Consider the following 57,160-nt stretch of genomic DNA (forward strand, 5'->3'; position numbering starts at 1 on the left):
GGGTCCCCCGCGTAATTCACCTGATTCGTGCAGCTCGTCCCGGACTTCTTGGCGGCACCCGACGGCACGCCGTGGCCGGTGCCCTGGGCCGACTTGGCCGTGGAAGCGACGGATTGCGGGGCATTCGAGGCGGCCGAGGAGGACGCGGCGCCGGAACCGCCGTCCTGGCAGGCGGTGAGTCCGAACGCGGCGGCAGCGACCACCATGGCGGCGGCGGCCTTGCGGGCGTGGCGGAAGGCGGTGCGGTGCGACATGTTCTTCCCTGTTCTTCACGTGGTGTTCCGGCTTCGTGAGAACAAGACTGCCGAGCGCCGCTGACGCTTTGCCGCCGTACGACTAACGCGCCACTAACGTCCAGGCCGGTCCGTCGGCAGTGGCTGGAGCCGGTCGCGGCCGAACCGCGGGGTCGGCGTCGCCCTGAGCGCGCCTGTTGCACCGCCTCCGGCACAGGGAGAGCCGTGAGGCTCAGCGGGCCAGGCGTTTGTACAGGGCCATGGGTGTCACATAGCCGGGCCAGCGGCCGTCGTCGAACAGGCGGATTCCGCCGTCGCGATAGCTCTGGTCGATGAGTTGGGAGCAGATCATGTGCCCGGTGGCGGCGACGTAGCGCCGCAGCCCCGGAAAGGGGATGCGGAGGCGGTGGACGGCGATGGCCAGGAAGTCGAGGAAGCTGTACGGGACGCCTTCGTAGCGGCGCCCCGCGGCGCATATCGTGTCGCGTTGGCCGTCCGTGAGCCCTTCCGGGCACACATACAGGACGTTCGCGCCGTCGTAGACCGACAGCGGGCGGATGATCGCGCCGCCGGGTTCGGCTTCCAGGAGCATTCCGCCGGGGAGCACGAGGAAGGCGTGCTGGTAATCGCCGAATCCGTTTCCGTTCAGCCATTGGCCGATACGGATCAAGCGGCCGACATGGCCGCTGATTTGGGTGAGACCTATGTCTCCGGGCATGGGCAGGGCATGCTGCATCTGCGGCTCCGAGGCACACAGTGGGAGTGGGATAACTGTGTGATACCCAATTCGGAGCCGTTGAAAGAAGGCGGGGTCCCGTTCATGGTCCGGTCCGGGGGCCCATCCGTAGCCCCGTTCGTAGCCCCGTCTGTAGCCCCGACCGTTTCAGTGCAGTTCGTAGTGCCAGCTGCCGTCGGCGGGCTCGAATCTCATGTGTACGCGGGCGACGGCGCGCAGGCGGTCGCGGTCCTGCCGGGTCACGGTCACCACGCCGCCCGCCTTGTCGACCACGTACTTCAGCGCGGATTCGAGTTCCTCACGCCTGCGGGCAAGTTGCGCCAGCTCGAACTGCGCCTGCTGCAAACGGGATTGCAGCAGGTCGATCTGCCGCTCGGGAGTGTCTTCGTTCATCATGACGCCGGCGCCGATGGCCGCGGACCGACGGGCGAGGCGGGAGAGGCGCCTCGCCCGGTCCTTCCGCGTGACGGTGGGCACATCCGGTTGGGATGCCGGATGTGCCCACCGTCAGGACGCTGGGGCAATCAGTCCTGCGCCAGGTCCCCGAAACGGGCTGCCGAGTTCCAGTTGCCGTTGCCCCAGTTGTGCGAGGCGTAGCTCGGCGCGTTGGTGTACTTGCTGATGTTGACGAGGTCGTCGTCGTGACCGTGGGCCTGGGACACGACGGCACCGGCGGCGGACAGGCCCACCACCGCGAGGCCGACGAAGAGCGGACGCATGACAGAACGCATACCCACATCCTCCTTTGAGGCGTGCTGAGAGTGACTGACACTCCCGATTCAACCCTCGCCGTTCGGTCATATGAAAGGAGAAACGCCCGTTTTACCCCGATTTACCCAGTTGGCCTAACAGGCCGGGGAAGGGGAGCGGCTTCGGCGCGGGAGGGAGGGGCGGGCGGGGGGTGCCGAAGGATGCCGGGAGGTACGGGAAGGCCGCCGGAGGCCGCCAGGGGCTGCGGTGGCGGAACGGTCGGGGACGCGGCGAGCGTTGGGGTCGCCTGAGCGGCGCACGGAAGGGACGGCGCGTGGACGAAGGGTGGGCGGAGGGTGTGGGTCTGGACACATATGCAGGGTTCCGCACGCCGGGTGCGTACCGGTCATGGCAGGTCAGCCGCATATGTACGGTGCACGTGGCCACGCCGGCCCAGCGGCACGGCGGCCGGGGCCACTTCGGCGAGGGGTCGTTGTCAGTGGCCGCCCCTAGCATGGACGACATGCCCCCATCTCCTTCCCCTCCCACGGGTGCGCCCCCGTCCGCCGCCGACGCGAACGAAGCGATCCGGCGGTTCGTGCGCGCCCGTCGTGGCCGGTCGTGGACGGATGAGGATCGCGCGGAGTACGCGCGGCTGCTGGAGATATGGACGCTCGCGGTGCGCGGGGCCGTCGTCGAGGTCGTCTGAGACCGCCGCGCAGGCGGACGCCGGTGGAGGAGAGGAGCCGCGGCGGGGCGTCGGCGGAAACCGTTGGCGGTGAGCGGCGCACCGCTGCTTATATGCGGACGTGAACGCTGCTGAGATGGACAACAACCGCCACGCCGACCTTCTGCTGGAGCAGTTGCTCGACCGCATCGAGGAGTACTACGACGCCGTTCCGCGCAGTGCCGCCCGTGCCGAGGATTTCGGGTCGCTGACCCTCTTCGCACGCGAAGGCCGGGGCTGGCCGTACTACGCGCGCCCCGCCCGGGGATGGACGGGTGATGCGGTGAGCGCGGCAGAGGTGGCACGGGTGCGCGCCCGGCAGCGGGAGCTGGACCTGCCTGAGAACTTCGAATGGGTGTCCGAGATAACGCCGCGCCTGCGGGCAGCGGCGGAGGAATCGGGGCTGGTGGTGCATGCGCACCCGCTGCTCGCCCTGGATCTGGACGAGGGCCCGGCGCAGGGGGACGGAGCGGGGGCAGGAGCGGCGGCAGGAGCCGGGGCCGGTGTCGGGGCAGAAGCCGGTGCCGGATCTGGAGCAGGAGCTGTGGCGGGCGATGGGTCGGCGGTGCGGGTCCGGATGCTGGAGGACGGTGACCCGGCGTTGCCGTACGCCGTCGCCGTGCCGCATGTCGCGTTCGGCCAGCCCGACACCCAGGTCGGTGCGGCGGGGGCCGGGGAACTGGCGGAGGCGGTCGGGCAGCTCGTCGAGGACGGGGCGGTGGCCCACGTGGCGGAGCGGATACGGAACGGGTACACCGCGGTGGCAGTGGCGGAGGAGGACGGCGCGGCACTGTGCGCCGGGCAGCATCAGCCGGTCGGTACGGTCAGCGAGATCGTCGGCGTGGGAACGCTGCCCAGCGCCCGCCGCCGCGGCCTGGGCCTCGCGGTGACCGCGGCGCTGGTGGCCGACGCCCGTGAGCGAGGTGTCCGTACCGTGTTCCTGTCGGCGAACAACGACGACGTCGCACGGATCTACGAGCGGCTCGGCTTCCGGCGGGTCGCCACCGCGCTGATCGCGGAGCCTGCCGAGTAGCCGGGAGTGAGGTTGCTGTGAACATGCCCCTGCCAGGCTTCGGCGGTACGGAGCGCCCGCGGACCCGGCCCGCGCCGGGCGCGGTGCATGTGCCCGGCTGGCTGTCCCCGGAGCGGCAGCGGGAACTGGTGGCCGCCTGCCGCGGCTGGGCGCGGGGGCCGGTCCCGATCCGGCACACCCGGCTGCCGCGCGGCGGCGTCATGTCCGTACAGACGGTATGCCTCGGCTGGCACTGGCAGCCGTACACGTACAGACGCACCGCCGATGACGTCAACGGGGCCCGCGTCGCCGCGTTCCCCGACTGGCTGGTGGAGCTGGGGCGGGCGGCGCTGGCCGACGCGTACGAGGACCCGGCCGCGGCAGACGGGTACACGCCGGACACCGCTCTGGTCAATTTCTACGACGGCCGGGCCACGATGGGAATGCACCAGGACAAGGACGAACGGTCCGGCGCCCCGGTGGTCTCGCTCAGCATCGGCGACACCTGCGTCTTCCGCTTCGGGAACACCGAGACGCGCAGCCGCCCCTACACCGACGTCGAGCTGGCCTCCGGCGATCTGTTCGTCTTCGGCGGGCCGTCGCGGTTCGCCTACCACGGGGTGACGAAGGTACGCCCGGGGACCGGCGACCCCGCGACGGGCCTGACGAGCGGGCGCCTCAACATCACGCTGCGGGTCACCGGACTGGAGTAAGCCCCGGACGGCGGCAGGCCCCCGAGCGGGGGCGGGAGCGGGAGCGGACCGGGGCAGGGCGGGGGCCCTACTGGGCCGTGCCCGCCAGCAGCCAGCGGCCGACCGGCACCTCGAAGAGCACCCGGCCCCGCGCCGACGGGGGTGAGGCGGTCGCGTCCCAGTCGTACTTCGCGATGAAGGCGGCGGCGACGTCGGGCGGTACGGCGGCGCTGCCGGGTCCCGCGGCGCCGGCCGCGGGCTGCCCGGCAGCGGGCTGCGGGCTGCCGTCCGGCGGCACGTGCCATACCTTGGCGCGTCCTTCCGCGACGACCGGGGCCTCCCCGCCCTCCAGGGCCAGCGAGACGCGCGCATCGTTCTCGACGTTGCGGAGCTTCACCGAGGTACGTTCCGCGCCGATCCACCAGGTGTCGCGCACGAAGACGAACCAGACGGGTGTGACGTGCGGGGAGCCGTCCGGGCGCAGCGTGCACAGCCAGGCGATCCGCTCGGTGGCCAGGCGGTCACGGACGGCGGATCCCAGAGTCTGATCTTTCATACCGGTATTCCATCAGGGGATGCGAGGCACACTGAAGGTATGTGCCGCAGTATCAAGACGCTCCGACCGCCTGCCACGCCAGATGTGACCGAGGACGACATCCGGGCCGCGGCCCTCCAGTACGTCCGCAAGGTCTCCGGATTCCGCGCGCCTGCCGCGCACAACCGTGAGGTGTTCGAGCAGGCCGTGGACGCGGTGGCAGCCGCGACGCACGACCTGCTGGCCGGGCTCCGGGTACGGGGCAGCGGCGGTGGTAGTGGCGGTGGCGCTTAGCCCTTAGGTGCTGGGTGCCTAGGGGGCCTTAGGGGCCTCGGGCAGTTCCAGCAGCGCGCGTACCGGCAGGTGGTCGCTGGGAAACTGTCCGTGCCGGGAGAACGTGTCGATCACGGCACGGTGGGTCCGGACCGACGGCGAGGTGAGGATCCAGTCGATCCGTTCGCCGTCCCGTACCAGCGGCCGGTAGCCGTGGAACGTGGCGTACAGGGTGCTGCGCGAGTCGGCCGTGTCCCAGCTGTCCACGAGCGCGCCCCGGGCGAGCATCGTGTCGTACACGGGATTGTTGTGGGCGGGAACGTTGAAGTCGCCGGTGACGATGCGCGGGAGGGCGGGGTCCAGCGCGCGCAGCCGGTCGGTGATCAGTGCCGCGGAGCGCTCACGCGAGTACTGGTTGAGGTGGTCGAGGTGGGTGTTGAGGGCGTAGAACTCACCGCCGGTGCGCAGGTCCCGGAAGCGCACCCAGGTCGCCATCCGGATGACCGTGTTGCCCCACGTCGCCGAGCCGATCAGATACGGGGTGTCGGAGAGCCAGAAGTGGTCGTATTCGACCGGGGCCAGTCGGCGGATGTCGTAGAAGATGGCCGCGAACTCGTCGCGGCTGCCGCCGGCCCGGCCCGTGCCCAGCCAGGCGTAGTCGTCGCCGAGGTCTTCCGCGATGTCCTGGAGTTGGTGGTAGAGGCCCTCCTGCGTACCGAGCAGGTGCGGTGCGGCCCGGTGCAGCAACTCCCGCATGACGGGGCGGCGTTCGGGCCAGGAGTTGGGCCGCTGGTCCGAGGCGTACCGGAGGTTGAACGTCATGGTGCGCAGCCGCCGGCCGTCCCGGGCGGCGTCCGCGGTGCCGCCTCCGTAAGCCAGGGCAGGTGTGCCGACCGCCAGGGCAGGTGTGGCGACCGCCGTCGCCGCGACGGCACGCAGTGCGGTACGGCGGCTGAACGGTCCTGCGGAAGCGCGGGCGGCGCCCGATCTCGTCATCGCATCTCCAGTGGCCGGTGGCCCGCTACGCCTGCGGGCCGGGTCACCGAAGAGTCTCGGAGGTCAGGGTGATGCGGAAGTGGACAACAGGGAGAGGGGGCCGAAACGGGCTACTCCCCTGCTGCCCGCCGAGGCCGGGAATGGAGGGGTCGCGTCCAGGGCCCGGCCTCCGGTCGACGGCGGCCCGCAGGTCCGCCCCGGCCCCGGCCCCATTCCGGCTACGGTCCCGGTTCCGTTCCGCGTACGCCCCGGTCCCGGTCCCGTTCCGTGTACGTCCCCGCCCCGGCCCCGGACGTGCCGCCTTCCGTCAGGCTTCCGCCGGGCCCTGCCAGTCCGCGTACCGGATGCGGGAGATCTCCCGTACGTCGCCGAGCGTCCCCCACTCGTCCTTGCCCAGCCGGGACAGCGGACGCATCTTCCGGATCTCCGGGTGACCGTCGGTCATGACCTCCTCCGACACGGCGGCGTGCACCACCCGGCCGAAGACGACGGTGGAGTCGCCGAACCGCATCGTGCTGTGCAGTTCGCATTCGAAGGCCACCGGCGAGGCGGCGACCCGCGGCGGCTTCACCCGCAGGCTCGGCTCGGCGGCCACCCCGACCTCGTCGAACTCGCTCACTCCGGGCGGGAAGTCGGTCGCCGTCTCATTGATCTGCGCGGCGAGTTCCTCCGGCGCGAAGTTGACCACGAACTGACCGGTCTCCTCGACGTTACGGAGGGAATCCTTCCGCCCGACGGCCGAGAACTGCAGGATGGGCGGTGCCACACAGGCGATGTTGAAGAACGAGTGCGGCGCCAGATTGGCCACGCCCTCGGCGGAGATGGTGGACACCCAGGCGATGGGCCGCGGGACCACGGTCGCCGTGAGCAGCCGGTAGAAGCCTTGCCGGTCGAACTGTTCGGGGTCGAAGTCGATACGCATGAAGATCAGTATCCATCCCGGCCGCCCGTGCGGCCCAGCGCCCCGGTCACGGACCCCAGCGACATCGGCTCCCATAGGGCGCCTACTGCCATAGCGGCATCGGCATCGGCATCGGCATCGGCAGACCATCGCCAAAAGCCGCTACCGGCCACCCGCCATCGGGCACCGAGCACCGGCTACCGGATGAACTGCACGCTCTCGAAAGACAACGCATCGGCGTGCTCCTGCTTCCGGAGGAAATGATCTGCGGTCCCTTGGCAGGCCTCTTCACCGGTCCAGATCTCGACCGTCTTGTTCGTCGCGTTGTACACGAACCCGTCGCTTTGCAGAGTGATACAGGTATTGCTACGGGGGTTGCGCAGCGATTTCTTGTTCCCGGCTTCTCTGTACCGGAAATATCCTGGCTGCGGACGTCCGCGGAAGTAGACGCTGCCGAAAGTCGCCTGCGCGTGCTGACCGGTATTCAGTTTGCGCAGGGGGATTCCGGAGCAATTGTCCGCCGCGTAGAGTTCCGCCGGGGCGCTGGTGTTGTTCCATACGCGCCCCGATGCCCGTAGATACGTATGGCAGCCGTTCGCCGTGAAATCTCTGATGGTGTGGACGGGGCCGGGTTCGGTGTATTCGAAGAACCCGGTCGTCGTTCCGGCAGGTGGCGCTGTCACCACGGTGAGCAGGAAGGACGCGACGACTACCGCGAGGGCGTTCCACCGCCGGTGCACCACTGCACCACCTCCTTCTTTCGGTACGGGCACGCTCTGACGTGCCCGTTGGACCCGTAACGCCCTTCCTCGCCCGCGCGCCGCGTCCAGCCCCGCCCGTGCGCCCACCCGAGAGGTGGTGGAGGGCGCGGAGCGGGACCGGGGCGCGGCTGATCAGGCTGCTGGAGCGACCAGAACGGCCACAGCGGCCGGAGCAGCTGCAGCAGCCAGAACGGCTACCGGATGAATTCCACGCTCTTGAATTCGACGTCCGGGCCATGCTGACGCGGCTTCAGGAACTGGGTCGCGGTCCCCTCGCAGTCGTCCCTCATCGCGTAAAGAGCGACGACCTTGTTGGTGCCGTTGTACGCCCGTCCGTTCCCCTCGATCGAGTGGCAGGTATTGCTCCGCGGGTTGTCGAGCTGCTCCTGGAGGCCCGTGGGCGCGGTGTACAGGAAGAAGCCCGTCGTGCTGAGGGCGGGAGTGGTCGCACCGAGAGCGACCGCCGTCGCGATACCCAGACCGGTGAGGATGCGGGGAATGCGCTTCATTCGAAGTCTCCTACTGCGGGGGTGGCTGACGTTCTGCAGCAATTAAATTGGTGCGGCAGCAGCGTCGGCAAGACACCGAGGCGTCACCAAAAGAGCGAGTTTGGCGCGGCATCATGGTAGTTATTCGCGGAGCGGGAGACGCCGGATCTTTGCGTGGCAGCGAATCCTCGGAACGGAGAATCGACAGGTGTAATCCCGCTGTCTCAATGTGCGACGACAACACGACGCCCCGGCGGCAACCTTTCCGCGCGCGGCGGTGACAAGGAAGTGTGCGGCCGGGCGGGAAGCCCCGGCCCGGCCCGCCACCGTGTCGTCCCCCACGAAAGGACCAACCGCCGTGAGCAGCAGCACCGGTCACCACCGCAGAACCGGCAGAACCGGCAGAACCGGCAGAACCGGCAGAAACCGCAGAAACCGCAGAACCCGCAGAACCCGCAATCTGACCATCGCCACCGCCGTCGCCGTGACCGCCGGTGGCGGAGGTTCCTGGCTGGCACTCGCCCCCGGTACGGCCGGGGCGGCCTCCCGGACCGTGGTCGTCTCGTCCACCGCGGCGCTTCAGGACGCCGTCGCACACGCCGAGGCCGGCACCACCATCCAGGTGCGCGGCGGTACGTACTGGCCGACACACAGCCTCAAGAGTTCCGCCGACGGCACGCCCACGGCCCGTATCACCCTCGCCGCGTACGGCGGCGAGAAGGTGCGGATCGACGGTTCGAAGCTGCCCGCCGGGGCCTGGCTGGCCGGAATTTCGGGTGACTACTGGACCGTGGAGAACCTCACCTTCCGGAAGTCGCCCGCGCACGGCTTCGTCGCCACCTCCTCCACCGGCGGCGTCTTCAAGAACCTCGTCACCGCCGACAACGGCAACACGGGCTTCACCCTGCGCGGCGAGGGCACCCGCCACAACCTCGTGCAGAACCTGGACAGCCACGGCAACTTCGACCCCGCCACGCACGGCCAGAACGCCGACGGCATCGCCGTCAAGTTCGGTTCGGGCCAGGGGAACCGGATCACGGGGGCGCGGCTGTCCGGCAACGCCGACGACGGGCTGGACCTGTGGAAGTTCGCCGGTCCGGTCACCATCGAGCACACCTGGGCCTACGGCAACGGCAGGAACCGCTGGCACGACCCCGCCTTCGAAGGCAACGGCAACGGCTTCAAACTGGGCGGCGGCGGTACGGTCGCGGCGCACACCGTGACCAACAACGCGGCCTGGGACAACGCCCTCCACGGCTTCACCGAGAACAGCAACCCCGGCGCCACCGCGCTCCGGCGCAACACCGCGTACGCCAACGAGAAGGCGGGCTTCTCCTTCGCCACGGGCAGGGCGCGGCTGTCGAAGAACCTGGCCGCCGCCAACGGCGACCGGCCCGCCAAGGTGGGCTCCTCCGCCGTGTCGGCCGGGAACAACTGGGACAGCGGCGTGGCGACGCCCGCGTTCCGGTCCACCGACGCGCGTACCGCGTACGGACCGCGCCGAGCGGACGGCTCGCTGCCGGTGACCACCTTCCTGACCACCGGGAACGCCCCCATCGGGTCGACCATGAACTGACCGGGGACGGCAGCAGTACGGCGGTACCGGTCCATGGCAGTACCGGTCCACGGCGTTAGCCGCGTGTTAGCCGATCACCAACGCCCTGGCGCAGGATGGGGCGCACGGAACAAGGATGGCCGTACCGGCCCGTCCCGTACCGGGACACGTGTCGCGTTACGTGTACGGGGCAGGCGGGTGGGTGCATCACGATCGTGCCCCCGGGATGCCGGGGAAGAGGGAGTTGATCGACCATGCGTGGTCTGCGTACCGCTGCCGCCATTGCCGCTGCCGCCGCTCTGGCCGCCGGCGCGAGCGCGGGAGTCGCCTCCGCGGCCGGTGCCGGGACGGCCGGTGCCGGAGCGTGCCAGCCGGGGACGCTGAAGGTCACCACGACGGACGCGGGCGGGAGCCAGGCCGGGATGAACCACGCGGGCACCTACCTGCGGGTGGAGAACACCGGCAAGAGCACCTGCGCGATATCCGGCTACCCGGGCCTGGCGCTGGAGGGTGCCGGGCACACGGCGCTCAAGACCCAGGCGCGGCACGGTGACACGTACTTCGCCAAGGACCCGGGCGTCCACCGGGTCACGCTCGCGCCGGGCAAGAGCGCCTACGCCGACCTGGTGTGGACGCACACCGGCGCGAACACCGCGCACGCCAAGTACCTCCAGGTCTCGCCGAGCGGCGGCAACGCGCACAACGTGCTCCCGTTCGACCAGGAGGTGGACAACGGCACGCTGTCCGTGACGGCCTGGTCGGCGAAGCTGCCCACCTCCTGAGGCAGCGTTCCCGCGTCCTCATGAGGCAGGATTCCCGTCCCTGAGGCAGCGTTCCCGTAGCGGTACGGAGGCCCGGCGCCCGATGGCGGCGCCGGGCCTCCGGCATGCCGTGCGGCGGCGGCTCCGGCGGGCGGCCTTCGCGGGCCGTCGGCACCGGGTTTCACGCAACAGGACGTTCACAAAACCGGTCGCCGACCGACCATATATCGCCGACAAACGACCGCATTTCGTCAAACCACCTGTGAAATCCTTGTTGAAGACCTGACAAACAGGGTCGGGTGATGGCACTCTCCTCTCGATTCACTCCTGCACCACCGGGCGGCCCGACAGGGCCCGCCCTCCCCCTCATTCGGGCCGGCACCCATACGGCCCGCGCTAGGAGACTGAGTTGAGACGCATGACCTCCACCCCCCGCAAGTACACCCTCCGTACCGCCGCCCTGGTCGCCTCCGCCGCGATGGTCGCGGTCGCCGTCCAGGCCGGATCGGCGACCGCCCAGCCCGACGCCGCGACCGGCGCCAGCGCCGTCGCGCTGTCCGCCCAGCAGCGCGTGACCGCGATCAAGGGCGCGCAGGCGGACGCCGCCGTCACCGCGCAGAAGATCGGCCTCGGCGGCCAGGAGAAGCTGATCGTCCGCGACGTCATCAAGGACGCGGACGGCACGGTGCACACGCGCTACGAGCGCACCTACGAGGGCCTGCCGGTCCTCGGCGGGGACCTGGTCGTACACGAGAAGAAGAGCGGCGCCCGTTCGGTCACCAAGGCGACCGAGGCCAAGATAGCCGTGGCCACGACCGACGCCGCGCAGCCCGCGGCAGCCGCCAAGAAGAGCGCGCTGTCCGCGTCCGCCGCCGAGAAGAACGCCAAGACGCAGGCCCAGGCCGCGCCGAAGAAGGTGATCTGGGCCGCTTCCGGCAAGCCCGTGCTGGCCTACGAGACCGTGGTCACCGGCGTCCAGAAGGACGGCACGCCCAGCGAGCTGCACGTGGTCACCGACGCGAAGACCGGGGCCACGCTCTTCCAGGACGAGACGATCGAGACCGGTACGGGCACCAGCTCGTACAGCGGCACCGTTCCGCTCACCACCACCAAGAGCGGCAGCACCTACAACCTCACCGACGGTGCCCGGGGCGGCCACAAGACGTACGACCTGCGCCAGGGCACGTCCGGCACCGGCACGCTCTTCACCGACGCCGACGACAAGTGGGGCGGCGGCCGCCAGACCGCGGCCGTCGACGCGCACTACGGCGCGGCGGTCACCTGGGACTTCTACAAGAACGTGCTGGGCCGCAACGGCATCCGCAACGACGGCAAGGGCGCCTACTCCCGCGTCCACTACGGCAACAGCTACGTCAACGCCTTCTGGCAGGACTCCTGCTTCTGCATGACGTACGGCGACGGCCAGAACAACGCCAACCCGCTGACCGCGCTGGACGTGGCCGCCCACGAGATGAGCCACGGCGTCACCGCCGCCACCGCGAAGCTCAACTACAGCGGCGAGTCCGGCGGCCTGAACGAGGCCACGTCCGACATCTTCGGCACGGCGACCGAGTTCTACGCCAACAACGCGGCCGACAAGGGCGACTACCTCATCGGCGAGAAGATCAACATCAACGGTGACGGCACGCCGCTGCGCTACATGGACAAGCCCTCCAAGGACGGCGCGTCCAAGGACTACTGGTCCTCGTCGCTGGGCGGCGTCGACGTGCACTACTCCTCGGGTCCGGCCAACCACTTCTTCTACCTGCTGTCCGAGGGCAGCGGCACGAAGACGATCAACGGCGTGACCTACAACAGCCCGACCTACGACAACTCGAAGGTCACCGGCATCGGCCGCGACAAGGCCGAGAAGATCTGGTACCGCGCGCTGACCACGTACTTCACCTCCACCACGAAGTACGCGGGCGCCCGCACCGGCACGCTGAAGGCCACCGCCGACCTGTACGGCGCCAACAGCACCGAGTACAAGACGGTCGCGGCCGCGTGGACCGCGATCAACGTGAAGTAAGCGTCGGCTGACGCCGGTCTCCGGCGCGCCCGCCGTCACCGGCGGGCGCGCCGGACCACCGCACTCCGCCCCGCCGGGCCCCCGGCGGGGCGGAGTGCGTCGCGGCGCCGGGCCCCGCGGCAGCTCAGGCCTTCGCGGCACCGGGCCCCGCGAGGGCTCGGGTCACCAGACCGGGATCAAGGTCCGGTCCCCGGCCGGCCGCGGGCCGGAGATGCGCCGCTCCGCCGCGCTGATCCATACGTCGTTGATGCTCGCCTCCCGGCGCCGCATCAGTCCCCCGCCGGTGAACTCCCACAGCTCGTTGCCGTAGGCGCGCCACCACTGCCCGGTGGCGTCGTGGAACTCGTACTGGAACCGCACCGCGATCCGGTCGTCCTGGAAGGACCACAGCTCCTTGCGCAGGGCGTAGTCGAGCTCCCGTGCCCACTTCTCGCGGAGGAAGGCGGTGATCTCGGCGCGGCCGGTGAGGAACGTGTCCCGGTTCCGCCAGACCGTGTCCTCGGTGTAGGCGAGCGCGACGTGCTCGGGGTCGCGGGTGTTCCAGGCGTCCTCGGCGGCCTGGACCTTCTTCAGTGCGCTCTCCCGGTCGAACGGCGGGAGCGGGGGGCGTGGGGTCATGACGGACTCCTTGCAGGAGGAACCACACGGAGAACGGGCGTTCTCTGCGCTGTCCGCTACTCTAGAGAACGATCGTTCTCAGTGAAAGCGGGGGCCCTTGTGCACCAGGAAGAAGCCCGGGTACGGCTGCTCGGCGCCGCCGAGGAACTGTTCTACGCACGCGGCATCCAAGCCGTGGGCATGGACGAGATCCGCGCCGCGTCCGGCGTGTCCCTGAAGCGGCTGTACCGGTCCTTCCCCTCCAAGCACGAGCTGGTGGAGGCGTACCTCCGGCACCGCGACGAGGGCTGGCGCGCGGCCCTGGCCGCCTACGTGAAGGAGCACGCCGCCACACCCGCCGACGCACCGGCGGCCGTCTTCGACTGGCTGCACACCTGGTTCACCACGCCGGGCTTCCGGGGCTGCGCCTTCATCAACGCCTTCGGCGAGCTGGGCGCCGTCTCGGAGGGCGTGGTCCGCGCCGCACGCGACCACAAGGACGCCGTCCGCACGTACGTCGCCGGCCTCGTACGGGAGCTGCCCTCCGGCGGCCCCGCGCTGGCCGACCAGCTGGTGCTGCTGCTCGACGGCGCCATCACGACAGCCACGATCGGCGGCGATCCGGACGCGGCCCTGCGCGCCCGCGATGCCGCCGTGACGCTGGTGACGGCGGCGGCGGGGACCGGGCCGGGGCGCGCCTGAAATGGGGCTCCGGAGGTAATTCACCGATAAACCTCCGGCTCTCCGTATACCTGGCGGTGCCCTGTCGCGATTTCTGACGATGTCCTGTCGCGATTCCCGATGGTGCCTCGTCGCCATATTTGACGGTGTCCTGTCGCGTCACCGAAAGGGAACCCGGTCATTACCCATGTCCACATTCCTGCGGCTACCTGCCCGGAACCTTCATGTCCAATTCCGTGCAACAGGTGGAACTGCGTCGCGGGCGGCAGTCGAGGATTCCTTCGTCGGACGTAGTCGGGCAACCCGCCGCATTCCTGATGTCCACGCGGGTGCGCTATTTATCCGGCGTATCGCGCGATGAATTCCCCCTTCCTCTTGCCCGGCCGCCGCGCGCCGGAGACGCTTGCCTTCCCGCCCCTGCCATCGGGCTTCTTCGCCGCACGCACGGGGCCGGGAAAACCGAGCACGAGTTCTATGAGCGAGGAGAACAGCATGGCGTGGACCTCCGGAGGTGGCACCATCGCACCGGGTGCCACACAGGACTGGGGTTTCTACTGGGGCGGCAACGGAGATGTCGGCCCGCAATTGATTCAGGCCCGTCCGCTCAATCCCAACGGGCTCCTGTACACCATCGAGATCGCTGAAGTACTGGACGGCAACCATTACCTTTCCTACCGGGCACGGGTCCGTAATGCAGGACCCCTGACCGTCACCTTCCAATGGCGCGGCGGGAGCGTGTAGTCATGGCCACGATTCAGGTACTGCTCGACGAATCGGGCGCCATCCTGGGCACCACCCGGAGCCCCGACACCGCATCCGGCGAATCCGCTCCGGAGCACGTGGGCCTCCTCGCCGGACCCGGCCAGCAGCTGGTCGAGATCGAGGTCGCCGACGGCCTGCTGGAGGGCTCTCCGGCAGAGCTCCACGCCCACCTCAGGGCGAGCCTCCTCGGCTGAGGTGCGGGCCGAGCGCGGACCTGCCCCGGGTTTCCTGCCCGGGGCAGGTTCGCGTGCGGTACGGGCCGTAACGGCACTGTTCACCCGCTTATGGGCATTCGTTACGCAACCGCCGGATTGCCGCAATGGAGGGGAGCCAACATCATGTTCGACGTAGGGTTTCCTTCCACCCCGCGCCCCCGTAACCACCGACTGGAACCACTGTGCACTTCCCCCGCTCCCGGCCGCTCCCAGGGCAGAGACGGGTCCGGCCACCGGCGCTCGCGGGGATGCCGGTGCCCGCTTCGCCGCCGTCCGCGCCCCCGCAGGCCGCTCGGTGAGTGCCGGTACGCCGGGGGCACGTACGCACCGGTGGCGGCGCCTGCCGTCCTGGACGGCGACGCTGCGCTGGAAAGCCGCCCTGTTCATCATGGTCATGTGCTGTTTCCTGGCCGCGGTGCTCGGCGTGCTGGTCCATGTGCTGGTCAGCCGGCAGACCGAGGAGCAGGCGCGGAACGCGGCCCTGGACCGGCTGGACAGGGTGGTCGAGACGTACGTCGCCGGTGAGCCGCTCGGCCACGACGCGCGGCTGGACCCGCCGGACCTGCCGCCCGCGCTGCGGGAGATGGCGCGGCGCGGCGAGCGCGGCACCCAGCTCGGCGAGCGTGCCGGGCGCCCGACGATGTGGGCGGTGACACCGGCCGACGGCAAGGCCCTGGCCGTCGGCCAGGACTACGGCCAGCGGGCGGCCGTCATCAGCGGGCTGGACCAGGCCATCATCGGATCGGCGGCCGTCGCGATCACCCTGACCCTCGTCGTCGGTCTCTACGCCACCCGGAGCGTCACCCGGCGCCTGCACCGCACCGCGCAGGTGGCGCGCCGGATCAGCGACGGCGACCTCGACGCGCGGGTGGACGACCCCCGCGCGCAGTGCCCCGGGTACGCCCGGGACGAGACCGCCGCCGTGGCCGCCGCGCTCGACGCGATGGCCGCGAGTCTGCAGAGCAAGCTGTACAGCGAGCAGCGGTTCACCGCCGACGTCGCGCATGAGCTGCGTACCCCGCTCACCGGTCTGCACGCGGCCGCCGAGCTGCTGCCCGCCGGGCGGCCCACCGAGATGGTCCAGGAGCGCGTCCGGGCCATGCGCCGCCTGACCGAGGACCTGCTGGAGATCTCCCGGCTGGACGCGGAGGTGGAGCGCGCCGACCTCGACGTGCACCGGCTCGGGCCGCTGGCCGAGCGCGCGGTGCGGGCCTCCGGGCTCACGGCCGAGGTCCGGGTGGTGCGGGACTGCCGGGTGGAGACCGACCAGCGGCGGCTGGAGCGCGTCCTGGGCAATCTCGTCGTCAACGCGCACAAGCACGGCCGTCCGCCGGTGGTCCTGACCGTCGACGGGCCGGTGGTCACGGTGCGCGACCACGGCGACGGCTACCCCGACGAACTGCTCGCCGAGGGGCCGCAGCGTTTCCGCAGCCGCCCCGGGGACGGCAAGAAGAGCGGCGGGCACGGCCTCGGGCTGACGATCGCCGTGGGGCAGGCACGTGTCCTCGGTACGGCCCTGCGCTTCTCCAACGCCCCCGACGGCGGCGCCGTCGCCGAACTCACCGTCCGCCTGCCGGAGGCGGACCCGCGCCCCGCGGCGGACGGCGCCTCACCGGCGGAGGACGGCCGCCCCGGGCCGCCCGCGCCGCCGGGCCCCGGCGCGCCGTAGGGCCTGTCGCGTCGCATCCCCGCCCGCCGGAAGATTCGGCGGCGCCCCCGCATTGTCCGGAAGAACGGTACCGTCCGCTTCGCTGAGCTGGGCGGTCAACTCCCGGACAATGGCTGGTCAATTGCCTCCCTTGTCCGGCCCGCCCCAGGCGGCCACCATCGGCACGGACGACGCCTCCGCCCGCCCGGACGGGGCACGGCGGACCCGTGCGCGTCCGGAGGGTGCCGCCCTCGCCCGGCACGCCACGCAGCGGCCTCCGGTACGGACACACGGATCACGCGCGCCCCCCGCGACCAGGGAGCCCATCTTCGCCATGTCCGCCGCCTCTTCCTCCTCCCCTGCCACTTCCACCACTACGTCCGCCCTCTTACGGGCCGCACCGGACCGGCGCCCGCGCCGCCGCCGGGAGTTCTGGCGCTCCCCCGAAGGCCAGCCCCCCTGGTCCCGCCCCGCCCTGCTCGGCATCGCCGCCCTCGCCGCACTCCTCTACGCCTGGAACATCACCACCAGCGGCCTCGCCCCCTACTACTCCGTAGCCGCCCGCAGCATGACCGAAAGCTGGAAAGCCTTCCTCTTCACCGCCTACGACCCCACCGCCACCATCACCCTCGACAAAATCGGCGGCTTCCTGTGGCCCCAGGCCCTCTCCGCCCGCCTCTTCGGCTTCCACGACTGGGCCCTGACCCTCCCGCAGTGCATCGAAGGCGTCATCTCCGTCCTCGTCCTCCACCGCGTCGTACGACGCTGGCAAGGCCCCGCCACCGCACTCCTCGCCGCCGCACTCCTCACCCTCACCCCCGTCACCGCCTCCCTCTTCGGCCACGCCATCCCCGACGCAGCCCTCATCATGTGCCTGCTACTGGCGGCGGACCAAGGCCAACGGGCCATACGGAGCGGGCGGTTGGGTCCGCTGATGCTTGCCGGGGTCTGGATAGGGCTGGGGTTCCAGGCCAAGATGATGCAGGCGTGGCTCATCGTCCCCGCCCTCGCCGTCGGCTACCTCGTCACCGCTCCGGTCACCCTGCGCAGGCGGCTGGGACACGCGCTGGCCGCCGGAGTGGTCATGGGTGCGGTGTCGCTGTCCTGGGTACTGATGATGACGTTCACGCCGAAGGACGTACGCCCGTACGTGGACGGCACGACGGACAACAGCGCCTTCTCGATGGTCTTCGGCTACAACGGCTTCGGACGGCTCGGGACGTCGGACGGCGCTCCGGCGCAGACGGGCGCGGCGGTCGGCCGGGCTTCGGGCACGGGCTCCGACGCGAAGCCCGGCGGCAACGGCAGCACCGGCGGCGCGCAGTCCACGAGCGCCGACGGCGCGCGGCGCGGCGGGCCGGGCGCCACCATCTCCGGCTCGGACGCGGGGAACAACGCCGGGGACAAGCTGTTCGGCACCCGCCTGGCGACGCAGATCGGCTGGCTCTACCCGCTCGCGCTCATCAGTCTCGTCCTGGGTCTCCTGCGCTGCCGCAAGCGCACCCGCACGGACCGGACGCGCGCCGGTTACGTGCTGTGGGGCGCGTGGCTGCTGACCGCGGCGGCGGTGCTGAGCGCCACGCCCGTACCGCACACCGCGTATGTGGCGACGCTCGCTCCCGCCCTCGCGGCCCTGTGCGCGGCCGGGATCGTCACTCTGCGGCGTGCCCGCCTCGCGGACGGCGGCAGCCGCCTGGACCGTGCTGCGCTTCCCGTCTCCATCGCGCTTCAGGCCGCCTGGGCGGCTTTCCTTGCGCTCCGCCAGCCGGACTTCGCGCCGTGGCTCCCGCCGCTCATCGTGGCGGCGGCGCTGCTCGGCATCACGGCGCTCGCCCTGCGGGCCAGGACAGCGCGCCGCCGCCCGCTCGCCGTCCTCGGTCTCGCCGCGGGCTGCCTCGCCATGCTCGCCGCGCCGGCCGTGTGGTCGCTGTCTGTCCTGGACTCCCGGTACGCGGGGTCGTCGTTCGACGCCCACGCAGGCCCGGCCGGCCCCGGTTCCTTCAGCCACGTCGCGCTGTCCGACGGGCCTGCGCCGCGCTCCGCGTCCAGCAGCAGGCCGGATCTGTCCCCCGCGGAACGGCGCCTCCTCGACTACGTACAACAGCACAACGGCCCGGCGGAGTACGCCCTTTCGTCGGGCCCCGGATGGGCCAGGACCCGGGGCATCCTCGCGACGGGCCTGCCCGTGCTGCCTCTCGGCGGCGCTTCGGGCCGGGTCCCGTCGGTCACCCTGGGCGAGTACCGGCGGCTCGTCGCCACGGGCAAGCTGCGCTTCGCGCTGCTCGACGCACCGGGCCGGAACAGCCGCGGCGGGGTGCCCGCCTCCGAGAACGAGAAGATCGGCGCCTGGGTGCGCGCGCACTGCACGGAGGTCGACCCACGGGCGTACGGCGGCGAACCGTCCTCGGCCGCATCCGGCGACCGCTCGGCCTCCGTGGGGTCTCTCTACGACTGCTCTCCGAAGGGGAGTTGACCCGCCCGCAGCGCCGCGCTCCGGCGCCTTCCACCGCCCCCTGACGCCGCGTCACCTTGTACGCTGGGCCTCTGTCCGACGCCGGCACGGAGTCCCCCGCGAGGGACCCACCCAGGGGGCGATGTGAAGCACCTCGGACCGATCACCGGGCAGGAGCGGCTGCGTGACCGGGCCGCGCACGCCCTGCGCGCCGCGCTGATCGCCGGTGAGCTGCGCCCCGGCACGGTGCACTCCGCCCCCGCGCTCGCCGCCGGGTTCGGCATCTCGGCGACACCCGTACGGGAAGCGATGCTCGACCTGACGCGCGAGGGGCTGGTCGAACCGGTGCGCAACAAGGGTTTCCGGGTCACCGAGGTGAGCGAGCGCGACCTCGACCAGTTCGCGGAGATCCGCGCCCTGATCGAGGTGCCGACCGTGGGCCGGGTGGTCCGGATGGCGTCCCGGGGCCAGCTGGCCGCGCTGCGTCCGCCGGCAGAGGAGATCGTCTCCGCCGCGCGAGCCCATGACCTCATCGGCTACCTGGAGTGGGACCGCCGTTTCCACCTGGGCCTCCTGGCGCTCTCGGGCAACGCCCGGCTCGTCGAGACCGTCGGCGACCTGCGCAAGCGGTCGCGCCTCTACGGGCTGACCGGTCTCGACGAGCGCGGTGAGCTGCTGCCTTCGGCGCAGGAGCACCTGGAACTGCTGGACCTGGCGCTGGCGGGGGACGCCACGGGGGCGCAGGCGTGCATGGCGCGGCACCTGGGGCACGTCAGGTCGCTGTGGGCGCGGTCCGGGGAGGAACCGGCCGCGCGGCGGTCCGCGCGGGGCAGGCGGGGTGCGGCGCCGGCCCGTACGGCCTCGGAGCGCTGACGGGGGCGACGCCAGGGGGCACTGAGCAGCCGAGGGACCGAAAAGTGCATCCGACGGGTTGTCAGTGCAATGTCACATTACTAGGTTACGGGGCGCGTTGCGGGCTGATGTGACGTCAACTCCCTTGCATAGCAGCCCCGTTGCAGCGTCGCGTGTTCGTACGCGCCCTGGACGCCTCTACTCAGGAGCAGCCGGTGTTTCCATTACGCACTGTGCGCAAGGGCCTGCTCAGCGCCGTCCTGTCGGTGGGCCTCGCCCTCCCCGCGGCCCAGGCCGCCCACGGCGCGGCGCCCGCCCGGCCGTCGGCCGCCCCCCGGGCGGCGGCCCCCGCCCACGAGGCGCGCGACACCGACCGGGCCGACCGGTTCGCCGACGCGCCCGAACCGGCGGCCCGGGACCTGCCGCCCGGCAACGGCCTCGTCCCCCGTGGCCACGTCCCCGGCGACCTGGTACGGGGCCCGTCCGGTGCCACCGGCCGGCCGGGCACCGCCGCGCCCTGCACCCTCGACGCGCTGACCCGCCTCGCCCCGGAGGCCCTCGCGGACTTCCTCACCGATCCGGCCGTCACCGCCGAGGGCTGTCTGCGCGGCCTGATCTGGACCTGGGACGCACGGCTCGCCCCCGTGATGTCGCGGGCGCACGTACAGACCGTCTCCCGCCGGATCGGCGCGCTCGCGCCGGGCCACGACGGCACCGACGCCACGCACCTGTACGAGCTGTTCACGTACCTGCACGCCGTCGCCTACCACGACTTCTCGCGCGACGAGATCGACGTGACGGACCCGGCCACGGTCGGCGCGATGCGGGCGGCCGTCGCCGCGTACGGCACCGCGCCCCGCACCTTCGAGCCCACCCGGCACAATGCCGAGACGCTGCGCGAAGCCCTCACCACGGCGAGCGCGCCCGGACTGCGCCAGCATCAACTGCCGTTGGTCAAAAGGGTGCTGGGCACCATGGGGCCGGGAACACCGACCGCCACGGACCCGACGTGGGGCGGCGCCGCCCTCGCCGCCCTCACCGTCAACTACCTCGGCGTGTACCCCGGCAACAACGACACCGCCTTCCGGGCGGCCGTGACCGCCGACGCCTCGTACCGCGCCGCCTTCCGCGCCTTCTCCGGACACACGCACCTGAAGGGGACGCCGAACGCCTGGGCGGTGCGTGACGCTCTGGGCGAGTACGGCCGCTTCGGGCAGATCGACGCGCTCAAGCCCGCCGTCGTCGACGACCTCGGCACGCTGCTGACCGTCGCGGAGAGCAACTTCGGCCGCCGCAGCGCCCCGTGGGCCGGTGTGGCGGGCTGGCTCAACTACTACGGCGTCTGCGCGCGGCACAACATCTGCGTCCAGCAGATCGAGAACGAGATCTTCCCCCACACGTACGCCTACGACCGGGGCGCCATCGAGGTCCGTACCGCCCTCGACCGGACCACCGTCGACCAGCTCTACTACGCGAGCAAGAAGGTCAGGGCCCAGTTCTTCCGGGTGCTCGGCACCGACCGGCCGCTGACCGGCGACAACAACGCCACGCTGCACATCCACCTGTACGCGTCGCGCGCCGAGTACGAGATCATGCACCCGCTGCTGACCGGCATGGGCACCGACAACGGCGGCGTCTACATCGAGAACGGCGCGACCTTCTACACCTACCAGCGGCGCGTGCCGCAGGACTCCTCGCTCACCCTCGAAGAGCTGTTCCGACACGAGTACACCCACTACCTCAACGGCCGCTGGGCCGTACCGGGCAGCTTCGGCGAGGCGCCCTGGTACACCGGCGACCTGACCACGGCCATGGACGAGGGCACCGCCGAGTTCTTCGCCGGGGGCACCCGCGACGACGGGGTCAGGGTGCGCAAGTCGCTGGTCGAAGGCGTCATCGCGGACACGGCGGGCGGCGGGCCGCGGATGAGCGTCGACCGGCTGCTGCACGCCACGTACTCCGGCGACGGCTTCCGTTTCTACCACTACGCCGGCACCTTCTTCGAGTTCCTGTGGCAGCGGCGCCCGTCGCTGATCCGGGAGATGTACGGCTACCAGCGCGCCGACGACCCGAAGGGGTTCGACGCCTGGCGGAGCAGGCTGGGCACGGACGGCGCGCTCCAGCGGGCGTACGACGCGTTCCTCGACGCCCGGATCGCCGAGGTCGCGGACCTGTACGTACCCAGCACCACCTTCACCCCCAACCCCTCACTGCGCTTCGCCGAGGCGTCCGAGGTCCGGGCCGCCCTCGCCGCGGCCACCTCCCTCACACCGGCCTGCACGGGCAGCGGTGAGACGGGCGGCCGGGGCCGCTTCACCTGCACCGGCCGGATCACCGCCAACCTCTCCGACGCCCGCGACGCGGACCGGGTCTTCGCCGACATGTCGGAGACCGTCGACCACTTCCTGCTGGACCGGGCCGGGGCCGCGGCCAACAACCTCGCCGACATGGACTGCTTCTTCGGGGCCGTGGACGTCTGGTCCGACGGCCGGGCCGGAAGCGCGTCCTACTCGTGCGAGGGCCCGCTGCGCAGCTGACCGGGCGGGCGGCGGGGCGCGGTGTCTGCGGCCGCGCCCCGCCGCTTTTCCCGGCGGGCCCGAGCAGCGGTTCGAGCAGCGGTTCGAGCAGCGGTTCGAGCAGCGGTTCGAGCAGCTGAGCGTAGATTTCACACAGCCTTAATCTCCCTCCCTCCCGGCAGGCGTGCCACCGCGGTTGCTGCCGGAGCCCCTCCGCCACCATCCGACAATTCGGACACCCGAGGCCCGGTCACGCGTGGTGACGTGCGCCCGCACCGCAACGGAGCGGCAGAATCCGCATGTGCACGTCGCGCGCGGGCGTGCCGTCGGTAAGGGCCATCAGGGAGGAAGTGCGGTGTCGGAACGTCAGGTGACGGGTGAGGTCGACGAGGCCGGTGCGCCAGTGGTGCTGGCGCAGGAGCGCCGATTGCGCCGTGACCTGGGGTTCTGGGGGCTCACCGCGATCGGGTTCTCGAACATCGTGGGGTCCGGCTGGCTGTTCGCCGCCCTGTACGCGGCGCAGACGGCGGGCCCCGCCTCGCTGCTGTCCTGGATCGGCGCGGGGCTGCTGTGCGCCCTGGTCGCCCTGGTCATGATCGAGCTGGGTGCCTCACGGCCCGAGGGCGGCGGTACGGTCCGCTGGCCGCTCTTCGCCAGCGGACGGCTGGTCGGCACCCTGGTGGGCTGGTCGGTCCTGCTCTCGGTGGGCGGCACGGCGGCCGAGATCAGCGCGATCATGCAGTACGCCGCGCACTACGTGCCCGGTCTCTACAACGGCAACACCCTGGCCCTGGCCGGCGTGGGCGTCGCCGCCGCGCTCAGCGTGGTCCTGACGGCGCTGAACTGGTTCGCGGTGCGGATGTTCGCGCGGCTGAACAACCTGGTCTCGGTGTTCAAGATCGCGGTGCCGGTGGTCACGGTGATCGCGCTCATCGCCTCCGGCTGGCACGAGGGCCGCCTGACGGACCACGGCGGCTTCGCGCCCTACGGGTACGCCGCCTGCCTGTCCGCGCTGGCCGGCGGCGGCATCGTCTACTCGGTCAACGGCTTCCAGGCGCCGCTGGACTTCTCCGGCGAGGCCCGCAACCCCCGCAAGACCATCCCCGCCGCCGTCCTCACCGGTATCGCGCTGGCGGTCGCGATGTACCTGGCCCTCCAGGTCGCGTTCCTCTTCACCGTCCCCGAGAACGTGCTCGGCGGCGGCTGGAAGGGCGTCTCCTTCGAGTCCCCGTTCGGGCAGCTGGCACTGATCCTCAACCTGCACTGGCTGTCCAGCCTGCTGTACGCGGACGCGGTGGTCTCCCCCGGCGGCTCGGCGTACGTGGGCGTGGCGATCAACGCCCGGCACACCTACGCGCTCGCCAAGAACCGTACGATCCCCCGGTTCTTCATGAAGGTGGACGAGCGGTTCGGCGTGCCGCGCCGGGCGCTGGCGATCAACCTCGCGGTGATCGTGATCTTCCTGCTGCCGTTCGGCGGCTGGCAGGACATCGTCAGCGTCATGGGCAACATGTACCTGCTGATCTACGGCGCCTCCGCGGTCGCCGCGGCGGTCTTCCTCGCCGATCCGGAGAGCACCACGTCCGGCTGGGTGCCGGGCCTGCGCTGGATCGCACCCGTCAGCTTCGTGGTGGCGAGCGAGTTCGTGTACTGGTCGGGGTGGCACACGCTGCGGCTGGCCCTGCCGCTGGTCCTCGCCGGGCTGCTGGTCTTCCTGGCCATGCGGCGCTCCGGTGACGGCGCGACGGACGCCGTCGGCGACCGGGACGGCGCCGGACGGCGGCTGCCGCTGCTCGGTGAACTGCGCACCGGTGCCTGGCTGGTGACCTACCTGGCGGTGCTGACCGCGCTGTCGTGGCTGGGCAGCTTCGACGGCTCGGCGCAGCTGCCCGCCCCGTACGACTCGCTGGTCGTGGCGGCCTTCGCGCTCGCGGTCTTCATCTGGGCCGTACGGTCCGGCGTCCGGCACCTGGCGGAGTCCCGTACCGGCACCGTGTGAGCCGCCGCGGACCGGCCGTACCCGGGCCGGTCCGCGGCGGTCGTTTCCGCGGACGAGGTGGGCTACGGTCCGTACCGGGGGAAGTATTGCGTATGGACGTTCCCCTGTACCTCGAACCGCGGTTGGAGTCCCGGCTGGCGTCCCTGCTGCGCGCCAGGACGTTTCTGCATACGCTCACCGGCGGGCTCGGTTCGCCGCTGAACGTGGTCTTACCGGACCGCATGGCCGAGAACCTGGCCGCCTTCCGGGCCGTCTACCGCCGGCACCACCTCAGCGGCGGCATTTTCTTCGCCCACAAGGCGAACCGCTCCAGCGCCCTGGTACGGCGGCTCGCCGCCACGGAAGCGGCCGTCGACGTCGCCTCCCTCGGCGAGCTCCAGCACGCCCTGGGCTGCGGTTTCGTACCGGACCGGATCATGGCGACCGGGCCGAAGAACCCGGAGTTCCTGTGGCTGGCGGCCCGTTCGGGCACCACCGTGAACATCGACAGCCCGGTGGAGCTGGACGAACTCGCCGCGCTGGTACGGGATTACACCCTCCCCCGCATCCGTGTCCTGCTGCGGCTCTCCGGCTTCTGCACCCCCGGCGTCAGGCTGCTGATCCGGCAGAGCCGCTTCGGTACGGCCGAGGCGGAGCTGGACGGCCTGCTCAAGTCGGTGGAACGGCACCGCGACGCGGTGGAGCTGACGGGTGTGGGCTACCACCTCGACACCACCAGCCCGGCCGAGAAGGCGGTGGCGCTCGAAGGGTGCGTCAAGGCCCTGGACACCTGCCGGGCGCGGGGCTTCGCGCCGCGCGCCGTCGACATCGGCGGCGGCTTCGGCACCGACTACCTCGCCGACGGCGCGCAGTGGCAGCGGTACACGACGGAACTGACCAACGCCGCGCTGGGCACGCGTCCGCCCATGACCTGGCGTCGGCACAGCTACGGCCTGCGCAACGAGAACGGCACCCTGCGCGGCGCGCTGGCGCTGTACCCGGCCCACCGGCCGACCGCCGGAGCCCAGTACCTCGACGCGCTCCTGTCGCTCCCCGCCCCCTCCATGGGCCGCCCGCTGGCCACCCTGCTGCTGGAGAACCTGTACGAACTGCACACGGAGCCCGGCCGCGCGCTCGTGGACCAGTGCGGGGTCACCTTGGCGCGGGTGCTGGAGGTACGCCGTACGGAGCCGACGGACCGCGCCGAGGCCACGGGCCGTACGGGTGCCGCCGACGGTGAGCCCGCGTTTCCCGGCAGCCGTGCGGGTCCGGTCCCCCTCCTGGTGCGGCTGGACGCCAACGCCGACGACATCGGCCTGGAGGAGCACGGCGTCCTCGTCGACCCCGTCCTCGTACCGCGTGCCGCGCCGGGGGACGCTCCGGACGCCGGGCCGGTGGCGTGCTACCTCGCGGGCAACCTCTGCCTGGAGGCCGACATGATCACCCGGCGGGCCGTCCACCTGCCGGGCGCGCCCCGCCCCGGGGACCTGCTGGCCTTCGCGAACACGGCGGGCTACTGCATGGACTTCAGCGCCGACGAGGCCCAGCAGCAGCCCGTCGCCCGCAAGGTCGCCGTATGGCAGGACGCACCGGCGGACGCCCCGGGCCGGGAGGACGCTCCCTGGCAGTGGTGCCTGGACGAACAGTACTGGCCGCACGTGAACCGCCGGACGAAAGGATCTGCATGAGGTTCGAGCGCATCACCGACGCCATCGGCAACACCCCGCTCGTACGCATCGATCCGTCCGTGCACGGCCTGCGCACCATCGATCTGTACGCCAAGCTGGAGATGCTCAACCCATTCGGTTCGATCAAGGACCGGGCGGCCTGGAACATGGTGCGGCCGGGGCTGCCCGCCGCGGCCGGCGAGGACCGCACCGTCGTGGAGCTGTCCAGCGGCAACACGGCCAAGGCGCTGGCCGTCCTCGCCGGTATGCACGGGGTGCCTTTCAAGAGCGTCACGAACCGGATGCGCATTCCTGAGGTCAAGGACCTCCTCCTGCTGCTGGGCGCGGAGGTCGAGGAGCTGCCGGGGCAGACCGAGTGCCTCGACCCGACCAACACCGACGACCCGCTGACCCACTTCCACCGGACGCTCACCGAGCCCGGCAGCGCGTACCTGTACACGGATCAGTACTTCAACGACCGCAACACGCAGGCCCATGTGGAGGGCACCGGCCCGGAGATCGTCAAGGACCTGGACGGCCGGGCGCCGGACTGGTTCATCGCCTGTGTGGGCACGGCCGGGTCGTCGACCGGGGTGGCCCGGGTGCTGCGGGAGCACGACCCCCGGGTGGACGTGGTCGGGCTGGTCTCGCACAAGGCGGACTTCGTGCCCGGCATCCGCACCATCGACGAGGTGCAGGAGGTCGGCCTGTTCGACCCGCGGACCTACGACACGATCGCCTCCGTCACCGCCGACGAGGCGATCGACGGGATGCTGACCCTGGCCCGGCGGTGCGGCATCCTGGCCGGTCCGACCAGCGGGGCCGCGTACTTCGGCGCCGTACGGCATCTGCGCGAGCTGGACACCGGCCCGGCGCCGGAGCCGGACCCGGATCTCCCGGCCGGGCGCCGGACCGCCGTGTTCATCGTCTGCGACCGCATCGAGAGCTACCTCGGCTACGTACGGCAGCGGCGGCCCGAGCTGCTGGGGCGGCCGCCGCAGCCGGACTCCGTCGCCACGCTCTCCGACGCCGAGGTGCGGCAGGCGCCGGACATCGACGTCGAGGGCGCCGTGCGGTGGATCGAGCGCGACCAGCCGCTCGTCGTGGATCTGCGCAGCCCGTTCGCCTACACCGCGCTGCACATCGCCGGTTCGGTCAACATCGTCGACGAGCTCTTCGGTGAACTGGTGCGCGGCGGGCTGCCGTTCAGCAAGAGCCGCCCGGTCCTGCTGGCCTGTCCGGTCGGTGAGCAGTCCGCCAAGTACGCCGCGCTGCTCACGCGCCTGGGCCACCCCGACATCCGCAGCCTGCGCGGCGGGATCATCGCCTGGCGCGACGCGGGCGCCCCGCTGGTACGGGAGTGACGGCCGATGACCACGACGGACGCCCCCACGACCGCGGCCCTGGACGAACTGCACGCGTGGCACACCGCCGTACGCGCCCAGTTCCCGATCATCACGGGCGCGCCCCGGCTCGCCTACCTGGACAACGCCGCGACGACACAGAAGCCGCAGGCCGTCCTGGACGCCGTGCAGCACTACCTCACCACCGGCAACGCCAACGCCGGGCGCGGCACCTACACCTGGGCCAACCGGACCACGGCGCTGGTCGAGGAGACCCGGCAGCGGATCAAGGAGTTCCTCGGCGATCCGGAGCCGGACCGCTCCGGGGTGCACTTCGTCAGCGGGGCGACGGCGGGGCTGCGTGCCGTCGCGCGGGACTGGCTGGCCGGTCAGCTGTCCGACGGCGACGAGATCGTGGTCCCGCTCGCCGACCACCAGGCGAACATCGTCCCGTGGCTGGAGATACGGGACCTGCTCGCGCGGCAGGGCCTGCGCATCCGGGTGCGCCCGATGCCCTACCAGGCGGGGTCCGGCGACTACGACCCGGCGGCGCTGGCCTCGCTGGCCGGGCCGCGGACCCGCTTCGTGGCGGTCACCCACGTCCATCACGTCTACGGCGGCGACATGAACGTGCACCGCATCCGGCAGGCGGTGGGGCCGGACGTGCCGATCTGCCTGGACGCGGCCCAGAGCGTGGGGCACATCCCGGTGTCGCTCGCGGACCTGGACGTGGACTTCGCCGTCTTCTCCGGGCACAAGGCCCTGGCCCTGCCCGGCTCGGGTGCCGTGTGGGCCCGCAACGCGCGGGGCCCGGCCTTCTCGCCCGGCGGGTGGGACGGCAGCCCGAACACCACCGGCATCCGCAGCCTGCGGGCCGCGTTCGACTGGCTGGACGCCACGGGCACCGGCCGCGTCGAACGGTGGACCACGGCCCTGGCCGCCCGTCTGACCGAGGGGCTGCGCCGGCTGCCCGCGTACGAGGTCCTGGGCTGCCAGCGCAGCCTGGCGGCCGGCGCGGGCATCCAGCGGCGCCAGGGCATCGTGACGTTCCGGCACCGCGGTATCGACTCGGGTGACCTGGGCTTCGCGCTGTTCGACCACGGCTTCATGGTCCGCTCGGACAGCCTCTGCCAGGGCAGCGGGGGCGAGCGGCAGCACTCGGTCCGAGTGAGCGTGCACGCGTACAACTCCCCGGCGGAGATCGACCGGCTGCTGGACGTGCTGGGAGCGTGTGCCTGACCTCGCGGAACGGCGCCCGCCGAACGCCCGCCGCAGGGCGCCCCCTCCGGGGGGTGACCCCTTTGGAGTGACAGAACGCCATTGGAAACCGTTTTCACCTGTAGGTTGAGAGGCACCGGCGGACAGGTGCGAGACGGCTGAGGTGGCGCGACCGGATGGGACTGAGTGTGGCTACGGCCGCCCTGTGGGTGCGGCGGTGGGAACGGCAGCAGCAGCGGTACGCGATCGACCGTGAGGAGCGCTTCACGGTCGTCGCCGACGCCGTCGAGAAGGTGACCGCCCACCAGGAGCGGTCGCTGGTCCTGGACCTGGGATGCGGGCCCGGGTCGCTGGCCGCGCGGCTGGCCGGGCGGCTGCCCCGCGCGGACATCGTCGCCGTGGACAAGGACCCCGTCCTGCTGGCGCTGGGCCAGGCGCACCACGGCGACACCGTGCGGTTCGTCGAGGCGCCGGTCGGCGCGGGCGGCTGGACCCGCGCCCTGGACCTGGACCGCCCGCTGGACGCGGCGGTCTCGGCGACGGCGCTGCACTGCCTCGCGCCGGACGCGCTGCGCCGGGCGTACGAGGACCTCGCCGACGTCATCCGCCCCGGCGGTGTGCTCGTCAACAGCGACCGGTTCCGCAGCCCGCGGGGGGACCGGGCGGCGGAGGTCGCCGCCCAGGTCGGCCTGCGGCGCGCCGAACGCCAGCGGCCGCCCGGCCGTGAGGACTGGGCGTCCTGGTGGGCCGCCGCTGCCGCCGACCCGGAGCTGGCCGACCCCTTCACTGCCCGCCGCGCGCGGCACACCCCGCACAGCGTCCACAACGGTCTGCCCCTGTCCCACCACATACGGCTGCTGCGCCGGGCCGGCTTCCGGCACGCCGCGCCGGTCTGGCAGTTCGGCGAGGACGCGGTGCTGGTGGCGGTGCGGTAGTGCGTGCGGCGGGCTCGGGGTGGCGGTGCGGTGGACCCGGCCGGCGGGCTCAGGGGGTGGCGGCGGTCGTCCCGGCCGGTGGGCTCAAGGGGTGGCGGCGGTAGTCCCGGCCGGCGGGCTCAAGGGGTGGCGCCGATGATGTGGAAGAGGGTGCCTTCCGGGTCGCGCAGTTCGGCCACGGGGCCCTGGGAGGTGCGTTCGGCCCTGGACTCCACCTGCCCGCCGAGCTTCTTCGCGGTCTCCGCGGCCTCCTCGACGCTCGGCACCTGGAAGTGGATGTTCCAGCGGGGCCGCACCTGCGGATCGGCCGCCGCCTCGATCGCTCCGGCGTACATGCCCACCGCGTCCCGCTCCGCGACGCTGAGCACCACCCGCTCGTCCTCCCAGCGCACGTCGAGAGGGCTGGCGTCCTCCTCGCTGTACCAGTCGAAGAGGTCTCCGTAGAAGCGCGCGGCGTCGAACGCGTCCCGGGTGCGGAGCTCCACCCACGTCGGCGCGCCGGTGCCGACCGGCTGCCGGTTCGTCCGCGGTGTGCTCTCCCGGCACTCCCAGAGGCCGAAGCGCGCCCCGGCCGGGTCGGCGGCCAGCGCCAGCCGGCCCGCGTCGAAGTCCAGCGGGCCGATGGCGACCGTACCGCCGCGTTCCCTGACCCCGTTCGCCGCGTCGTCGGCGTTGCGCGTCCCGAAGTACGTCGTCCACGAGTTGGGCAGTTCGGTGTGGCGGGCGGCCGCGCTGAGCCCCGCCACCGCCGTGTCCCCGGCCATCGCCCGTACGTACGGGCCCCACCGGTCCGGTCCGGCCTCGAACCGCCAGCCCAGCAGCGGTCCGTAGAAACGCGTCGCGACGTCGAGGTCCCCCGTCAGGAGGGTGGCCCACGACGGCACCCCGGGAACGAACGTCATCTGGCAGTCGCCCATGTAAAGCCGGCCCTTCTCCACCATCATTGTGTCCAGCACTGCTACTGCGGTCCTACCAGGAAAGGCAGGACCGCATGCCATTCCACCGGGTCACGCCGCAACCGAACTGGCGGGCGCTTCGGGGCCGGTCCCGTCGGCCTGCTCGCGAATGCGTGCGCAGGTCCGCTTGATGAGACGGCACACATGCATCTGGGACAGTCCCAGTTCCTCGCCGATACGGCTCTGTGTCATATCGCAGAAGAACCGCATGTACAGAATGCGGCGCTCCCGCTCCGGAAGGCCGCGCAATCCGTCGCGCACCGTTTCCCGGGCGAGGACCAGCTCGTACTGCGACTCGGTGAAGCCGATACTGTCACGGAGGGCGAAATCGTCGTCGGCGCCCGGCCGCTCGGCGTCCAGTGAAAGGGTTTTGTAGCTTTCGATGGCTTCCAGGCCGAGGATGACGTCGTCGGCACAGAGCCGGGTGCGTTCGGCGATCTCCGCGACGGTCGGGAAACGGCTGTCGGAGGCCGCCGACAGTTCACGTACGGCCAGCCGCACGGTATTGCGGAGTTCCTGGACGCGGCGGGGTACGTGTACGCCCCACGTGCAGTCCCGGAAGTGCCGCTTGACCTCGCCCACGATGGTGGGGATGGCGTAACTCTCGAATGCGCTGCCACGCTCGGGCCGGTACCCGCCGATGGCCTTCACCAAGCCCAGGGCGGCCACCTGTTTCAGATCGTCCATGCTCTCACCGCGGTCACGGAACCGCAGCGCGAGACGTACGGCCATCGGCAGCCAGGCGCGTGTCAGTTCATCGCGCAGCCGCATTTTCTCCGGCCCCTCGGGCAGTTCTGCCAGTCGCGTGAAAACGGCGTTCGTCTCCTCCGCGTCCGGCGTGTCCGGAAAGGCTCGTCGGCGGCGTGACGGAGCCGTGGCGGCTGTGCTCACGGGATCCACTCTCCCAACGGACGCGGGGTCTGGGCGTCGTCAACGAGACGGCGGAAGCACACCGGGCGGACAGCCTCCGGATGCCCGCATACCGGGTCCGACCTGGTACGCGGTATACGCCCAACGTCTGTTCCACCGAGCATAGGACGATCGGCACCGGGCCGCCTGCGGAGAGCTCACGCATCGCTGCACCCCGTTATCCGCCCCGCTCGGAATGCATGTTTGGTTTTCCGGCCCACCGGATACCCAGCCCGGCGGAGTGCCGTCGCGACTGCTGCGGGCCGCGGCGCACGCCATCGTCGTGCGGACGCCCGCACACGAGTGGACAGGGCAGACAAGGAGCGAGAATCCGATGGCCGACCCGAAGCAAGAACAGCGTGACCGCTTCCGCGCCGAAGACCCGGCCTCCGGGCCGATGACGACCGACCAGGGCGTGACGGTCGACCACACCGATGATTCCCTCCAGGCCGGCGAGCGCGGCCCTACGCTGATGGAGGACTTCCACTTCCGGGAGAAAATCACCCGCTTCGACCACGAGCGGATCCCGGAACGGGTGGTGCACGCGCGCGGGGCGGGTGCGTACGGCTATTTCCAGCCGTACCGGTCGTGCGCGGAATTCACCCGGGCGGCCTTCCTCCAGGACCCGTCCGTGAAAACCCCGGTGTTCGTCCGGTTCTCCACCGTGCAGGGCCCGCGCGGCTCCGCCGACACCGTGCGTGACGTCCGTGGTTTCGCGACGAAGTTCTACACCTCGGAGGGCAATTACGACCTGGTGGGGAACAATTTCCCGGTCTTCTTCATCCAGGACGGCATCAAGTTCCCGGACTTCGTGCACGCGGTGAAGCCGGAGCCGCACAACGAGATTCCGACGGGTGCCTCCGCGCACGACACGCTGTGGGACTTCGTCTCCCTCCAGCCCGAGACGCTGCACACGATCATGTGGCTGATGTCCGACCGGGCCATCCCGCGCAGCTACCGGATGATGCAGGGCTTCGGTGTGCACACCTTCCGGTTCGTCAACGCGCAGGGTCAAGGCACCTTCGTGAAATTCCACTGGAAGCCGAAGCTGGGGGTGCACTCCCTGGTGTGGGACGAGGCCCAGGAGGCCCAGGGCCGGGATCCGGACTTCAACCGCCGGGACCTGTGGGACACCATCGAGGCCGGTGCGTACCCCGAGTGGGAGCTGGGCGTCCAGCTCGTGCCGGAGTCCGACGAGCACGAGTTCGACTTCGACCTGCTGGACGCCACGAAGATCATCCCGGAGGAGCAGGTCCCGGTGGAGCCCATCGGCCGGATGGTGCTCGACCGCAACCCCGACAACTTCTTCGCCGAGACCGAGCAGGTCGCCTTCCACACGGCGAACGTCGTGCCCGGCATCGACTTCACCAACGACCCGCTGCTCCAGGCCCGCAACTTCTCCTACCTGGACACCCAGCTGATCCGGCTCGGCGGGCCGAACTTCGCGCAGATCCCGGTGAACCGGCCGGTCGCCCCGGTCCGCACCAACCAGCGCGACGGCTACCACCAGAACGAGATCCACCGGGGCACCAACTACTCCCCGAACTCGCTCGGCGGCGGCTGCCCCGCACTGGCCGACCCCGACGACCCGGCCTTCCGCCATCACACCGAGCGCGTGGACGGCCGCAAGATCCGGCGCCGCAGCCCCAGCTTCGAGGACCACTACACCCAGACGGCGATGTTCTGGCACAGCATGGCCGGCTGGGAGCAGAAGCACATCGTCGACGCGTTCCGCTTCGAGCTGGGCAAGGTGGGCACCAAGGAGGTCCGCGCCCGTACGGTCGAGCAGCTCGCGTACGTGGACCACGCGCTGGCCGTCGCGGTCGCCGAGGGCGTCGGCGTACCCGCGCCGCAGGAGCGCCCGAACACTCCGCAGCCGGCCCCCTCCCCCGCGCTGAGCTTCGAGAACAACCGCGGGGACGGCTCGATCAGCACCCGGCAGATCGCCGTGCTGGTCTCCGACGGCGTGGACGCGGCGCAGACGATCGCGGTCCGCGACGCGCTGGCCGAGCGGGGCGCGACCGTGGAACTGCTCGCCCCGCAGGACGGCACCGTCCAGGACAAGGACGGCAGCACGCTCGGCGTGGACCGGGCGCTGCCCACCGTCGCCTCGGTGCTCTACGACGCGGTGCTGCTGCCCCCGGGCGGCCTGGACTCCGGCAACGCGGCGGCCGACGACGCGGCCCTGCGGTTCGTCCGCGGCGCCTACCGCCACGGCAAGCCGATCGGCGCCCTGGGAGCGAGCGTGGACAAGCTGGCCGGCCTCCTGCCGGACGAGCTGCGCACGGCCGCGGAAGGGGAATCGACGGTCTCCGAGGCGGGCATCGTGACGGACCGGCTGCCGGGCGGCGCGACCGCCCAGGACTTCACCGGCGCGTTCGCCGAGGCGGTCGCGGCACACCGGCACTGGAACCGGCCGGCGCTGCCCGGCTGATCCCTGAGCCGATCCCTGAGCCGATCCGCTGCGCGGCTCCCGCCCGCTGTCCGGCTGTCCGGCTGTCCCGCTGCCCGGCCGGGTCAGCGGGCCGAGCGCGAGGCGCCGCCGAACAGCCGGGCCAGTGCCCTGAACGGCAGGGTGACGACTGCCGCGAGCGTGCTGCCCACGGTCCGCAGTACGTCCGCGATGGCTCGGAACATCTCACACACCTCCTGGTCCCGGTGGCGCGGCGGAACCGGGTCCGGCCGGACGCCCGGACCCGGACCGCCGCGAACGGCCGCGGCACCGGGTAGCCCCCGTACGGCGCGGGAAACCCGTACGGACGAACGGGCCACCGTCGCTCCGGGCATGATCACCGCACGTCCGGGAACCCGGTGAGGCGTGGGGCACCCGGTACCGGGCGGGCGCCCGGCAGCCGCACCGCCCCCAGGCCGAGGCCCCCGCGCCGGCCGCACGACCGGCCCGTCGGCCGTACCACCGACGGGCCCGCAGGAAGGACCACTCCATGGGAAACGACCGCAAACACACCGACTCCGCCGCCGACGAGCTGGCCAAGGAGTTCGAGGACGCGGAGCTGGACGTCACGGACGACGAGGACGAGGACGAGCGGGTCGGCAAGGAGGGCGACACGTTCTCCACCAACCTGGAGGAGCAGCAGAACGCGGCGGGTCACCCGCGGGGCGAGCCGGCCGACGAGCGCCGCTGAGGCGTGTCGGCGGCACCGGTCCGGGCACGGTGCGTCTCCGTGACCCGGGCCCGCTGCCCGGCGTCGGCGGCCAGGTCCGCGGCCGTCAGGGCCATGGCCAGGGCGCCGTCCAGGACCGCGCGGTCGGCGTGCTCGCCGGTGGTCACCCCGGCGAATTCGCGCGTGTGGGGCCGGGCGCGGCAGGACAGGCCGATGGTGGGGTGGATGGCGGGCAGGAAGTGGCTGATGTTGCCCATGTCGGTGGAGGCCCCGATGGCGACCGCGGACTCGGGCGTACGGCCCAGCGCCCGTACGTGCCGGGCGTAGGTGTCGCCGAGCCAGGCGTCCTGACGCAGGTCGGCGTAGGCGGGGGACGGTTCGGTCAGCGTCAGCTCGCAGCCGCTGGCCAGCGCGCCCGCCTCGAAGCAGGCCCGTACGCGCGGCCACAGCGTCTCCAGTTCGCCGAGGGTGTCGGCGCGCAGCTGCCAGCTCATCCGGGCCGTCTCCGGGATGATGTTGGTGCGGTCGCCGCCGTGCGTGACGATGCCGTGCATCCGTACGCCGTCGGGCAGTTGCTGGCGCAGCAGGGCCAGCGCGGTCTGCGCGACGACGCACGCGTCGGCGGCGTTCAGGCCGTCGTGCGGGGCGATGGCCGCGTGCGCGGCGCGCCCCCGGTACTCCGCCTCCACACCGCGTGAGGCCCGGGACGTACCGCCGAAGTCGTCCGACGGGCCCGGGTGGACCATCATCGCGCACGACACGTCGTCGAAGGCGCCCGCGTCCAGCATGAGGATCTTGCCACCGCCGCCCTCCTCAGCGGGGGTGCCCAGCGCCTTCACCCGCAGCCCGAGGTCCCCGGCGACCGCGGCCAGCGCGAGGGCGGCGCCCGCCCCGGCGGCGGCGATCAGGTTGTGCCCGCAGGCGTGGCCGAGGTCCGGCAGGGCGTCGTACTCCAGGCACAGCCCCACCGTCAGGTCCGCGTCGGCCGGTCCCGCGGTGGCGGTGAACGCGGTCGGCAGCCCGGCCGTGCCGCGTTCCACCGCGAAGCCCGCGTCCGCCAGCAGCCGGGTCAGGGCGTCGGCCGCGTGGTGTTCGGCGAAGGCCGTCTCCGGGTGCGCGTGGAGGTCGCGGGCGAGCAGCAGCAGCGGATCGCGTGCGGCGTCGAGACGGGCGCGGATCACGTCGCCGGGGGCGGGTGCGGTACTGGCCAAGGTGACCTCCTCGTCGGCGCGGGTCCCACGAGGGCCGGTGCGGCCGGGGCGCGCCTGGTGGTGGGCGGATTCAGCGGTCCATGGTCATGGACCGTAACGCGGCGGCCTTCTGAGGCCCAGGGGTGACCGCCACCCCTCCCCTGAAGGCTCGGCGGGGCTCGGCCCGTGGTCGGCTGAGGTGCCGCACGCCTCGTGGGGCGGACGCGCCGTACCGCCCGGTGTGCGCCCGATCCCCGCGACCGGGCGCGGAACGTGCGCCCTGTCCGGCCCGTCACGCCCTCTCCTAGCCTGCGAGCGTGGGCCACAGGAGGAAGAGCGAAAGGAAGGTCGAGTGTGACGTGACGGTCTTCAACAAGGCCGGAAGCAAGCCGGTCGAGGCGCCTTCAGCCGATCCCTACGGCTCCGCCTGACCAGCTCGGCCCTGTCTGCCGGGGCGGCCCTGGACCCGACGGCCGGCCCCGGCGGAAGGAGCGGGCCACACGGCTCCGGCCAGTTCTCGTCAGCTCCTGCGGCGGCGCAGCCACCAGGCGCAGAACCCGCCCGTCAGTACGGCGAGGGCGAGGTGGATCGCGGTTTCGTACCACTGGAAGGCCCAGTAGCGGTCACCGGGCTGGGGCGACGAAGCCGACCTTCGCCAGCTGCGCCGGGCCGGAAGCGGGAGGCTCACCGAGGACCGCGATGGTGCCCGCGGTCGGGGTGATCAGACCACAGGCCAGCTGTAACAGGGTGGACTTTCCCGCCCCGTTGGGGCCGACCAGCCCGACCACCCGCCCGCTCGGCACACTCAGGGTGCAGTCGGACAGCGCCTGGCGGCGGCCGTACCGCTTGCCCAGGGCTGCGGTTTCCAGAATCGCGGTCATGTCTCCTCTTCGATGTGGGTGCGGAACGTGGTGCGGAACAGGGCCTCGATGCTCTCCTCGTCCAGCCCGGCGGTCCGTGCCCGGCCGAGCCAACGCAGCAACTCCCGGCGCAGCGGCTCGTGTTCGGACAGCGGGGCGTCACCGAGCGCGGCGAGGCCCTGGTGTTCGAGTTCCCGGTACGCCTTGCCCACCGGCCGCCGGTTCCCGTACCTCTCCCGAGCCCCCGAGCACCCCCGAGCCCCCCGGAGCACGACGAAGACCGGTGCCCGGGCAGTACGGAGACTGCGCGGGCACCGGTCCCGGTGCGGTCGTGGTCCTAGTCGTGCTGGGTCGGTGTGCTCCAGCGGAGGATGGCGCCGAGGCCGCCGGCCGGGGCTTCGGCGGGGTCCCGGACGACCACGGCTTCCGCTCCGTTCGCGGCGGCCGAGCGGAGCAGCGCGTCGTCCGCGCGGGCCGCGGACGGGTTCGTCTCGCCCAGGTACTGCAGTTCGGAGTTGCGGACCGCCAGCTGGTCGGCGCCGGGGCCCACCCAGACCTCACGTCCGGCGTCGGCGCTGCCGGGGGCGATGATCAGGGTGTCGATACGGTGTTCGCGCGCCGCCTCGACGAGGGCCGGTACGCCGGTCGCGGCGTACGCGGGATCGGTGCCGCCCACTCCGGCGCCCGCCCGGAAGCGGTCGAGGACGTCCGCCACGTGGTCGCGCTCGTGGGCGGCGCGTACGTGGGCGATGTCGCGGTCCAGCGCGCTGCTCTCCGAGCCCGCGGCCCGGCCGCCGTGGTCGCTCTCGTAGGTCACCGAGCGCAGTTGCTGGGGGAGCTTGTCGTGCACCGAGCGGCGTTCGCGGGAGTCGCCCGCCAGCAGCATGACCGTGGCGCCGCAGCTGTCGAAGACGCGCTGCGCGGCCTCGGCGATCTCGCCGGCGTTCTGCTCCCAGGTGTTCTCGACCGCGGTCTGGAAGTGCCGCTCGGACCAGTCCGCCGTCGAGGTGCGGTGGATCGGCCAGTCCAGGCCCTCGACCGTGCCGGCCTCCTCGCCGCCCCGGTCGTCGTGCAGCTCGAAGTCGGCTCCGGTGCGGTCCACGTACACCACGAGACATCCGGCGTTGCCCGCCGCGGCCTCGGCCCACGGGGTGATCCTGGGCAGCGCCGACCAGGCCGCGAACGACCTGGCGGGGCGTCCGGCGAGCGGCGCGTCCAGGACGATCTCGCCGTCCGTGGCGAAGACCGCCCGCCCGGACAGGGTCGCGAGGTCCCCGTCGGCGCCGGCGCCGGTCAGCGCCTCGCGCACGGCGTCGCACGTGGCCCGGTCCGCTCCCTGCTCGGCGAGTTGCCGGGCCGCCGCGTCCGCCGAGAGCTCCCGCTGCTTGGCCGCGTCCTCGGTGCTGTGCGGCACCTCGGCGTACACGGATGCCCAGGGGCCCGGCCGGTCGATGATCGGTTGAAGGAGCGAGAGGTGCATGGCGCTTCCTCCTGAAGGGTTCGCGGGTCACCGACTGACAGTCGTGACAGCCTTGACGGTGATGTCTTGACGGTGTTCCGGGTGCCCGGTTTCCAGCGGTTGCAACGTATGCGGACGGTTCTCATGTGATTTTTCATGGCCTGTGGTGCTCGTGTACCGTGCACCGCTTCCCTGGCCGTGAACCGCCGTCCGGCGTGTCCGCACGCGTGCCCGTTCACCGCGCCGCCATGCCCCTCCGTCACCGGACCGATCGCCCCTCACCCTTTCCTCGCGGGCTCCCTCTCCACTCTCGGCCCTCGGAGCGGAGGGCGCACCCCGGGGGGCACGCCCCGCCCCTTCCGTCAGCGGCCCCCGGTGACGCGCTCCCGCTCCCCCACCGCCCGGCCGCCGTCGAGCTCCAGTCCGCGCCCGCGGAACCCGCCGCGGAAGCGCCGGTCGTGGGAGACCACGACCACCGCGCCGCGGTAGGCCGACAGCGCCTCCTCCAACTCCTCGACCAGGGCGAGCGAGATGTGGTTGGTCGGCTCGTCCAGAACGAGCAGGTCGGCGGGCCGCGTCACCAGACGCGCCAGTTCCAGCCGCCGCCGCTGCCCCACGGACAGGGCCGCCACGGGCACCGCCAGGTCCTCCTCCCGGAACAGGCCGAGGGCCAGCAGCGCGGGCGCGTGCTCCGCGGGCGGGCCGGGGAGACCGGCGGCGAAAGCGGCGAGCAGGGACTGCCGGACCGGTGCGGCGGACAGCTCCTGCGCCAGGTATCCGGTACGGGCCGGCCGGCGCACGGTGCCCGTGTCGGGGCGCAGGTTACCGGCCAGGACGCGGAGCAGGGTCGTCTTGCCCGCGCCGTTGGGGCCGGTCACCAGCAGGCGGTCGCCCGCCGTGACGGTCAGCTCCTCGATCCGGAGCCGGTCGCCGACGGTGATGCCGGTCAGTTCGGCGAGGGGCCGGGGGCCGGAGCCGGTTCCAGCTCCGGCTTCGGCCTCGGAGTCGGTTCCAGCTCTGGCTTCGGCTTCGGCAGCCGTACCGGGCCCGCCAGCGGTCCCGCCCATCCCGCCCATCCCGCCCGTCCCGCCCGTCCCGTCCGTCCCGTCCGTCCCGTCCGTCCCGCCCGTCCCGTCCGTCCCGCCCGTCCTGCCCGTCCCATCCGCGTACGTCCCCAGTTCCGCGCTGAACCGGAGCGGTACGGGAGGCGGCGGCACCGGATGCCGCCGGAGCCGGGTCAGCCGCTGTGCGGCGGCTCTGACCTGGCCGGAGAGCTTCGCCTCGTGCGAGCGGCGGTGTTTGCCGAAGCCCTCGCGAGGGTCCTTGCCGGTGCCCGCGAGCCGCCGTCCGGCCGACTCCGCCAGTTCGGCGGTCCGGGCGACCTCCGCCCGCCACTCCTCGTGGTCCTGCGCCCAGCGGCGTCGGGCCGCGGCCTTCGCCGTCCGGTAGCCCTGCCAGCCGTCGCCGTGGCGCGTGACGGTCCGCAGGTCGCGGTCGGCTTCGAGGATGCCGGAGGTGACCGCTTCGAGCAGCACGCGGTCGTGGGTGACGACGACCACCGTGCCGCGGTGCGCGGTGAGGTGGGCCTCCAGCCAGGCGGTGGCCTGCTGGTCGAGGTGGTTCGTCGGCTCGTCCAGCAGGAGCAGTTCGGGCGCCGCGGCCAGGACGCAGGCCAGTGACAGCCGCGACTGCTCGCCGCCGGAGAGCGAGCCGAGCACCCGGTCTCGGGTGATGTGGGCCAGTCCGAGGCCGTGCAGGGCCGCGTCCACGCGGGCGTCCGCCCGGTAGCCGCCGCGTTCTTCGTACGTGGTCAACAGGTCGCCGTACGCGTCGAGTTCGTCCGGCGTGGCGGTGGCCAGGGTGGCTTCCGCCGTGCGGATGCGGGCTTCGAGGGCGCGCAGTTCGGCGAGGGCGGCGTCGACGGCGTCCTGGACGGTGCCGCGCGGATCGAGGTCCGAGGTCTGGCCGAGGTGGCCGGTGCCGCCGGGGAAGGACACGGTGATCTCGCCCGTGTCCGGCGCCTCGGCCCCGGCCAGCAGCCGGAGCAGCGTGGACTTGCCGGAGCCGTTCTCTCCGATGACGCCGACCTTCTCGCCGGGGCGTACGGTCAGCGACACCTGCTCCAGCACGGTGCGGTCGCCGTAGGTGCGGGAGACGTCTTTCATGGTCAGTTGGGCGCGATGGCGCACGGGAATTCCCTGAGGTACGTCGCGGCCGCGCCGTGCGCCCTGCGCACGGGGGCCGGATTCCGTCGGAGGCCGGGGGCAGCACGGCGGGCGGCGAAGGGTCAGCCGTCCGCGGTCACGCCGGTCTCAGACGAAGTAGTACCAGGAAGCCATGTCTTCCACTGTAGCCCAGGAGCACTGCTCACGAAGGGGAATATCGGGCGTCGCGGCGCGCCCGCGCCGGGCCGTGCCCGCGTTTTCGTGAATGGGCCGCGTCCCGGCCGCGGTCCCAGCATTTGAGACGCCGGAGCGTTACGTTGCGAGGACGCGGACGCCTGACGGACACTCCGACCGGGAACGCGTACGACCGTTTCCCGTACCTCTGAGAGAGTTCGGAATACCCACCGTGAGTCTGCTGCGCAAAAAGCCTTTGGAGCGAGCCGTCAAGGAGGCTCGCGGAGAGGGCGAACAACAACTTCGCCGGGACCTTTCCGCGCTCGATCTGACCATCCTCGGGGTCGGTGTCATTCTCGGCACCGGAATCTTCGTCCTCACCGGTACGGTCGCCCGGAACATGGCCGGGCCCGCCGTGGCGCTCTCCTTCGTCGTCGCCGCGGCGGTCTGCGCGTGCGCGGCGCTGTGCTACGCCGAATTCGCCTCCTCGGTCCCGGTCGCGGGCTCCGCGTACTCCTATTCGTACACGGCGCTGGGCGAACTGCCCGCCTGGATCATCGGCTGGGCGCTGAGCCTGGAACTGACCCTGGCCACCGCGGTGGTGGCGGTCGGCTGGTCCGGCTATCTGCAGTCGATGCTGGAGAGCGTCGGCCTGCATCTTCCCGCCGTGCTGAGCGGCGGCGACGACGCGGTGGTGAATCTGCCCGCGGCGCTTCTCGTCCTCGTTCTGGGCGGGGTGCTCATCGTCGGCGGAAAGCTCTCCAAAGGCGTCACCAATGTGCTGGTCGGCATCAAGCTGGCCATTGTGCTGCTGGTGATCGTCGCGGGTCTGTTCTTCATCGACTCCGCCAATTACAGCCCCTTCGTGCCCGAGGCCCAGCACACCGCCAAGGTGTCCGGGCTCCAGGCCCCGCTGTTGCAGCTTTTGACGGGCATCACCCCGACGGCATTCGGCGTCGCCGGAATTCTGAGCGCCGCCGCCATGGTCTTCTTCGCCTACATCGGCTTCGACATGGTGGCGACCTCCGCCGAGGAGACCCGCCGTCCGCAGCGCGATCTGCCCATCGGCATCATCGCCTCGCTGGTCATCGTCACCGTGCTCTATGTGGCGGTGTGCCTGGTGGTCACCGGTATGCAGCACTATTCACAACTGTCGGTGAAAGCCCCGCTGGCCGACGCGTTCACGGCCAAGGGCCATCCCTTCTTCGCCACCGTCATCAGCCTCGGCGCGGTGGTCGGCCTGGCCGCGGTGAGTCTGATCTGCTTCCGGTCGCAGAGCCGCGTGATCTTCGCGATGGCCCGGGACGGGCTCCTGCCGAAGGCGCTGTGCAAGGTGGACCCGCGGCACGGCACCCCGAAGGTCAACCTGGTGGTGCTCGCCCTGATCATGGCGGCGCTGGCGGCCTTCCTGAAGTTCGACCTGCTCGCCGAAATGGTGAACATCGGCACGCTGTTCGCCTTCGCCGCCGTCTCGGCCAGTGTGCTGATCATGCGGCGGACGGCCCCGGACCTGCCCCGCGCCTTCCGTACCCCGTGGGTGCCGTTCATCCCGCTGGTCTCGCTGCTGTGCTGCCTGTACCTGATGCTCAACCTCCAGCTGATCACCTGGGTCGGCTTCCTGGTCTGGCTCGCGGCCGGTCTCGCGCTGTACTTCGGCTACGGCCGGCGGCACAGCAAGCTCAGCGAACACACGCGGGACGCGGCGCGAGAGGCCGACGAGGCCGACGCCGCGGTGTAGCGGTTTCACGGTGCAGCGGCGCAGCGGTTCGCGTACGGCGTCCGGCGCACGCCCGGAGGAGGGCGTGCGCCGGACGGCCCGCCGCACCGTCACTTCGCCGCGGGCAGCTCCGCCAGGAACTCCAGCAGCGCGGCGCTGACCTCGGCCGGCCGCTCCTGCTGCGTCCAGTGGCCACAGCCGGGCAGGGCCGGGGGCTGGCGCAGGTTCGGCATCGTCCGCTCCAGGGCGGGCAGCAGCTCGTCGATGCCGGGGAAGGCCCTGACCAGGTCACGGTCGCCCGCCAGGTACAGGGCGGGGACGTCGATGCCGCGGCCCTGGAACGGCGCGAGCAGTTCCCAGTTGCGGTCGATGTTGCGGTACCAGTTCAGGCCGCCGGTGAAGGCACGGGCGCCGTGCCGGGCGAACTCGTCCGCGAAGGTGTCGATGTCCTCCTGGGTCAGCCAGCCGGGCAGTTCCTCCGGGGCCTGCATCCCGTCCAGCAGCTTGGCGCCTTCCGGGATGACCCACGGGCGGGGCGGGTCGGTGAAGTCGCTGTCGCCGGAGCCGTTGGCCAGCATGGCGCGGAAGGTCGCGGCGGGGTCCTGGGCCAGCTCGGCGTCGGCGACGCCGGGTTCCTGGAAGTAGACCTGGTAGAAGCCGTCTCCGAGCACCTCACGCAGGCGGGCCAGCGGCGCCACGGGAGAGCGCGGCGCCGGCGGCACGCTCAGCCCGACGACGCCGCGCACCACGTCCGGGCGCAGCTGCGCCGTCGTCCAGGCCACCGGGGCACCCCAGTCGTGGCCGACGACGACCGCCTGGTCCTCCCCCAGCGCGTGGATCAGGGCGATCACGTCGCCGGTCAGGTGCAGCATGGTGTACGAGGCGATGTCGGCCGGCTGGTCGCTGCGCGCGTAACCGCGCTGGTCCGGAGCCACGACCCGGTATCCGGCCGCGGCGAGCGGCGCGAACTGGTGGCGCCAGGAATACCAGCATTCCGGGAAGCCGTGCAGGAGCAGGACCAGTGGCCCCTGCCCCTGTTCGGCGATGTGCAGCCGGACGCCGTTCACCTCGACGGAGCTGTGCTCGACTGCGCTGGTCACATGTCCTCCTGCGGTCGTCTGCCGGGCGTGCCGTGCGGTGCGCGACCCCGTACCGCGGGGCCCGCACCTCGGGGCCCGCACCTGTCGCACCGCACGGTACGGCCAACGGCCGCACGGGGAAACGCCCTTGCCCGGCGATCCGTCGGCAAAACACCCGGCGCTCCGCCGACGAGCCGCCGGGAGATCCGTTGACGAGCCGTCCGGCGCTCCGCCGACGAGCCGCCGGGAGATCCGTTGACGAGCCGTCCGGCGCTCCGCCGCCGGGCCGCGATGACGGGCGCGCCGACGGTCACCTGGACGGTGTGCCGGACGGTGGACGCGTCAGTTCCGGTCCCGTGGCGGGCGCCCCGCCGTTGCCGCCGGTCACCGGCGCCCTGCTGCCGAGCGTCACCGTCACGCCCAGTGTCACCAGCACCACGGCAGCCGCGGCCCCCGCCACGCGCTGCGACCGCGTCCCCGTCATCGATCCGTTCATACCACCCCAGACCGGCGCGAGTGCACAATGGTTGCACGCTGGACCAAAATCTGTCGGCCCGTCGGGGCACGGCCCCTCACTGCACGTCGGTCCCGTCCCGGGGCTGGGTGCCCGGCATGAGCTGGATCAGGATCGTGTCGTCGTCCTCGATGACGAAGGCGGGGTCGATCCGGGCGCGCCAGCCGACGGGCAGGACGTAGTAGCGGCGGTCGCGTTCCAGGATCAGCCGCAGCCCGGTGTAGCGGTAGCGGTAGTGCATGCCCGGGAGGGTTTCGGCCGCCAGGCCGGGGCCGGTCAGGCTGAGGCGTTCGGTGCTCAGGACGACGACGGCGGGGCGCCGTACGAGGTGGGCGGCGGCCGCGCGGGCGTCCTGGGTGCCGAGTCTGCCCGCCACCAGGGCGATGGCCCAGACGAGGAACAGCGCGGCCGCCGCGACCGGGAAGCCCCGGCGCCACAGGCCGCGCGCCGGTCTGCCGGGGTTCGCCGCGTCGCTCTGGCCCAGGACGAGGCCGGTGGCCACCAGCAAGGGCGCCGCCCACCCGTACGGCTGGATGCGCTGCCACAGCAGCATCAGCACGACCCCGGCGGCCAGGAACAGCGCGTTCAGACGGGCGACGGCCCGGCCTGCCCGGCGCGCCGCGTAGGTGACGCGGGGCGGGACACGGAGCAGTACGAGGAGTTCCGGCAGGCGTGGCGTCACGGCCAGGAGGGCGAGGCCGACGAGGACGGGGAGGGTCACCAGGCGCAGGCTCCAGATGATCATCTGCGGGAAGCCGAAGCCGAGGATCGACGCGCGGACGTGGAAGTAGGCGAAGTAGGCGCTGCTGTGCATGACGCCCGCGTAGAACATCAGGCCGCCGACGAGCGACCCGGCGCCGAGGACGGTGTTGAGGAACTCGAACCGCTGGCCGGGCTGCGACGGCGTGTCGGGGCCGCAGGCGCGCGGCGGCGGGACGGCCCGGCGGAGCTGCCTGCGGCGGGCGGCCCGGCGAAGCTGCCTGCGGCGCCGGGCACGGGCGCGGGCCACAGCGACGGCCGGATCGCCCGGAACGGCAGGCGGGGCGCCCATCGCCGGGTCAGGGCACGTCGGTGGCGGCCGGGCTGGGGCCGGGCCGACCGTTGTCCGTATCCGACCGCGCTGACCGCGGGGACTGCCCGGCCTCCCCGGTCTCCCCGGTCTCCCCGGTCTCCCCGGTCGGGCCGCCTCCCGCGTTCTGCCCGGACCGTCCGGACTGCCCGGTATCCGTCCACGAAGGGCTGGGCGAGGTGTCGTCCGCCGTCGGGGAGGGTTTCCTCGATCGGCACGAGATCTCCTGGCCCGAGGCATCGGTGCACGAGGGCGCGGGCGACTGGTGGCCGTTGCTCGGCGTGTCGCCGACACCGGCCGTCTCCGGGTTGCCGGTGTCCGTGGGCGGCTGGGACACCGGATCGACCGGGTCGCCGCCCTGACGGTACGAGTCCGGGCCGCTCCCGGCGCCGCGCGAGCCGCCGTCGGTGCCGGGCCCGCCGGTGCCGGTCCTGCCGGCGCCCGGCCCGCCGGTGCCGGCTCCGCTCGCGCCCGGCCCGCCGGTGTCCGCCGCTCCGTGTCCGGACGCTGACGACGCGGCGCCACCGGACCCCGCGCCGGGCGGGACGCCGCCGGGAGCGGGCGGCCCGCCGGATTGCCCGCAGGCCGTGGTGGTGGCGAGGAGCGCCAAGATCACCGAGGCGGTGACACGACCGGCTTTCGCTGCTGCGGACCTCATCCCGGACCCCCGTCCCCCGCGAGCCGCTGCTGTGAGGCTAGCAGCGGCCCGGCGGCCGGTCACCGGGCTGCGGAGGGCGCGTTGCGCAGGCACGCGCGCCCCCTGGAGACCTGCTACGCGCCCCCCGGAGACCGGCTAGTCGAGGTAGTCGCGCAGCAACTGGGACCGTGACGGGTGGCGGAGCTTCGACATGGTCTTGTTCTCGATCTGGCGGATCCGCTCGCGGGTGACGCCGTAGACCTTGCCGATCTCGTCGAGCGTCTTGGGCTGCCCGTCCGTGAGGCCGTAGCGCATGGAGACGACGCCCGCCTCGCGGTCGGCCAGGGTCTCCAGGATGGAGCGCAGCTGCTGCTGGAGGAAGGAGAAGCCGACGGCCTCGGCCGGGACGACGGCCTCGGTGTCCTCGATCAGGTCACCGAACTCGCTGTCGCCCTCCTCGCCCAACGGCGTGTGCAGGGATATCGGTTCACGGCCGTATTTCTGTACCTCGATGACCTTTTCCGGGGCCATGTCGAGTTCCTTGGCCAGTTCTTCCGGGGTGGGTTCGCGGCCGGTGTCCTGGAGCAGCTGGCGCTGAATCCGCGCCACCTTGTTGATGATCTCGACCATGTGGACGGGAATGCGGATCGTACGGGCCTGGTCGGCCATCGCCCGGGTGATGGCCTGCCGAATCCACCAGGTCGCGTACGTGGAGAATTTGAATCCCTTGACGTAGTCGAACTTCTCGACCGCGCGGATCAGGCCCAGGTTGCCCTCCTGGATGAGGTCCAGGAAGAGCATCCCGCGCCCCGTGTAGCGCTTGGCGAGCGAGACGACGAGCCGGAGGTTGGCCTCGACCAGGTGCTCCTTGGCGCGTCCGCCGTCCATCACCAGGATCTCCAGCTCGCGCCGGAGCGTCCCGGCGGGCTCGCCGGTGTCCAGCTTTTCCTGGGCGAACAGGCCGGCCTCGACGCGTTTGGCCAGCTCCACCTCCTGTTCGGCGTTGAGCAGGGGGACCTTGCCGATCAGCTTCAGGTAGTCCTTGACCGGGTCGGCGGAGGCTCCGGCACCGGCGACCTGCTGCGCCGGAGCGTCCCCCTCGTCACCGTGGGACAGGGTGAATCCGCCGGCCGCCTCGATCGCCGTACCGTCGGACGGTACGGCTAGCGGGGCCGGGGATTCGGCTGTTTCCTGCGGTCGCATGACGGGCGAGGTGAGTGACACGAGGAACCTCTCGATACACATAGGCATGGTGCACGGCGAGCACCTCTTTATTCATCGCGCTCTTACCGGTGGTTTGTTACACCACAATTCCCGTGATCTGAATCACGCTTATGCGGCGGCGGTCGTGCCGGGCCCGTCCGGCGGCCTCAGCATGATCACGTGGGTGGTGTGCCGCTCGACCGCGGCGCGGCTGTACAGGAGCGGGAAGGCGCGGCCCGCGGCCCAGTCCGCGAAGAGGTCGTGGTGGTGCGGGCTGTCCGGGTCGCCGGACTGGCCGGGCGCGTTCATGGCCACCGAGGCGTCCCAGTCGCCGACGTCGACCACCAGCCGGAAGGTCGCCCCGTTGGTCTGCCGGAAGTCCGGGCCGTACGTGGTGGCGTCGACCGTGTCGCCGCTGCCGCCGCGCGGCGCGGGCCCGATCCGGGTCCAGTGCGGAGCCCGTTCCCCCAGCCACGTGGCGAGCGGGTGCCGTGGTTCCGCCTGGTGCAGTGCTCCCCAGGTCCATCGGTCGCGGTCGGGTCCCAGCAGCCGGCCGAGTTCGGCGAGCGCGCCGGGCAGGGAGTCGAGGACGGCCGTACGCAGGGTGCCGTCCGGGTCGGGGCCGAGCCGGTCGCCCGGGGTGAGCAGCAGGCCGAGGTCCACCCGGGAGTCGTTGGTGGCGGCCTCGGCCACGGGCAGGACGCGGGCCAGCGCGGCGGCCCGCCGGTCCGGGGGCAGCAGCCGGGCCAGCGCGCGTCGCAGTACGGCCGGACGCAGGTGCCGCCGGTACCAGACCTCGAAGAGCGCGGCGGGTACGGAGTCGGGTGCCAGCTCGGCGTCCCAGGCGCCGAGCTGCTTCAGCGCCCATGCCACCCCCGGGTCGTCGCTGGTGATCCCGGTCAGCAGCGGCTGGATGCGGCGGGCGGTCGGGCTGGTGTGGTCGGTCTGGAGGCGTACGCAGTCCGCGACGGTCCAGCCGGTGCGGGCGGCCAGCTCCCCGGCGATCCGGTCGTGCCGGGCGGGCGCCGACCAGTCGTAGGTCACGGTCCGGTCGGCGTTCGGGTAGCCGGGCGGGAGGTTCATCTGGTTGGCCGTGGCGAACCAGCCCTGGGCGGGGTCGCGTACGGACGGCAGGGATGCGACGGGGTGGAAGCCCGCCCACTCGTAGCGGCCGTCGCCGGGCACCGGCAGGGTGCCGTCCCAGTTCGGGCGGTCGGGGACCCGGCCGGCGGGCTGCCAGCCGATGGTCCCGTCGGGCGCGGCGTACACCTGGTTCTCACCGGGCGCGCCCCACCGGCTCATGGCGGTGACGAAGGCGTCCGGTCCTTCCGCCGTCATGTACCCGGTACTGCCCAGGTACGGGGCCATGCCGGGGCCGAGCCAGGCCGCCCGTACCGCGAACGCCGTGCCGCGCTCCGGGTCGTCGTGGATCACCGGGCCGTGCCGGGTGAACCACAGGTCGACGGTGGCCGGCTGCCCGGCGTCGCGCACCGGGACGGTCTCGGTCACGTGGCGCATGGCCTCCCAGCGTCCGTCGTACCGGTACTCCCGCGGGTCGGCCGGGTTGGTGCGGTAGACGTACAGGTCCTCCTGGTCGACGGGGAAGATCGTCAGCCCGAAGGCGATCCGGCCGTTGTGCCCGATGGAGATGCCGGGCAGCGCGGGCTCCCCGGCGCCGAGGGCGTCGATGCCGGGAGCCGACAGGTGGGCGAGGTAGCGCAGCGCGGGCAGGGTGACGGCGCGGTGCGGGTCGTTGGCGAGCAGTGGGCGGCCGGTGGCGGTACGGGACGATGCGATCACCCAGTTGTTGCTGCCGTCCGGCCCCCGGGACGGCCAGCCGTCCTCCCAGGGCGGGGTGGTGGCCAGCTGGTAGACGCGGAGCACGTCGTCCGGGATGAGGGACAGGTCGAGGCCCTCCGGTACGCGCAGGTCGTGCGCGGGCTCCCGTACCCGGCGCAGGTCCTCGACGGCGGGGCCGTGGTCGCGCAGGGTCAGCGCGCGGGCGACCTCCTGTTCCAGGTTGTAGAAGAGACCGTGGCTGCGGATGCGGGCGACGTCGGCGGGTTCCCAGTAGGCGGGCTGGTGGCCGAGCAGCGCGAACTCGGGTGGCAGGTGTTCGGGATGGGCCCGGCAGAGCGCGACGTACGCGTTGACGCCGCTGACGAAAGCGGTGGCGATGCGCTGCGTACCGGGCCCGTAGGCGGCCCATTCGGCGGCCATGTCGCCGCGGTACAGGAAGAGCCGGGCCGCCCGGTCGTGTTCGAGGCAGCTCTCGCCGAACACCTCGGAGAGCAGGCCGAGCCCGCGGCGGCGCCACAGGTCGATCTGGAAGAGCCGGTCCCGGGCGGCGTTGAAGCCCTGGGCGAGGAAGAGGTCGTCCTGGGAGGCGGCGTACAGGTGGGGCACGCCCCAGCGGTCGACGCGGATCTCCACGGGGGCGGCCAGGTCGGGGACGTCGAAGGTGGTGGTGGGGGGTGTGGGCATCTGGCTCCGTTTTCCCGGCCCGGCGGTCCGTGTGCCGGACCGCCGGGCGCTGTTCAGACCGACGGTTCGAACCTGCCGTCGACCGCCGTCCACCCGCCGTCGACCGACAGGACGCTCCCGGTGACGAACGTGGACGCGTCCGAGACGAGGTAGGCGACGGCGCCCGCGATCTCGTCGGCGCGGGCCCACCGCCGCAGCGCGGACGCCTCGGCGTAGGCGTCGTACCACTGCGGGTCGGCGGCGATCTGGTCGGTGAGCGGCGTACGGACCACGCCGGGCGCCACCGCGTTGAACCGGACGCCGCGCGGCCCCCACTCCGCCGCGGCCGTCCGCAGGAACTGCACCAGCCCGGCCTTGGACGCCGCGTACGCGCTCTGCCCCGGCTCGACCTGGAAGGCGCGCATCGAGGCCAGACCGACCACGCTGCCCCGGCCGCGTTCCGCCATGGCGGGCGCGGCGGCCTGTACGAGCGTGAAGACCGCCCGCAGGTTGAGGGCGATCACCCGGTCGAACTCGGCAGGGGTGTAGTCGGCGATCCGCTTGCGCACATTGACGCCGACGGTGACGACCAGCCCGTCCAGGGCACCCCACCGGTCCACCGCGGCCCGCACCGCGTCCGCGTCCAGGACGTCGAGGGGAAAGGCCGTCGCGGTGCCGGTGCGGCTGCCGGGGGCGGGCGGCTCCGCGGCGGCGGCCTCCGCGGCCAGCGCGGCACCGGCCGCGTCCAGGTCGGCGACGATCACCTCGGCGCCGTGGGCGGCCAGGGCGCGTACCGCCTCCCGGCCGATACCGCCCGCTCCGCCGACGACCGCGACCCGCCGTCCGTCGAGGCGGAACAGCCGCGCGTACTCGACCGGCGCGCCGACGGTGTCATCCATGGTCTGCTCCCTGTCCGTGAGGTGCTGCGGGGTGAGCTGCGGGAATGGGTGCGGGGTGAAGTACGAGGGCCGGGGGCGCCGGGGTGTGCGTCGGGGCCGTGCCGCCGTCGCTCCCCGCCGTGCTCACGGGCGGATCACCGCCATCCGCGTCACCGTCAGTTCCTCGATCGCGAAGCGCGGCCCCTCGCGGCCCAGCCCCGAGTCCTTGACCCCGCCGTACGGAGCCACGTCGCTGCGGTAGCCCGGGACCTCGTTGATCACCACACCGCCGACGTCGAGGGCGTCCAGCGCCCGGAAGGCGGCGTCCAGGCCGCGGGTGAAGACCGCCGCGTGCAGCCCGTACCGTCCGGCGTTGACCAGGTCGTACGCCGCGTCCAGGTCCGGCACCGTACGCAGCGCGACGACCGGCCCGAAGATCTCCTCGTCCCAGGCGGGCTGACCGTCCGGCACCTCCGCCAGCAGCGTCGGCGCCAGGCACCGGCCGACCCGTGTGCCGCCCGCCACCAGCCGGGCTCCGGCCGCGCGGGCCCGGTCGATCCAGGCCAGCACCCGTGCGGTGGCCGCCTCGTCGATGAGGGCGGCGACCCGGGTGTCCTCCTCGCGCGGGTCGCCGACGACGATGCCGGGCAGCCGTTCGGCGATCCGCCGCTCCAGCTCGTCGGCGATCTCCGCGACGGCGATCACGCGCTGTACGGCGATGCATGCCTGGCCGGAGGCGTAGAAGCCGCCGCGGGCCACCGCGTCGGCGGCGGCGTCGAGGTCGGCGTCGGCGGCGACCACGAGCGCCGCGTTGGAGCCGAGTTCGAGCACCACCTTGCGGGGCGCGGCGTCCCGGGCGATGCGGTGGCCGACGGCGGCGGAGCCGGTGAAGGAGACCGCGGCGACCTCCGGGTGCGTGGTCAGGGTGCGGCCGACCTCGGTGTCGCCGGTGACCAGTTGGACGGCGCCCGCGGGCACACCGGCCGCGGTGAGCCGTTCCCGTACGAGGTGGACCAGCCACAGGGTGGCCAGCGGCGTGGCAGGGGCCGGTTTGACGATCACCGGGCAGCCGGCCGCGAGCGCCGGGGCGATCTTGTGGGAGGCCAGCAGCACCGGGTAGTTGAAGCCGGCGATGCCCACCACGACGCCGACCGGGCGCCGGGTCCAGAACCCGATCATGCCGTCCCCGGAGGGCAGCAGGTCCAGAGGCACCGTCTCGCCGTGGATGTGCGCCACTTCGTCGGCGGCGGCCTGCCAGGTGGCCACGGCCCGCCGCACTTCGGTACGGCAGTCGGTCCGCGGCTTGCCCGTCTCCCGTACGAGCAGATCCTCCATCGGGCCGGCGACGGCCTCCAGGTCCGCCGCCACGCCGCCCAGCACCTGGCGCCGTACGCGCGAGGCGAGTTTCGCGACGCGGGGGCGGACGGCCGCGGCGTGTCCGACGGCGCGGCGGGCGAGGTCCGCGTCGCCCACCGGGGCGGTGGCGAACTCCTCCCCGTCGTACGGGAAGACCACCGGCCCGGTACGCGGGGCGGGCACCCAGCCGTCGCCCACGGGGAGGCCCGGGGGCAGGGCGCCGGGATAGACGTCCGCCGCGTCCTGGCCGTGGGGAGGCTTCATGCGGCGTCGCCGCCTTCGGACCGCGTGTCGCTTCCGTCGAGGAAGTGCCGGGCCGCCGCGGCGTAGACCCGCGCGTACTCGGCGATCTCCCGCACCTCCACGTACTCGTCCTTCTGGTGGGCGATCCACTTGCCGCCCGGCCCGTAGACGACGGTCGGCAGGCCAGCGTCGCGGGTCAGGATCGTCCCGTCGGTCGTGCCGGGAACCGCGCCGAAGGGCGGCTCGGCGCCGTGCACCTGCCGGTGACCGGCCACCAGGGCCTCGACGAGCGGGTGACCGGCGTCGACTTCGACGGCCGGCCGGTCGTCGACGACGGTCAGCTCGACGGTGACGCCCACGCCGGCCGCCGCGGCCGTGGCCGTCCTCCGCAGGTGCTCGATGATTTCGGCGTGGTCGGTACCGGGAATGGTCCGTACATCGACGCCGAGCACGCCGTGACCGGGGATGACGTTGAGCTGGTCGGGGTCTCCGGCGCGCAGCACCGTCGGGGTGACGGTCACCGTCCCGGCGTGCGGATGGGTCCCGTACCGCCGGACCGCCCACTCCTCGGCCTCCGCCAGCGCGGCGACGATGCGCGCGCCCGCGATGAGGGGGTTACGGCCCTCCTGCGGCATCGCGCCGTGGGCCATCACCCCGTGGAGGCCGAGCCGGAGACGGATGCCGCCGCGGGCCGAGGTGCACACCTCGTACCCCTCCGGCTCGCAGACGACGACGCCGTCCACCCCGGCGGCCGACGGCGAGGCGGCGAACGCCTTGGCGCCGAGCATCAGCCCTTCCTCGTCGCACAGCACGCCGACCACGACCCGGCCGGGGAACGGCCCGGCCTGCTGAAGCGCCCGCACTCCGTAGACCATGGCCGCCACCCCGGACTTCATGTCGGCGGCGCCGCGGCCCCACAGCCGCCCGTCGCGGATCTCCGCGCCGTACGGGTCGACGGTCCACGCGTCGGCGTCGCCCTCCGTCACGACATCCGTGTGCCCCTCGAACATCAAGGTGCGGCCCGGCCCGCCACCGCCCTCGACGACCGCGACGACGTTGGGCCGGCCGGGGGCCACCTCGACCGCCTCGTGCGGCCAGCCGAAGGTGGTGAAGAGCCGGGAGAGGAGGTCGGCGGCGGGCTGTTCGACGGTGGTGGCGCCCGCCGCGTTGACGGTCCGCAGCCGGACGAGGTCCTGCGTGAGGGCCACGGCGGCCGCCTCGTCGACCTGCGGTACGGCGCTCCGCGGCGCGCCCGCCCCCGGTACGCCGGTGTCCGGGCCCGACGGCACGACGCGCGGGCTGCTGTGCACGGCACCCTCCAACTCCCCTGACGCGGGGTCAGGAGGCCGGTCGGACCAGACGGTCCCCCGTACTGTGCTGGCCCGCTCGCTCACGGGTCAAGAGGGGCACGACGGACCAAGAGGGTCATAGCGGCAGCGGAAGCGGGGGCAGGGCCGGGGCGGTCTCCGCCGACATGCCACGGCCGCTGACACCCCGTCACCATCAACCGCGCGCGTCCGCGGCCGAGCAGCGGTAGAGACTCTGTCCGGCACCGGCACCGGCAGCACCCGCACCGGCACCGGCACCCGCGCCCGCCCCCGCTCCACCCCGGGATCCGGCCGCGCCGCCGCTCCCGGTCCGCGTCTCGCCCCCGTACGCCGACGGGTCGACCTTCTCGCACGCCGACCGCACCCACCGGCTGATCCGCGCCTTCTCCGACGCGCCCGCGTCGTCGCCCTCGCCGACGAGCGCGAAGCGCAGCTTCCCGGACGCCACCAGCCGCTGGTACTCGCTGAGCGTGACCGGTTCGGTCCCTGCCGCGAATCCGCCGAGCGGCAGGACCGCGGAGCCGCCCAGCCGGATGTACGGCTCCGCGGTGAGCAGGGCGGCGGAGAACGCGTAATCGGCGGCTCCGCGGCGGCGCTCGACGTAATCGAGGATCTTGCGCTGGGTGTCCGACAGCCGGGCGGGCGTGCCGAGTGTGGAGTCCTGCGGGCCCGCTGAAGCCGAGTGCGCCGAACCGGTGTACCGCGGATTCAGTACGGACAGCGACCAGGTGGCGGGGGCCGCCGTCATCGTGACGCAGCCGGCGACGAGACCGGCGGCGGCGATGCGCCGGGCGCGGGTGTGGCGCCGGGCGCGCGCCGGGGCGCCTGCGGCATCCGGAGCGCCTTCGGTATCCGTAACGCTTCCGCTGCCCGGCCCGTCGTCTGCGCGCCGGGCGCGAAGGGCGCCGTGGGCGAGCAGGCCGAGGGCGGCGAGCGCGGTCACGATGATCACGGGGATCAGCCACGGCACCCAGCCGGAGTGGCCGGAGACGAGGTGGACGGCCCAGGCCGCCTGTACCGCGACGACGGCGGGAAGCGCCCACGCCCGGAGTGCCCGCGCCCGGAGCCCCCTGGGCCCGGTCGCCGGATTCCCGTCTGCCGGGCGGCGCGCGGTCTCCCGGCGACGGGCGCTCCACAGCGTGACGACTCCGGCGGCGGACAGCGCGGCGAGGCCGGGCGCCAGGGCGGACATGTACGTGGCATGCGGGACGTTGATGGCACTCATGACGCCCACCGCCGTGAGCAGCCAGCCGCCCCACAGGAGGTAGCCGCCGCGTACCGGGTCCGTACGGGGCTGCCTGCGGCGGGTGAAGAAGCCGAGGACGAGGGCGGACAGCGCGAGCGGGAAGAGCCAGCCGATCTGCTGGGCCAGGGGCGCGCGGAAGAGTTTGGACCAGCCGCTGACGGGAGCGCCCACCGCGACCTGCGACCCGCCGCCGCCCGGCGCTCGCCGGGCGCCCTGCGCCGGACCGGTGCCGGAAGCGGATTTCGCGTCGGAACCGGCCTTGCCGGGCGCGTGCCGCCCGGACCCGGCACCCGGCGGGCGCTCGGCCGGACCGCCCTTGGCGCCGGTGTCGGCACCGTTCTCGGCTCCGTGCCCGGCTCCGGCGCCGCCCGCTCCTGACGCTCCCTTGGCCGCGCCCGCCGTCGTGCTGTTGGCGGCGTCGATGTTCCAGCCGGAGCCGAGCCGGTCGAAGCCGTTGTAGCCGAACACCATCGACAGGGCGCTGTTGTCGCGTGACCCGTCCACGTACGGCCGCGAGTCCTGCGGTACGACGGTCATCAGCAGGACCCAGGAGAACGAGACGGCGAACAGCACCGCGCCCGCGGTCAGCAGCTGGCCGAGCCGTTTGCGCAGCGCGGCCGGTGACACCACGACGTACGCGACGGCCAGGGCCGGCACGATGATCCACGCCTGCATCATCGCGGCCTGGAAGGCCAGTCCCACCCAGACGGCCGCCAGCAGCAGGGGCCGCAGCCGTCCGGTGGACATCGCTTTCGCGCACCGGTCGGCGGCCAGCACCAGGCACATGGTCAGCGGCGCTTCCAGCAGCGCGTGCCCGAACATCGACGCCGCCACCGGAGTGAGCGTCAGCACCCCGGCCGCGAGGAGCCCGGCCGCCGGGCCGCGCCAGCGCCGTACCGTCCGGTGGATCACCAGGACGCAGACCACGCCCTCGACGCACTGCGGGAGCGTCAGGGCCCAGTTGCTGTACCCGAAGAGCCGCGCGGACAGCGCCTGCGGCCACAGGAACCCGCCGATCTTGTCCAGGGTGACGGTGGACGCCGGATCGAAGGACGTGAAGAGGAAGGCCTTCCAGCTTTCCGACATGCTGCGTACGGCCGCGGCGTAGTAGCCGGCGTAGTCGCTGCTGGTGATGTTCCAGGCGTACAGCACCGCGGCGAGCGCGGCGATGCCCAGGAGCGCGGGCCGGTCCCAGCGCGGGCAGCCCGCGGGCGTGTGCCAGAACTGCCAGCGGCCGCGCGGCCGTTCGGTGAAGAGGGGCCGGTCCACGAAGGTGGTGGCGGACATGGTGGTCTCTCCCGGAAGCGGAGGGGTTCGGGGCACCGCAGGGCGACGGTGGGTGCCCGGCGCGGGCACGACCGTGCGGGGCACCGCCGCGGACGGCGCCTCCCACGGTCGGCGGCCTTGCGCCGAGGCCGGATTTCAGGGGGATCGAAGCATTACCGGCGGCGACGGCAACGGAATAGCGGGACGTCCCGCCACAGGAAAAGGTACGTACGCACGTGGATCCCGAATGCCGTCTCGAACTCGCCACCTCACCGTGCCACGGGAACATGAGAGAAACATGAGGTCAGGAAACGGAATGACGAATCCTACTGCGTCCAGCAGCTTTCCGGTCAATCCGTCCGGAGGGAAACCAGCAGTCGGGACCGATCGGAATTCCACCCCCGCAGGATCGCTTCTTCCGCAGCCCGGACGCTCCCGGCCACCCGCCCCGACCTGCGCCTCCGTTCGACCTTCAACGTCTCGACGCACGGAGCGGACCAGCCCGCCCGCCCCTCCACCTGCCGCTTTCCGCCCTCCCGCTGCACGCTCTCCCGTAAATGACGGTACAAAGCATGGCCGATACCTACCCCTCACAGAAAGGGGATAGTTCCCGCACAGGAATTACACAGCCGGGTTATTCTCCGCGGCCTGACGGCACAACAGGGCGGGTGACGGGCAGGAACCACGGCCGCTCACCGTGATGCCCACTGCGGCACCCACCGGGACACCCGCCGCGACGCCTGCCGCGACACCCGCCGCGCACCGGCCGGAATGCGGCCACGGCCGGCCCGGGGCCGGAGGAGCGGCGGCCGGAGGAGCGGCGGCCGGAGGAGCGGCGGCCGGAGGAGCGGCGGCCGGGGAAGAACACGCGAGCGGCCGCTGTTGCCCCTGAGGAAGTCCGTCCGCAACCGCGGTCCCGTAAGCGAGGAGCCTGAACGTGAGCCTGTACGACATCCCCCTGCGCACCCTGAACGGTGAGCCCGCCTCGCTGGCCGACTACCGGGGCCGCGCCCTGCTGGTGGTCAACGTGGCGTCCAAGTGCGGCCTGACGCCGCAGTACTCGGGCCTGGAGCGGCTCCAGCAGCAGTACGGCGACCGCGGCCTGACCGTCCTCGGCTTCCCCAGCAACCAGTTCGCGGGCCAGGAGCCGGGCAGCGCCGAGGAGATCGCCACGTTCTGCTCGACCTCCTACGGGGTCAGCTTCCCGCTGTTCGAGAAGACGGACGTCAACGGCGCGGACCGGCACCCCCTGTACGCGGAACTCACCCGCACCGAGGACGGCGCGGGTGAGGCCGGTGACGTGCAGTGGAACTTCGAGAAGTTCCTCATCGACACCGAAGGCGCGGTCGTGGGCCGGTTCCGGCCCCGGACCGAGCCCGAGGCTGCGGAGCTGACGCAGGCGATCGAGGCGGCCCTGCCCGCCTGACGCGAGGTCAGGCCACGGCGGTGTCCGTCGGGGCGTCCGGAGCGGCCGGACGCCCCCCGCCCTCGGCCCGCGGGCAGGGGCGGCCGCCGTCCGGACGGACCTCGGCCCGCACCTCGCCGGGAACCTCGCATATCGCGTCGGGACTCGGATCGAGGCAGAGGTCGAAGGCGGGCAGCAGGCCGGTCAGCCGCAGCAGCCGCAGCACGCTCGGGCTCTCGGCGACACCGGCCAGGCGCAGGCGGCCCGCCTTGACCTCGACCCGGCGCCGGGTGCGGCACAGCAACGACATGCCGCAGCAGTCGATGAAGGTCACGTCCCGCACGTCCAGGACGAGATCGGGGCAGCGCGCACCGGTGATCTCGTCGAGACGCGCCGTCAGCGCGGTCACCGCCAGGATGTCCACTTCTCCACGCAGTTCCACCACCGTGGTCGCGCCCACCACGTGTTCCCGGCTCGCAAAACTCCACCCCTGGTCCACCATGCCTGTCCCCACCTCCGTGCCTGTGCGTGTGATGCCGCCGCACGCTGGCGGTGGAGACGTACGGAAGTTTGGGGACTCGCCCGTTGCGGCCCGGGCGGGGATGACCACCGTCGGCGTTCGGCATCCGCGCGGTGCCAGCCTCCGGCGGGGTCCGGGTCGTCGGCTG

The 57,160-nt window shown here is 72.3% G+C and carries 49 protein-coding genes and 3 pseudogenes; 23 read left to right on the forward strand and 29 right to left on the reverse strand.

The window, feature by feature from the left end:
* The 4 genes and pseudogenes from A6A06_RS10095 to A6A06_RS10110 all read right to left on the reverse strand — a co-directional run.
* Nucleotides 1–254, reverse strand: a pseudogene (locus A6A06_RS10095) (hypothetical protein); the annotation flags it as partial.
* A gap of 211 nt (nt 255–465) precedes the next feature.
* Entirely contained in the window at nt 466–969 is a 504-nt protein-coding gene (locus A6A06_RS10100) for a hypothetical protein (RefSeq protein ID WP_073760871.1), read from the reverse strand.
* Between the two features lie 147 nt (nt 970–1,116).
* Nucleotides 1,117–1,365 (reverse strand): hypothetical protein, encoded by a 249-nt coding sequence (locus A6A06_RS10105; RefSeq protein ID WP_199930791.1) that lies wholly within the window; start codon nt 1,363–1,365, stop codon nt 1,117–1,119.
* Nucleotides 1,366–1,493: 128 nt separating this feature from the next.
* Entirely contained in the window at nt 1,494–1,700 is a 207-nt protein-coding gene (locus A6A06_RS10110; RefSeq protein ID WP_199930792.1) for a hypothetical protein, read from the reverse strand.
* 482 nt (nt 1,701–2,182) lie between these two features.
* On the opposite strand from A6A06_RS10110, the gene A6A06_RS10115 reads away from it, so the two are divergent.
* The 3 genes from A6A06_RS10115 (at nt 2,183) to A6A06_RS10125 (ending at nt 4,111) form a co-directional block, all read left to right on the forward strand.
* Nucleotides 2,183–2,368 (forward strand): hypothetical protein, encoded by a 186-nt coding sequence (locus tag A6A06_RS10115; protein WP_073760937.1) that lies wholly within the window; start codon nt 2,183–2,185, stop codon nt 2,366–2,368.
* 100 nt (nt 2,369–2,468) lie between these two features.
* Nucleotides 2,469–3,419, forward strand: a complete 951-nt coding sequence (locus A6A06_RS10120; RefSeq protein ID WP_338015877.1) for a GNAT family N-acetyltransferase — start codon at nt 2,469–2,471, stop codon at nt 3,417–3,419.
* Nucleotides 3,420–3,442: 23 nt separating this feature from the next.
* Entirely contained in the window at nt 3,443–4,111 is a 669-nt protein-coding gene (locus A6A06_RS10125; protein ID WP_073760938.1) for an alpha-ketoglutarate-dependent dioxygenase AlkB family protein, read from the forward strand.
* Nucleotides 4,112–4,178: 67 nt separating this feature from the next.
* Here the strand turns inward: A6A06_RS10125 and A6A06_RS10130 are convergent, their stop codons facing one another.
* Complete coding sequence (locus A6A06_RS10130) at nt 4,179–4,646, reverse strand: pyridoxamine 5'-phosphate oxidase family protein (protein ID WP_073760875.1); 468 nt, start codon at nt 4,644–4,646, stop codon at nt 4,179–4,181.
* A 39-nt stretch (nt 4,647–4,685) separates the two neighbouring features.
* Between A6A06_RS10130 and A6A06_RS10135 the strand changes: the two genes are divergently transcribed.
* The gene (locus A6A06_RS10135) at nt 4,686–4,919 is read left to right on the forward strand and encodes a DUF2277 domain-containing protein (protein ID WP_073760876.1); all 234 of its coding nucleotides are present in this window, start codon (nt 4,686–4,688) and stop codon (nt 4,917–4,919) included.
* An 18-nt stretch (nt 4,920–4,937) separates the two neighbouring features.
* On the opposite strand, the gene A6A06_RS10140 is transcribed toward A6A06_RS10135, so the two are convergent.
* From A6A06_RS10140 to A6A06_RS10155, 4 genes are all read right to left on the reverse strand, one after another.
* Nucleotides 4,938–5,894, reverse strand: a complete 957-nt coding sequence (locus A6A06_RS10140) for an endonuclease/exonuclease/phosphatase family protein (RefSeq protein ID WP_073760877.1) — start codon at nt 5,892–5,894, stop codon at nt 4,938–4,940.
* Nucleotides 5,895–6,201: 307 nt separating this feature from the next.
* Complete coding sequence (locus tag A6A06_RS10145; RefSeq protein ID WP_073760878.1) at nt 6,202–6,816, reverse strand: flavin reductase family protein; 615 nt, start codon at nt 6,814–6,816, stop codon at nt 6,202–6,204.
* A 176-nt stretch (nt 6,817–6,992) separates the two neighbouring features.
* Nucleotides 6,993–7,538, reverse strand: coding sequence for a hypothetical protein (locus A6A06_RS10150; protein WP_073760879.1), 546 nt, complete (start codon nt 7,536–7,538; stop codon nt 6,993–6,995).
* A 212-nt stretch (nt 7,539–7,750) separates the two neighbouring features.
* Nucleotides 7,751–8,065, reverse strand: coding sequence for a hypothetical protein (locus tag A6A06_RS10155; RefSeq protein ID WP_073760880.1), 315 nt, complete (start codon nt 8,063–8,065; stop codon nt 7,751–7,753).
* Nucleotides 8,066–8,504: 439 nt separating this feature from the next.
* Between A6A06_RS10155 and A6A06_RS10160 the strand changes: the two genes are divergently transcribed.
* The 3 genes from A6A06_RS10160 (at nt 8,505) to A6A06_RS10170 (ending at nt 12,389) form a co-directional block, all read left to right on the forward strand.
* Nucleotides 8,505–9,620 (forward strand): right-handed parallel beta-helix repeat-containing protein, encoded by a 1,116-nt coding sequence (locus tag A6A06_RS10160; protein ID WP_073760939.1) that lies wholly within the window; start codon nt 8,505–8,507, stop codon nt 9,618–9,620.
* Between the two features lie 233 nt (nt 9,621–9,853).
* Nucleotides 9,854–10,381 carry a DUF4232 domain-containing protein gene (locus A6A06_RS10165; protein WP_073760881.1) on the forward strand — a complete coding sequence of 176 codons (528 nt, stop codon included), beginning with the start codon at nt 9,854–9,856 and terminating at the stop codon, nt 10,379–10,381.
* A gap of 397 nt (nt 10,382–10,778) precedes the next feature.
* Nucleotides 10,779–12,389, forward strand: coding sequence for a M4 family metallopeptidase (locus A6A06_RS10170; RefSeq protein ID WP_199930793.1), 1,611 nt, complete (start codon nt 10,779–10,781; stop codon nt 12,387–12,389).
* 162 nt (nt 12,390–12,551) lie between these two features.
* Here A6A06_RS10170 and A6A06_RS10175 read toward each other — a convergent pair whose 3' ends face one another.
* Complete coding sequence (locus tag A6A06_RS10175) at nt 12,552–13,007, reverse strand: nuclear transport factor 2 family protein (protein WP_073760883.1); 456 nt, start codon at nt 13,005–13,007, stop codon at nt 12,552–12,554.
* Between the two features lie 99 nt (nt 13,008–13,106).
* On the opposite strand from A6A06_RS10175, the gene A6A06_RS10180 reads away from it, so the two are divergent.
* The 12 genes from A6A06_RS10180 to A6A06_RS10235 all read left to right on the forward strand — a co-directional run bounded on the left by A6A06_RS10180 (nt 13,107) and on the right by A6A06_RS10235 (nt 29,253).
* Nucleotides 13,107–13,688: a TetR/AcrR family transcriptional regulator gene (locus A6A06_RS10180; protein ID WP_073760884.1), complete on the forward strand. Its 582-nt coding sequence runs from the start codon at nt 13,107–13,109 to the stop codon at nt 13,686–13,688.
* Nucleotides 13,689–14,141: 453 nt separating this feature from the next.
* On the forward strand, nt 14,142–14,408 hold the full coding sequence (locus A6A06_RS10185) for a hypothetical protein (protein WP_073760885.1): 267 nt from the start codon (nt 14,142–14,144) through the stop codon (nt 14,406–14,408).
* Nucleotides 14,409–14,410: 2 nt separating this feature from the next.
* Nucleotides 14,411–14,623: a hypothetical protein gene (locus A6A06_RS10190; protein ID WP_073760886.1), complete on the forward strand. Its 213-nt coding sequence runs from the start codon at nt 14,411–14,413 to the stop codon at nt 14,621–14,623.
* Between the two features lie 316 nt (nt 14,624–14,939).
* Nucleotides 14,940–16,313: a sensor histidine kinase gene (locus A6A06_RS10195; RefSeq protein WP_073760887.1), complete on the forward strand. Its 1,374-nt coding sequence runs from the start codon at nt 14,940–14,942 to the stop codon at nt 16,311–16,313.
* Between the two features lie 313 nt (nt 16,314–16,626).
* Nucleotides 16,627–18,765, forward strand: a complete 2,139-nt coding sequence (locus A6A06_RS10200; RefSeq protein WP_073760940.1) for an ArnT family glycosyltransferase — start codon at nt 16,627–16,629, stop codon at nt 18,763–18,765.
* A gap of 123 nt (nt 18,766–18,888) precedes the next feature.
* Nucleotides 18,889–19,617, forward strand: a complete 729-nt coding sequence (locus A6A06_RS10205) for a GntR family transcriptional regulator (protein WP_073760888.1) — start codon at nt 18,889–18,891, stop codon at nt 19,615–19,617.
* Nucleotides 19,618–19,811: 194 nt separating this feature from the next.
* Nucleotides 19,812–22,133 carry a collagenase gene (locus tag A6A06_RS10210; RefSeq protein WP_073760889.1) on the forward strand — a complete coding sequence of 774 codons (2,322 nt, stop codon included), beginning with the start codon at nt 19,812–19,814 and terminating at the stop codon, nt 22,131–22,133.
* Nucleotides 22,134–22,467: 334 nt separating this feature from the next.
* Nucleotides 22,468–24,111: an APC family permease gene (locus tag A6A06_RS10215; RefSeq protein ID WP_079193920.1), complete on the forward strand. Its 1,644-nt coding sequence runs from the start codon at nt 22,468–22,470 to the stop codon at nt 24,109–24,111.
* A 92-nt stretch (nt 24,112–24,203) separates the two neighbouring features.
* Nucleotides 24,204–25,778 carry a Y4yA family PLP-dependent enzyme gene (locus A6A06_RS10220; RefSeq protein ID WP_199930794.1) on the forward strand — a complete coding sequence of 525 codons (1,575 nt, stop codon included), beginning with the start codon at nt 24,204–24,206 and terminating at the stop codon, nt 25,776–25,778.
* On the forward strand, nt 25,775–27,121 hold the full coding sequence (locus A6A06_RS10225; protein WP_073760891.1) for a pyridoxal-phosphate dependent enzyme: 1,347 nt from the start codon (nt 25,775–25,777) through the stop codon (nt 27,119–27,121). The genes A6A06_RS10220 and A6A06_RS10225 overlap by 4 nt, the downstream gene beginning before the upstream one ends.
* A gap of 6 nt (nt 27,122–27,127) precedes the next feature.
* Complete coding sequence (locus tag A6A06_RS10230; RefSeq protein ID WP_073760892.1) at nt 27,128–28,339, forward strand: aminotransferase class V-fold PLP-dependent enzyme; 1,212 nt, start codon at nt 27,128–27,130, stop codon at nt 28,337–28,339.
* Nucleotides 28,340–28,494: 155 nt separating this feature from the next.
* Nucleotides 28,495–29,253 (forward strand): class I SAM-dependent methyltransferase, encoded by a 759-nt coding sequence (locus A6A06_RS10235; protein ID WP_073760893.1) that lies wholly within the window; start codon nt 28,495–28,497, stop codon nt 29,251–29,253.
* A 119-nt stretch (nt 29,254–29,372) separates the two neighbouring features.
* Here the strand turns inward: A6A06_RS10235 and A6A06_RS10240 are convergent, their stop codons facing one another.
* A complete protein-coding gene (locus A6A06_RS10240) occupies nt 29,373–30,209 on the reverse strand; it encodes a VOC family protein (RefSeq protein ID WP_242440662.1) in 837 nt (278 codons plus the stop codon).
* Between the two features lie 51 nt (nt 30,210–30,260).
* On the reverse strand, nt 30,261–31,010 hold the full coding sequence (locus A6A06_RS10245) for a SigB/SigF/SigG family RNA polymerase sigma factor (RefSeq protein ID WP_073760943.1): 750 nt from the start codon (nt 31,008–31,010) through the stop codon (nt 30,261–30,263).
* A gap of 442 nt (nt 31,011–31,452) precedes the next feature.
* On the opposite strand from A6A06_RS10245, the gene A6A06_RS10250 reads away from it, so the two are divergent.
* A complete protein-coding gene (locus tag A6A06_RS10250; RefSeq protein WP_073760894.1) occupies nt 31,453–33,552 on the forward strand; it encodes a catalase in 2,100 nt (699 codons plus the stop codon).
* Between the two features lie 83 nt (nt 33,553–33,635).
* On the opposite strand, the gene A6A06_RS43475 is transcribed toward A6A06_RS10250, so the two are convergent.
* Complete coding sequence (locus tag A6A06_RS43475) at nt 33,636–33,755, reverse strand: LPFR motif small protein (protein WP_274535875.1); 120 nt, start codon at nt 33,753–33,755, stop codon at nt 33,636–33,638.
* A 305-nt stretch (nt 33,756–34,060) separates the two neighbouring features.
* Between A6A06_RS43475 and A6A06_RS10255 the strand changes: the two genes are divergently transcribed.
* Nucleotides 34,061–34,261, forward strand: coding sequence for a hypothetical protein (locus A6A06_RS10255; RefSeq protein ID WP_073760895.1), 201 nt, complete (start codon nt 34,061–34,063; stop codon nt 34,259–34,261).
* Here A6A06_RS10255 and A6A06_RS10260 read toward each other — a convergent pair.
* The 5 genes and pseudogenes from A6A06_RS10260 to A6A06_RS10280 form a co-directional block, all read right to left on the reverse strand.
* Nucleotides 34,225–35,451, reverse strand: coding sequence for an amidohydrolase (locus A6A06_RS10260; protein ID WP_079193922.1), 1,227 nt, complete (start codon nt 35,449–35,451; stop codon nt 34,225–34,227). The genes A6A06_RS10255 and A6A06_RS10260 overlap by 37 nt on opposite strands.
* Nucleotides 35,452–36,065: 614 nt before the next feature.
* A pseudogene (locus tag A6A06_RS10265) lies at nt 36,066–36,311 on the reverse strand (ATP-binding cassette domain-containing protein); the annotation flags it as partial.
* On the reverse strand, nt 36,308–36,502 hold the full coding sequence (locus A6A06_RS10270) for a hypothetical protein (RefSeq protein ID WP_073760896.1): 195 nt from the start codon (nt 36,500–36,502) through the stop codon (nt 36,308–36,310). The gene A6A06_RS10270 and the pseudogene A6A06_RS10265, both read right to left, overlap by 4 nt.
* Before the next feature lie 125 nt (nt 36,503–36,627).
* Nucleotides 36,628–37,770: a baeRF2 domain-containing protein gene (locus A6A06_RS10275; RefSeq protein ID WP_073760897.1), complete on the reverse strand. Its 1,143-nt coding sequence runs from the start codon at nt 37,768–37,770 to the stop codon at nt 36,628–36,630.
* A 341-nt stretch (nt 37,771–38,111) separates the two neighbouring features.
* Nucleotides 38,112–39,914, reverse strand: coding sequence for an ABC-F family ATP-binding cassette domain-containing protein (locus A6A06_RS10280; protein ID WP_073760898.1), 1,803 nt, complete (start codon nt 39,912–39,914; stop codon nt 38,112–38,114).
* A 406-nt stretch (nt 39,915–40,320) separates the two neighbouring features.
* Between A6A06_RS10280 and A6A06_RS10285 the strand changes: the two genes are divergently transcribed.
* Nucleotides 40,321–41,826, forward strand: a complete 1,506-nt coding sequence (locus tag A6A06_RS10285) for an amino acid permease (protein ID WP_073760899.1) — start codon at nt 40,321–40,323, stop codon at nt 41,824–41,826.
* 89 nt (nt 41,827–41,915) lie between these two features.
* On the opposite strand, the gene A6A06_RS10290 is transcribed toward A6A06_RS10285, so the two are convergent.
* The 10 genes and pseudogenes from A6A06_RS10290 to A6A06_RS10330 form a co-directional block, all read right to left on the reverse strand.
* Nucleotides 41,916–42,905, reverse strand: coding sequence for an alpha/beta fold hydrolase (locus A6A06_RS10290; RefSeq protein WP_073760900.1), 990 nt, complete (start codon nt 42,903–42,905; stop codon nt 41,916–41,918).
* Between the two features lie 289 nt (nt 42,906–43,194).
* A complete protein-coding gene (locus A6A06_RS41525; protein ID WP_199930795.1) occupies nt 43,195–43,368 on the reverse strand; it encodes a hypothetical protein in 174 nt (57 codons plus the stop codon).
* Nucleotides 43,369–43,456: 88 nt separating this feature from the next.
* Nucleotides 43,457–44,449: a hypothetical protein gene (locus A6A06_RS10295; protein WP_073760901.1), complete on the reverse strand. Its 993-nt coding sequence runs from the start codon at nt 44,447–44,449 to the stop codon at nt 43,457–43,459.
* Between the two features lie 7 nt (nt 44,450–44,456).
* Nucleotides 44,457–45,125 (reverse strand): hypothetical protein, encoded by a 669-nt coding sequence (locus A6A06_RS10300; RefSeq protein WP_199930796.1) that lies wholly within the window; start codon nt 45,123–45,125, stop codon nt 44,457–44,459.
* Between the two features lie 135 nt (nt 45,126–45,260).
* A pseudogene (locus A6A06_RS10305) lies at nt 45,261–46,229 on the reverse strand (RNA polymerase sigma factor); the annotation flags it as partial.
* A gap of 207 nt (nt 46,230–46,436) precedes the next feature.
* Complete coding sequence (locus tag A6A06_RS10310) at nt 46,437–48,791, reverse strand: penicillin acylase family protein (RefSeq protein ID WP_073760904.1); 2,355 nt, start codon at nt 48,789–48,791, stop codon at nt 46,437–46,439.
* A gap of 53 nt (nt 48,792–48,844) precedes the next feature.
* Nucleotides 48,845–49,669, reverse strand: a complete 825-nt coding sequence (locus A6A06_RS10315; RefSeq protein WP_073760905.1) for an SDR family NAD(P)-dependent oxidoreductase — start codon at nt 49,667–49,669, stop codon at nt 48,845–48,847.
* A gap of 123 nt (nt 49,670–49,792) precedes the next feature.
* A complete protein-coding gene (locus A6A06_RS10320; RefSeq protein WP_073760906.1) occupies nt 49,793–51,268 on the reverse strand; it encodes an aldehyde dehydrogenase family protein in 1,476 nt (491 codons plus the stop codon).
* The gene (locus A6A06_RS10325) at nt 51,265–52,557 is read right to left on the reverse strand and encodes a M20 family metallopeptidase (protein ID WP_079193925.1); all 1,293 of its coding nucleotides are present in this window, start codon (nt 52,555–52,557) and stop codon (nt 51,265–51,267) included. Before A6A06_RS10325 ends, A6A06_RS10320 begins: the two co-directional genes overlap by 4 nt.
* A 193-nt stretch (nt 52,558–52,750) precedes the next feature.
* A complete protein-coding gene (locus A6A06_RS10330; protein WP_073760907.1) occupies nt 52,751–55,108 on the reverse strand; it encodes an ArnT family glycosyltransferase in 2,358 nt (785 codons plus the stop codon).
* A 916-nt stretch (nt 55,109–56,024) separates the two neighbouring features.
* Here A6A06_RS10330 and A6A06_RS10340 point away from each other — a divergent pair.
* On the forward strand, nt 56,025–56,513 hold the full coding sequence (locus A6A06_RS10340) for a glutathione peroxidase (RefSeq protein WP_073760909.1): 489 nt from the start codon (nt 56,025–56,027) through the stop codon (nt 56,511–56,513).
* Between the two features lie 7 nt (nt 56,514–56,520).
* Here A6A06_RS10340 and A6A06_RS10345 read toward each other — a convergent pair whose 3' ends face one another.
* A complete protein-coding gene (locus A6A06_RS10345) occupies nt 56,521–56,994 on the reverse strand; it encodes an STAS domain-containing protein (RefSeq protein ID WP_079193926.1) in 474 nt (157 codons plus the stop codon).
* Nucleotides 56,995–57,160 lie beyond the last annotated feature (166 nt).

This window comes from Streptomyces sp. CB02923, from assembly GCF_001905005.1.
In the GTDB taxonomy this organism is placed as follows: domain Bacteria; phylum Actinomycetota; class Actinomycetes; order Streptomycetales; family Streptomycetaceae; genus Streptomyces.

What these genes read in the sequence shown, in the direction of transcription:
- A6A06_RS10250 (WP_073760894.1), top strand. Translation starts at nt 31,453, where the DNA reads ATGGCCGACCCGAAGCAAGAACAGCGTGACCGCTTCCGCGCCGAAGAC.
- A6A06_RS10135 (WP_073760876.1), top strand. Translation starts at nt 4,686, where the DNA reads ATGTGCCGCAGTATCAAGACGCTCCGACCGCCTGCCACGCCAGATGTG.
- A6A06_RS10295 (WP_073760901.1), bottom strand. Translation starts at nt 44,449, where the DNA reads ATGGGCGCCCCGCCTGCCGTTCCGGGCGATCCGGCCGTCGCTGTGGCC.
- A6A06_RS10220 (WP_199930794.1), top strand. Translation starts at nt 24,204, where the DNA reads ATGGACGTTCCCCTGTACCTCGAACCGCGGTTGGAGTCCCGGCTGGCG.
- A6A06_RS10330 (WP_073760907.1), bottom strand. Translation starts at nt 55,108, where the DNA reads ATGTCCGCCACCACCTTCGTGGACCGGCCCCTCTTCACCGAACGGCCG.
- A6A06_RS10130 (WP_073760875.1), bottom strand. Translation starts at nt 4,646, where the DNA reads ATGAAAGATCAGACTCTGGGATCCGCCGTCCGTGACCGCCTGGCCACC.
- A6A06_RS10190 (WP_073760886.1), top strand. Translation starts at nt 14,411, where the DNA reads ATGGCCACGATTCAGGTACTGCTCGACGAATCGGGCGCCATCCTGGGC.
- A6A06_RS10170 (WP_199930793.1), top strand. Translation starts at nt 10,779, where the DNA reads ATGACCTCCACCCCCCGCAAGTACACCCTCCGTACCGCCGCCCTGGTC.
- A6A06_RS10115 (WP_073760937.1), top strand. Translation starts at nt 2,183, where the DNA reads ATGCCCCCATCTCCTTCCCCTCCCACGGGTGCGCCCCCGTCCGCCGCC.
- A6A06_RS10200 (WP_073760940.1), top strand. Translation starts at nt 16,627, where the DNA reads ATGTCCGCCGCCTCTTCCTCCTCCCCTGCCACTTCCACCACTACGTCC.
- A6A06_RS10155 (WP_073760880.1), bottom strand. Translation starts at nt 8,065, where the DNA reads ATGAAGCGCATTCCCCGCATCCTCACCGGTCTGGGTATCGCGACGGCG.
- A6A06_RS10100 (WP_073760871.1), bottom strand. Translation starts at nt 969, where the DNA reads ATGCAGCATGCCCTGCCCATGCCCGGAGACATAGGTCTCACCCAAATC.
- A6A06_RS10315 (WP_073760905.1), bottom strand. Translation starts at nt 49,669, where the DNA reads ATGGATGACACCGTCGGCGCGCCGGTCGAGTACGCGCGGCTGTTCCGC.
- A6A06_RS10110 (WP_199930792.1), bottom strand. Translation starts at nt 1,700, where the DNA reads ATGCGTTCTGTCATGCGTCCGCTCTTCGTCGGCCTCGCGGTGGTGGGC.
- A6A06_RS10125 (WP_073760938.1), top strand. Translation starts at nt 3,443, where the DNA reads ATGCCCCTGCCAGGCTTCGGCGGTACGGAGCGCCCGCGGACCCGGCCC.
- A6A06_RS10230 (WP_073760892.1), top strand. Translation starts at nt 27,128, where the DNA reads ATGACCACGACGGACGCCCCCACGACCGCGGCCCTGGACGAACTGCAC.
- A6A06_RS10345 (WP_079193926.1), bottom strand. Translation starts at nt 56,994, where the DNA reads ATGGTGGACCAGGGGTGGAGTTTTGCGAGCCGGGAACACGTGGTGGGC.
- A6A06_RS10145 (WP_073760878.1), bottom strand. Translation starts at nt 6,816, where the DNA reads ATGCGTATCGACTTCGACCCCGAACAGTTCGACCGGCAAGGCTTCTAC.
- A6A06_RS10275 (WP_073760897.1), bottom strand. Translation starts at nt 37,770, where the DNA reads ATGCACCTCTCGCTCCTTCAACCGATCATCGACCGGCCGGGCCCCTGG.
- A6A06_RS10225 (WP_073760891.1), top strand. Translation starts at nt 25,775, where the DNA reads ATGAGGTTCGAGCGCATCACCGACGCCATCGGCAACACCCCGCTCGTA.
- A6A06_RS41525 (WP_199930795.1), bottom strand. Translation starts at nt 43,368, where the DNA reads ATGACGGGGACGCGGTCGCAGCGCGTGGCGGGGGCCGCGGCTGCCGTG.
- A6A06_RS10310 (WP_073760904.1), bottom strand. Translation starts at nt 48,791, where the DNA reads ATGCCCACACCCCCCACCACCACCTTCGACGTCCCCGACCTGGCCGCC.
- A6A06_RS10165 (WP_073760881.1), top strand. Translation starts at nt 9,854, where the DNA reads ATGCGTGGTCTGCGTACCGCTGCCGCCATTGCCGCTGCCGCCGCTCTG.
- A6A06_RS10235 (WP_073760893.1), top strand. Translation starts at nt 28,495, where the DNA reads ATGGGACTGAGTGTGGCTACGGCCGCCCTGTGGGTGCGGCGGTGGGAA.
- A6A06_RS10140 (WP_073760877.1), bottom strand. Translation starts at nt 5,894, where the DNA reads ATGACGAGATCGGGCGCCGCCCGCGCTTCCGCAGGACCGTTCAGCCGC.
- A6A06_RS10105 (WP_199930791.1), bottom strand. Translation starts at nt 1,365, where the DNA reads ATGATGAACGAAGACACTCCCGAGCGGCAGATCGACCTGCTGCAATCC.
- A6A06_RS10255 (WP_073760895.1), top strand. Translation starts at nt 34,061, where the DNA reads ATGGGAAACGACCGCAAACACACCGACTCCGCCGCCGACGAGCTGGCC.
- A6A06_RS10300 (WP_199930796.1), bottom strand. Translation starts at nt 45,125, where the DNA reads ATGAGGTCCGCAGCAGCGAAAGCCGGTCGTGTCACCGCCTCGGTGATC.
- A6A06_RS10320 (WP_073760906.1), bottom strand. Translation starts at nt 51,268, where the DNA reads ATGAAGCCTCCCCACGGCCAGGACGCGGCGGACGTCTATCCCGGCGCC.
- A6A06_RS10175 (WP_073760883.1), bottom strand. Translation starts at nt 13,007, where the DNA reads ATGACCCCACGCCCCCCGCTCCCGCCGTTCGACCGGGAGAGCGCACTG.
- A6A06_RS43475 (WP_274535875.1), bottom strand. Translation starts at nt 33,755, where the DNA reads ATGTTCCGAGCCATCGCGGACGTACTGCGGACCGTGGGCAGCACGCTC.
- A6A06_RS10185 (WP_073760885.1), top strand. Translation starts at nt 14,142, where the DNA reads ATGAGCGAGGAGAACAGCATGGCGTGGACCTCCGGAGGTGGCACCATC.
- A6A06_RS10280 (WP_073760898.1), bottom strand. Translation starts at nt 39,914, where the DNA reads ATGAAAGACGTCTCCCGCACCTACGGCGACCGCACCGTGCTGGAGCAG.